The organism is Spirosoma daeguense (genome assembly GCF_054776875.1).
Genome location: NZ_BAAHBF010000011.1, coordinates 54,789 through 112,459 on the forward strand (window position 1 = coordinate 54,789; position 57,671 = coordinate 112,459).

Sequence of the window (57,671 nt, forward strand, 5' to 3'; positions counted from 1 at the left end):
ATCAATTATCTGCTACGTAGTGCCGGTACAGGCCATAGTATCGAAACGGTTTTTGATACGCTTCAACGAGAGTTGAGCAGGAGTTCAGACGTAACAGTGAATAGAATACAAATGCCCTATATCAGCAAAGGGCTACGATCAATCTGGCAAAACCTTCGATTCGCGGCCAGATTGCCACGTAACGGCTTATTTCACGTTACCGGCGATGTTCACTACGTAGCATTAGCCCTTCCTAAAGCGCATACTGTGCTGACCATACACGATTGCATTGCCCTTAAAAACAACCGAAAGAATCCACTACGTTACGCTATTTTCTGGCTCCTCTGGTATTACCTGCCCATTCGACGGTCGGCTGTTGTGACCACTATTTCCGAAAAAACCAGACAGGAACTTATCCAACTGATTGGTAACGTAGCACAGAAAATCGTAGTGATTCCCAATGCAATTCAGAAGACGTTTACGTATCAGCCCAGATCGTTTTGTGCGGCTCAACCAGTGTTGTTACAGATCGGAACCGCACCGCATAAAAACCTGCTACGTCTGATTGATGCGCTGGAAAACAAGCTTTGCAAACTGGTTCTGGTAGGGCAATTGTCCGAAGTCATTACTAATCAGCTTCAATTGCGTCAAATAACCTACGAGCATTACCAGAATCTGAGTCATCCACAGATAATACGTCTATATGCCGCTTGTGATATTGTCTGTTTTGTATCGCTGTATGAAGGTTTCGGTATGCCAATTCTCGAAGCGCAGGCTATTGGTAGGCCTGTGCTGGTGAGTCGCATAAGCCCATTAACCGAGGTGGGTGGTGAAGCTGCTTGCTATGTAAATCCAACAGACGTAGTATCGATTCGGGCAGGAATCGAAAGACTATGTGGAGACGAAGCTTATCGAGCAAAGCTGATTCGGCTCGGTCGCGAGAACGTAGTAAGGTTTACCTCAGAAAAAATTGTGGCCGATTATCGGACGCTTTACGACAGATTATCCTAGTGGATTATGCACAAACCGAAACTGTTGATTTTTGCAGAATATTTTTTGCCCGGTTATAAATGGGGTGGGCCAATTCAATCCGTTGCCAACCTTATTCAAATTCTTCGCGCCCACTACACTATTTTTCTGATAACCCGCGACCGTGATTTTCTGGATAAAGCTCCTTATGTCAACATACAGAGAAATGAATGGCTAACTCGCGATGGCTATCAAATTATGTATTGCTCACCGGATAAACTCACCTTGCTATCTATATATAAACTGGTTCGCGAATCGTCGTTCGATTTCACGTATACCAACAGCCTTTTCGGAAAACTCACGCATGGCTTGTTGTTGTTAAATTGGCTAACGGGCCGACGTATTATCATTGCCCCGCGTGGCGAATTGCAGCCGGGAGCCTTACGGCTAAAATCCTACAAAAAATATCCGTTTGTGTGGCTCGTAAAACTTCTATCGCGCGGCCAAATTGTCTGGCATGCCACCAACGTAGCAGAGCAGGAAGCCATCAAACGTATATTCCCGGCGTCACCAGTCGGAATAGCGCCGGTTGTACTCGCTCCTGATACGCCCAAACAACTTCAACCGCGTGCTACGTATCGGAAGCAGACTGGCCGGGCAAGGCTCGTTTTTATTTCACGAATTACGTCTGTAAAAGGGCTAACATTCTTGCTCGATGTGCTCAGTGATGTATCAACTAAGCATCGTATTGAGCTGGATATTTTCGGCCCAATTGATGATGACGTCTACTGGCGAAACTGCCAGAAGAAAATTCGAGAGATCGGGTCAAGCTGCACCGTTACGTATCGGGGGCTGTTGCCTCACGATGAGGTAAATACTACGTTGAAAAACTACGATTTTTTCGTTCTGCCTTCATTAAGTGAGAGTTTTGGTCACGCTATTTTCGAGGCATTTTCAGTCGGAATTCCCGTTATCATCAGTGATCAAACGCCTTGGCGAAATCTTGTTTTTCGGAAAGCTGGCTGGGATATTCCTCATCAGAAACAGCAATGGCTCGATGTATTGCGCGAAATAATTGCAATGGATAACGAGCGCTATAATGCGCTGTCGGAAGGCGCACGCTCGCTCGCCGAAACGTACATAAATGACGAACACTTTCTTGAAAAATACCAACTCCTCTTTTCCTGATAAATAGCCTAATGACCTTTTTCAGAATAGCATTTAGACATAGAGAATGCTGGTTGATTCATTCCTGAAGTTGCTTCGTTTTGCGCGTATCTATGGCTGGGCCCGAACCCTCAACAAGACGATGGCGCGAACTCGTTTTTCGCTAAAATATAGCTACATCCCCAAACGCCGAAAAGCAACGGTTGGTCTGATTGGCTGTGGTCAATTTGCGTTTAGTACGATTTGCTACTTCCTACGAAAACGGCGGGGTAATATCTTTCTAAGCGCGTTTGATATCGACACTGACAAAGCTGTTTCGCTTGGGAAGTATTACGGATTTCGACACGTAGCAGATTCCGCCAACGATTTGTTCGACCAGCCCGAACTAGAGATTGTATACGTAGCGTCTAATCACGCATCGCATACCGATTATGCAGTGGCGGGGCTTATGCATAGTAAAACAGTATATGTCGAAAAGCCTGTTTCAGTCAGTCGCGACCAATTGATACGTTTAGCGAAAGTTATCCGTCAATCAAGCGGAAAACTAGTTGCTGGCTACAATCGCCCTTACGCTAAAGCAACTCATCTGCTACGTCAATACGTGGTTTCGGACAACGTAGCAGGTTCTTTCAGCATAAACTACGTTATTAACGGCCATGCGCTTCCGTCAGACCACTGGTACCGAAATCCTGACGAAGGCACACGCATTTGTGGTAATCTGAGTCATTGGATCGATCTGACTATACATCTGCTTAGCTGGCGAAAGCTCCCTGATTGGTTCGACATTCAACTAGCCTGGGCCAATTCTGATGAACCGGATGATAATCTGAACGTAACACTTACCACTGATCTGCACGATCTGATTTCGATGCAGTTGACCGCCCGTTCAGAGCCATTTGAGGGAATTCGAGAGTCGATAAATGTGCAGTATAATAACCTGATTACGCATATCGATGATTTTCAAAAAATGACCCTGTGGCGGGGTGTTCAGAAAAAAACGTGGCGATTCTCACCCAAAGATGTCGGGCACGAAAGGGCGGTGCTTCAGCCTTTCTGTCAGGGCAATCGAAACTGGGCCGAAGTGGAGCTATCGACTCTACTAACCCTCTATATCCGCGATATGGCTCTTCAACGAAAAGCGACTGCGCGGTTCTGGGTTCAGGATGAGCTTGCTCGTTTCGAGTCCGATATCCAATCCCAATCAACACCTATTCCAGCTATTGACCCATGAAAATTCTGAACGTAGTAGGCGCCCGGCCTAATTTCATGAAAGTTGCTCCGTTGCATCGGGCTTTTCAGAACTTCGCCGACGTAACATCAAAAATTGTGCATACGGGTCAGCACTACGATGCGCAAATGAGTGATGTATTTTTCCGACAATTGAATCTGCCGCAACCCGATTATTCGCTCAACGTAGGCAACGGAACAGTAACCGAACAGACTGCCACTATTCTTCTCCGATTCGAAAAAATACTACGTCAGGAAAAACCAGATTGGGTGCTGGTGGTCGGTGACGTAACGAGTACGCTGGCCTGTGCGCTAGGAGCTGTGCAAATGGGTGTTCGGGTGGCGCATGTAGAGGCAGGGTTGCGTTCGGGAGATCGGCAGATGCCAGAAGAAATAAATCGTTGCCAAACGGATCAACTGTCTGATTTACTTTTTATAACGGAGTATTCGGCCTGTCAGAATCTGCTGCACGAAGGTGTCAGAAAAGAGCGAATTCATTTTGTTGGCAACGTAATGATTGACTCCTTACTGCATTATAGAGCCAGCGCAGCGTCAATAAATAACGTAGCAGCACTTGGCTTGAAAAGCGTATCCTATGCGTTTATAACCATGCATCGGCCCGTAAATGTCGATACGTTCGAAAATCTGGAGCGAATTGTTGACATCGTAACGGTGCTAGCTGAAAAACTTCCTGTTGTGTGGCCACTGCATCCGCGCACTCGCGCTAATCTGCTAAAATTCAATTTGTTTTCCCGACTAGCTAACATTGCTCAGCTTCATTTACTAGAGCCACAAGGTTATCTGGAAACCATCAATTTCATGGAGTATGCAACCGTTGTACTTACCGACTCGGGCGGTATTCAGGAAGAGACAACCTATTTACAGGTGCCCTGCCTTACGCTCCGAAATGCAACCGAACGGCCTGTTACTATAGAAATGGGTACGAATCAATTAATACCGGAACTAGATGCTCAGACAGTGTACAAAAACGTGCTGGATATTTTGGAAGGTAGAGCTAAACCGGCTGTTATTCCGCCACTTTGGGATGGCAGAGCCGCCGAACGTATCGCCGAAATAATTAAAGCAAACTGAAAACATAGCCTGAAAATCTAGAATGAAGCAACTTGTACAGCAGCTAAAAACAGGTAAAACGTTACTCGAAGAAGTTCCTGTACCACTCGTTGGCTCTGGTCAGGTATTGATCCAAACCCGCCGTTCGCTGGTGTCAATTGGCACAGAGCGGATGCTGGTTGAGTTCGGAAAAGCCAGTCTATTGGCCAAAGCCCGTCAGCAACCCGAACGGGTAAAACAGGTATTTGAAAAAATTCAGTCAGATGGTCTACTTCCCACATTAGAAGCTGTTTTTCGAAAACTCGATCAGCCTTTGCCGCTCGGTTACTGTAACGTGGGTACGGTGCTGGCAGTAGGAAAAGGCGTAGCTGACTTACGAATTGGCGACCGAGTGGCTTCGAACGGGCATCATGCCGAAGTTGTTTGTGTACCGCGTAATCTGGTGGTATCTGTTCCGGATGCTGTAAGCGACGATGAAGCGGCTTTTACGGTAATTGGTGCTATTGGCCTACAAAGTATTCGCCTACTCAATCCAACCCTTGGCGAAACAATTGTGGTTATCGGGCTGGGATTAATTGGCTTATTAACTGCCGATTTGCTACGTCTGAACGGGTGCCAGGTTATTGGTGTCGATATTGACCCGGTTAAATGCCAGTTAGCGGAACAACGGGGAATTATAGCTTTGAACCCTGCATCTGAGATCGACGTAGTGAAACATAGCTTGCTGTTAACCAACGGAATCGGCTGCGATGGCGTCATTATTACGGCGTCTGCCCGGACGGATGAACTGGTTTCGCAGGCTGCCCGAATGAGTCGTAAGCGGGGACGTATCATTCTGGTTGGCGTGGTGGGTTTGACCTTAAATCGAGCTGAGTTTTACGAGAAAGAGCTATCGTTTCAGGTATCCTGTTCCTATGGCCCCGGTCGCTATGATGATACGTATGAACAGCAGGGACACGATTATCCGTTACCCTTCGTTCGCTGGACCGAAAATCGTAATTTTCAGACTATTATTCAGTTGCTGGCGAATCGGCAACTCGACGTAGCATCGCTTATTACGTCGCGCGTTCCTCTTCCCGATTATGCTGTTATTTACGATCAGCTGGCTACGTCGAATCAGATTGCTGCGCTGCTCTATTATTCCGACCAGCCTATAACTTCTTCGAATGGTATCGTTCAGTCTCGAACGTTTCGTCCGGCGGCCGCTACAGTGGGCATTATCGGGGCTGGGAATTTTACACAGGCTACGTTGCTTCCGGCGCTCAAATCAACACCGGCCCATCTGAAACTGATTGCCAGTGCAAAAGGGCTAAACGCTACGTTACTGGCCCGGAAATTTGGGATTGAGCAGAGTACATCCGACTATTGCCAGATTCTTGATAATGAAGATATTAATACCTGTTTTATCACAACTCGCCATAATTCGCACGCTCAACTGGCCATTGAAGCGTTGCAGGCCGGAAAGCACGTTTTCGTTGAAAAACCACTGGCAATTTATCCTGAAGAGCTCGCGCAATTGATCGACACATACCAAAATTCCGACAGAATACTGGTTGTCGGTTTTAATCGTCGGTTTTCGCCTTATCTGGAGAAAGCGAAAAAGTTAGTAGGAGGGCGTCTTTCAGGAAATTTGCCGATGAACGTAGTAGTCACTGTAAACGCGGGCGCGATTCCGGCCAATAACTGGGTGCACGACCGGGCAATTGGTGGCGGACGTATTCTGGGCGAAGCCTGCCATTTTATTGATCTGGTGACGTTTCTTACCGGAAGCCGGGTTGTTCGTGTCTGTATGGATGGAATGGGACAGCAGCCCACCGAAACCACAGATTCGGCGTCGATGCTGCTACGTTACGAAAATGGCGCGACAGGTGTTATTAATTACTTCAGCAATGGCAGCAAAGCCTATTCGAAAGAGCGGGTAGAGGTTTACTCGCAGGAGCGGACGCTGATACTGGATAATTTTCGTCAGTTGACGGGTTACGGATTTCGGAAATTTTCGCGGATGGCAGGTAGGCAGGATAAAGGCCACACTACGTTGGTGCGCCAGTTCATTGAGCAAATTCAGGAAGGAGGGGAGCCACTTATTTCATTCGCCGATATTGTGAATACAACCCAGACTGCGTTAGCGGCTTTGCAAAGTTTGCGCGAAAACAGTTGGGTGAACGTAGCAGATATTGGTACTACGTCGGTACAAATACAAGCTGAGGCATGATATGTATCGGCTTGTTCTGGCGAACGATAAAACACCTGAAGATTCGGCAACTACTTTATCAAGTCATACACCGCCTGCGGAAACCCGCCCGATTGATATTGCCAAACGTTAATCCGAAAGTGTACTTCGTATTAGCTGCTGAAGCGGATAAACCTGTTGTGTGGCAAGACCGAATCTTTACATTTCTAAATCGCTCGGTTTGCTTTCCCGGAAAAATTGACTGGAATTACGCGAAGCAAGGCAAACTCTGGACGTATCAGCTCAACTATTTCGATTGTCTGAATCAGCCGAACGTATCGCCCGAATCTGGCTTGTTGCTGATCCATGATTTTATCGTCCAAACTCCGCAATTACGCGATGGGCTGGAAGCGTATCCAACGTCGCTACGTATCATGAATTGGGTTCAGTTTTTGAGCCGTTATCAGATTCACGACAGCGTAGTAAACGCCCATTTGTTTGCTCAGGCTGGTTTACTTCGGCAACGTTTGGAGTATCATTTGATGGGGAATCACTTGCTCGAAAATGGTTTTGCGCTTCTGGCAGCAGCGTTGTTTTACCAGAAAAATGACTGGTATCGATCTGCAACTAATGTAATACGTACCGAGCTGAGTGGGCAGATTCTGGCGGATGGTTGCCACGACGAACGTAGCCTGATGTACCATCAGATTCTGCTTGATCGGTTGCTGATAATATGGCCAATGATGATGCATGATAAGTGGCATAATGATCCTGAATTCACGAATTTTCTGGCCGAAAAAACTACTCGGATGCTGAGCTGGCTTGAACGTAGTACATTTCGGAATGGTGATATTCCAATGGTTAATGATGCTACGTTTGGAATAGCTCCAACGGCGGCTCAGCTTCGTCAGAAATTTCAATTGACCAATAGCCGAACTGATGAATCAATAAAAACGATCAATGATCAAAACGATACGTATCGACATCTGGAAAGTGGTTATCGAATGTTTCGCCAGTCTGCTTATGAACTTTTTGTTGATGTTGGTGCTGTTGGTCCCGACCATCAGCCCGGTCATGCTCATGCTGATACGTTTTCATTCATTCTGCACGTCAATAACAAACCCGTATTTGTTGATGCCGGTACGTCGACGTATCAGATTGGGGCGCAACGGGATTGGGAACGTAGCACAGCCGCCCACAATACGGTCGAAATCAACGGAATTAACTCGTCGGAAGTTTGGGGAGGGTTTCGGGTTGGTCGTCGGGCGCGTGTGAAAATTCTTCTTGAAACAACCGCTAAACTCATTGCGCAACATGATGGCTATCAACCCTATGGCATTATGCACGAACGAAGTTGGACAGTTGAGTCAAATCTGCTACGTATTACAGATCAATTGCTTGATATTGATGGGCAACGGATTGATAACCAGCTAGGAGTTGCTCGTTTTTATGCACATCCTTCGACATCTTTTACAATTTTAGGAGGTGTAGTAAAAGTCGATCTTATACATATTTCATTTGAAAGTGTAACTAATGTGAGTTTTTGCGTCACAGAATATCACATGGCGCAGGGCTTTAATCTACTTCAAGCTGCTCAATGTCTTGAAGTTATCTTTACAGGGCTACTGGAAACCGTCATTATGTTTCCTGAATGAGAATTCTTTACCTAACATTTTATTTTGAACCCGATATTGGTCCCGGCCCATTCCGAAATACGGCATTGGTGAATGAGTTAGCCCGCCAATTGTCGCCCCATGATTCTATTCATGTCATTACAACTCTTCCGAATCGATACCATTCATACCGACCAACTGCTTTTGAACGGGAGGTGTCTGGAGGAAGCGGATGTCCTGTTACGATAGAGCGCATTCGAATTCCAGCTCATAAAAGCGGATTTTTAGATCAGATACGTTCCTTTTACAGCTACTTTCAGTCGGCTCGTCAACATACCGCTACGTTGCCTTACGATATCGTTGTGGCTTCATCATCGCGTTTATTTACAGCATTTTTGGGTGCTAAGCTGGCTCGTCGGCAGCATATACCTTTGTTTTTAGATATTCGGGACTTATTTCGGGAAGGAATTCTTGGCGTTCTTAAAACACCGTTCTTTCGTCTGCCTTTAGATCCGATACTACAACTCGTTGAGCGATACACATTTAATTCGGCAAGCCACATCAATCTTGTGTCTGAAGGGTTTCAGGCCTATTTCAAATCGTTCACCAAGCCGACCTATAGCTATTATACCAATGCTATCGATGATATTTTTCTGACTATGCCTGCTAGCTCTCCGCAAATCGATCAGGTGAAAAGAGCTAAGACACTACTCTATGCAGGTAATATTGGCGACGGACAGGATTTACACAATATTATTCCGCAAGCAGCCCGGCAATTGGGAAACGACTATAAATTTCTGGTGATTGGTGATGGCGGAGGACGGAAAAAGCTGGAGGAAGTTATTTGTAAGGAGGAGGTGAAAAATGTTGAGCTACGCTTTCCGACCAACCGGCAAGACCTTCTTGTTGAATATCAGAAAGCCGATTATCTGTTTGCGCACCTTAGCAGCCTGGAAACGTGTAAGCATGTATTACCGTCCAAATTGTTTGAATACGGAGCCACCGACAAGCCGATTGTAGCTGGTGTAACGGGTTATGCGGCCGCATTTATAGATCAGTATTTACCCAATACCCTGCTATTTGAACCTGGCGACGTAGCATCGTTAGTGAATCTGCTACGTACTACGCCTTATCGAACAGAAGTTCGAACGGATTTTGTACAGCAGTTTCAACGTCAGACTATTTGTGAAGCGATGGCCCAGCTTATTCGGGATACAGCAAAAAAATAGGGCTAACTTCAAAGAAGTTAGCCCTATTTTGAGAGAAAAAAGAGGAATTATTTCACGCTTTTCCCAATAGCAATCAGATCTTCAGGTGATTGATAACCCAACACTTTTTTCAATACGCGGCCATTGCCATCAATGAAAAGCAGAGTAGGATACGCTTCGAGTGGATAAACCTGCGCCAGAGCAGGGCCTTCACCTTTTTCCATGTCCATCTTTACATTGATAAACTTACCGTTGTAGAATTCGCCAACAGCCTTTTTCGTGAATACGTTTTTTTGCAACATTTTGCAGGGACCGCACCAGCTTGCATAAGCATCCAGAAAAATTACTTTCTTCTCTGCTTTAGCTTTCTTCAGAATGTCTTTCCAGGCAGCATCCGTAAACTGAATACCTTCTTCAGCACTGGTAATAGTAGGTTTTTTATCACCTGCTACGTGGTTTTTGCCGGGGAGTGCCACTGCAAGCGTCGATACGGTTAAAAATCCAACCAGTAGCATGGCCATTAGCCCAAATACTTTTTTCATAATCGAACCGGTATTTCGGTGGTCTTTAGGTTTTTGAGGTAATAACGTGTCGGTAGCTTGTTTTCGTTTCCTTCGCGTCTACTTGTTTCGCGATTGATTAGCTAACCGAAGTCACAAATTACAAATCGTGTGCCATTCTGCATAATCTTTCCGAACTTTGCGTCCACTTTAGTCGACAATTATGCCTGTTAAGCAAGCCGAATTTCTGGTCAGTAATTCTGACCCAGCCAAATGTCCTGCCCCTGATCGGCCAGAATATGCCTTTATTGGCCGTTCTAACGTAGGAAAATCGTCACTGATCAATATGTTGACAGGACGTTCGTCGTTGGCGAAAATATCGGGCAAACCTGGCAAAACACAGCTCGTCAATCACTTTTTGATTGATAATTCGTGGTATCTGGTCGATTTACCCGGTTATGGATACGCGCAGGTTAGCAAAACTGAACGGGAAAAATTTGCAGTCCTGATTGATGGTTATCTGACCAGCCGCCCAAATCTACTGTGCATTTTTGTGCTGGTCGATTCGCGCATTGAACCGCAAAAAATTGACCTCGATTTTATGACAAATCTGGGTGAACGTGGTTTACCCTTTGTTGTTGTTTTTACCAAAACCGAAAAGGTGGGGCCAATGAAGCTTCAGCAGACGCTTGATACGTATCGGGCCAAACTACTCGAAACCTGGGAAGAAACACCGTCATTTTTTGTTACATCAGCAATGACGGCTGCCGGTCGGGAAGAGATTCTTGCGTTCATCAGGCCCTTGAACGAAGAGTATGTTAAAGAACAAAAAATGGGCAAAGTAAAGCTCCGGAAATAAGTTGTCGGCGGCTCTTGGCCAGTTAAGTGCTGGCTTTTTAACGAAATTTAAAGGCAATACACCCACTCAAAACACGTTACCTATTTACAAAGTCACTTATGGAAGCATTAAAACAGATTGCCAACGTTGCCGGTTACAGCGGCCTTTATCGAATTTTGAAACCTGGTCGGGCAGGCGTTATCGTTGAATCACTAGACGATAAAAAAGCCAAAACCATGATGGGCCCAACCGCACGGGTTTCTGTTTTGAGCGATATTTCGATATACGTATCCGACGATGATGAGCAATCGGTACCGCTAAGCGACGTACTGCTGGCGATTAAAGAAAAATATGAAGATAAACTGCCTGTTGATCCGAAAAGCGATAACAGTGAGTTAGCTGATTTTATGGCTGAGGCAGTTCCAAATTATGATGTTGAACGCGTTCGTGCCAGCGACATCAAGAAACTGGTAAGCTGGTATACAATTCTTCGTCAATACGCGCCGGAAATTTTCGACGTAACGACCGAAGAACCTAAAGAAGAAGCTGCTGCAGAGCCAGATACGACCGAAGTGGTTGAGGCACCAGCCGCTGAATCGCCTAAGAAACAAAAAGCACAGAAAGCATAAATCGTTTATTATAGTTTAGCTAGAATAAATAAAGTTTTTACATTTTCAGTGAGAACAGAAAGCCGCGATGACCTTTGGTTTCGCGGCTTTTTAGTGACGTAGCAATTGAGTTTCTTATCGTTGGGTATAATCCGACAGGGGAAGCCCATCGCCGTCATCACGAATGGCATTTAAAATCTTTTCTACTTCCTCGACACGTTCTGTATCGCCATTTTTCTCGAAAGCGAGCATCAGATTACGTAACACGCGCCGAACAATGTCAGTATTTGTGCAGGGCTGATAGAACGTATCCAACCGCTTGACATTCAACTGGTCGATATATTGATCGATGTCTTTAGTTGTGAAAATTAACCCCCGATTGAACACGTTGATGTAAAATTGAGCACTGCTGTCATTTTTGTACGTAAGCACAAAAAGATTAGGCAGATTGACACCGTAAATGGGCAAGTTCAATCGGCGGGCAATGAGCATATACAGTACGCAAAGCGTAATGGGATTGCCCCGTCGCGATTCGAGCACCTGATTAATCATGGAATTGGCCGGTGAGTGAAAATGCTTGGTATTCGGTGCAAATTTCAGCTTCGAAAAGAAAGCCGTATTCATGGCTTTCACCTGCTCATCGGGATGCAGATCGGTTTTGAAATCGACCCATGTATCATAAAATAACTGCTCAACATCTTGCCGGAGTTTTGCCAGAGAGAGATCTGGATATTGATACGTAGCAACAATCCAAAGCCCTTCCAGCAAATCCATAGCTCCCCCGTTTTTCCAGTCCCGAATTCGCTCCAGAACGGCCTCGTATTGAAGGTCATGAATAATTTCTTCGATACGTTTTTGCAGAGAAGGATTGAAACTGCCTTCCCATTCAGACTCTAATAATGGAATCATTTGACCGCCTAACTGGCGAATTCGCTGCTCAACGTGTTCTGCTACTTCCCTATCCTCGTCGTCTAAGAGCGAAATAAGGGCCTTCAATTCATTGTCATTCATGTACTTGTACTACTTGATGAGATGACCCTACAATAAAAACTGGTTGAAGAAACCTCCTGAATATACTACTTTTGTGGGGTTCTACGAGTTGCTATACTAATGTAGCAACAAAATTTTTATAAAAAACGGTTTGACTTCTTCAGGCAATTCCCCAAAAATCGTGGTGACAGGTGGGGCTGGATTCATCGGTTCGCACACGGTTGTTTCGTTGGTTAACGCTGGTTTTGAGCCAGTAATCATCGACGATTTTTCCAATTCTGAACGGTCGGTTCTTCAGGGATTGAAAGCCATTCTAGGCCGTGATATTACGTGTTATGATATAGACTGCAACGATGCTGAAGCAATGGCAGAGGTTTTCGAGCGGGAACAACCCAGTGGTGTAATTCACTTTGCAGCATTTAAAGCCGTTGGTGAGTCGGTCGCTAAACCGTTGAAATACTATCGTAACAACCTCGATTCGCTGCTACTTTTGCTGGAGCTGATGCCGAAATACAACGTACAAAACCTCGTATTTTCGTCGTCTTGTACGGTTTATGGGCAGCCCGAAAAGTTGCCGGTTACGGAGCAAACCCCACGACTTCCGGCACAATCGCCTTATGGTAACACCAAAGCGATTGGTGAAGATATTATCCGCGATGCCGTTCGGGCCGAAGTTCCCGTAAAAGCACTGGCGCTACGTTATTTTAATCCTATCGGAGCCCATCCGTCAGCCCAGATCGGCGAATTGCCTTTAGGAGTTCCTGCGAATCTGGTTCCGTTTATCACACAAACGGCGGCAGGTATTAGGTCAGGTTTGACGGTATATGGCGATGATTATGATACGCCTGATGGTACGTGTATTCGTGATTACATCGACGTAATGGATCTGGCCGACGCGCACGTAGAAGCGGTTCGGAAACTGATCGGATCAGGTGATACGTCCAGTTATGATGTCATTAATATCGGTACTGGACGGGGTGAAACGGTACTGAATGTCATCAAAACATTTGAACAGGCTACGGGCGTCAATGTAAATTACAAGATTGGCCCACGTCGCCCCGGAGATGTAGAACAGGTCTATGCCGACGTAACGAAATCGAAACAGGAATTAGGCTGGACGGCACGCCGTACGCTGGCCGAATCGTTACGTGATGCGTGGCAGTGGCAGCAGAAAATTAGTTCTAAAGTTGTAGAGTCATAAAGTTTACAGGGTGTGCAGGTTTGTGCCTGTCTACTTCAACTTTACAGCTTTACAACAGTACAACTTTATAACGTAAATTATGAAACTTCTCATTACCGGTGGAGCCGGCTTTATCGGATCGCATGTGGTCCGCCTGTTCGTTACCAAATATCCTGAATATCAAATTTATAACCTCGATGCTTTAACGTATGCTGGTAATCTGGCAAACCTCAACGACATTGAGCACGCACCGAACTATACGTTTGTAAAAGGCGATATTACGGATGCGAAATTTCTGGAAGACATGTTCGCCGAAATCGCTTTCGATGGTGTTATTCACCTGGCTGCCGAATCGCACGTCGACCGATCAATTACCGACCCGATGTCGTTCGTGATGACCAACGTAGTGGGTACAGTAAATCTGCTCAATGCGGCTAAAAATAGCTGGGCTGGAACCGGGGGCGCGTCTGCCTATGAAGGCAAACGGTTCTATCACGTATCGACCGACGAAGTTTACGGATCGCTTCATAATCCAGAGGAGTTTTTCACCGAAGACACCCACTACGATCCACAATCGCCTTATTCAGCTTCTAAAGCGGCATCGGATCACTTTGTACGTGCTTACGGCAATACGTATAAATTACCCGTAGTGTTGTCGAACTGCTCGAATAACTACGGCCCGAATCATTTCCCTGAGAAACTGATTCCGTTAATGATTCATAACATCCAGACGAACAAACCATTGCCGGTTTATGGTAAAGGTGAAAACGTGCGGGACTGGCTGTTTGTGGTCGATCATGCTCGTGCTATCGATACGGTATACCATAAAGGAAAGCAGGGTGAAACATACAACATCGGCGGCTTTAACGAGTGGAAAAATATTGACCTCGTGAATATGCTTTGCCAGATTATGGACCGTAAACTAGGTCGCCCAGAAGGAACTTCGGCTGGACTTATTACGTACGTTACCGACCGGGCTGGGCATGATCTGCGTTACGCTATCGACGCGAATAAAATCATGAATGAACTGGGTTGGCAACCATCACTCCAGTTTGAGCAGGGCCTCGAAAAAACGGTTGACTGGTTCCTCGAAAACCAGCAGTGGCTCGACAACGTTACGTCGGGTGCTTATCAGGGTTATTATCAGGAAATGTACGCAAATAGATAACAGGAGTGAGGAGTGAGGAGTGAGGAGTGAGAATCCATCCGGCTGCAATTTATCTTGCGACAGCCATTCTCACTCCTCACTCCTCGCTCCTCACTCCTTTCAACAATATGAAAGGAATTATTCTGGCCGGAGGCTCCGGTACTCGTCTTCACCCGCTTACATTGGCGGTTTCAAAGCAATTGATGCCGGTTTACGACAAGCCAATGATTTATTATCCGCTGTCGATTCTGATGCTGGCTGGTATTCGTGAGATTCTGATTATTTCGACGCCCCACGATTTACCTCATTTCGAAAAATTACTCGGCGATGGTGAGCGGCTAGGTTGCAAATTCAGCTATGCCTTACAACCTAGCCCTGACGGTCTGGCGCAGGCGTTTATTATTGGGGAAGAATTTATCGGAGACGATAAAGTTGCTCTCGTTTTAGGCGATAATATTTTCTACGGCTCCGGCTTGTCGAAATTGCTTCAGGCTAATAATGACCCTGACGGAGGTGTTGTCTATGCTTACCAAGTTCACGATCCAGAACGCTACGGTGTAGTTGAGTTCGATAAAGATTTCAACGTATTGTCGATCGAAGAAAAACCTGAAACGCCTAAGTCTAATTATGCCGTACCGGGTCTGTATTTCTACGATAATGACGTAGTAGAGATTGCGAAGAATATCAAACCGTCGCCCCGTGGTGAGCTGGAAATTACGGACGTAAACCGCGTTTATCTGGAGCAGGGTAGACTCAAGGTCGGTGTGTTAGATCGTGGTACGGCTTGGCTCGATACGGGTACGTTTGAATCGCTGATGCAGGCTGGTCAGTTCGTTCACGTAATTGAAGAGCGTCAGGGTTTAAAAATCGGCTGTCCGGAAGAAATTGCCTACCGCATGAATTTTATTAATGCCGAACAACTTGAAATCATTGCCAAACCATTGGTAAAAAGCGGTTACGGAGCTTATTTGTTGAATCTGCTTAAATAACTTTAACATACGTAGTACCAAAAAGCCCCAACTAACACTAGTTGGGGCTTTTTGGTACTACGTAAAAAAACGATGCCAGTTTTCCAGCATCGCTTCTCAAGTCAAGTTTTAGAACGAATGCTACGTTCTATGATACTAATCTTCGATTAACCCTTCGTCGTCGGCATCGGTGCCTTCGAGAACCGGATCAAGTAAAGCATTTTCGTCTTCAGCGATTTTTGCCCGAATTTTGCCTTCGATCTCACCCATTAACTCTGGATTATCGAGCAGTAATTCTTTTACAGCATCGCGGCCTTGTGCCAGCCGGCTCGTGCCGTATGAGAACCAGGAACCGGATTTTTTAACGATTTCCATCTCTACAGCCAAATCAAGCACTTCGCCAACTTTCGAAATACCCTGACCATACATGATGTCGAACTCAACCACTTTGAACGGAGCGGCTAGTTTATTTTTCACCACTTTCACTTTGGTCCGGTTTCCGATTACGTTATCGGCGCCTTCTTTAATTTGACCAATACGACGGATGTCGAGACGTACCGAAGCATAGAATTTCAGTGCGTTACCACCGGTTGTGGTTTCTGGGTTACCGAACATCACACCAATTTTTTCGCGCAACTGGTTGATGAAAATACAGCAGCAACCGGTTTTATTGATGGTACCAGTCAGCTTACGTAGGGCCTGCGACATCAGACGTGCTTGCAGACCCATTTTGCTTTCACCCATTTCGCCTTCGATCTCCGCTTTAGGAACAAGAGCGGCTACGGAGTCAATAACGCAAATGTCGATAGCGCCAGAGCTAATCAGATGCTCTGCAATTTCGAGCGCTTGCTCGCCGTTATCCGGTTGAGAAATGAGCAGATTTTTCGTGTCGATACCTAGTTTTTCCGCATAAACGCGGTCGAATGCGTGTTCAGCATCGATGAAAGCCGCCAGACCACCGGCTTTCTGCGCTTCGGCAATGCAGTGCATCGTCAATGTGGTTTTACCTGACGATTCCGGGCCATAAATTTCAACGACACGCCCCCGTGGCATACCGCCAATTCCAAGGGCTAAATCCAATCCCAACGAGCCAGTCGAAATAACCGGAACATCAACAACTTTACTTTCGCTCAGGCGCATAACGGTGCCTTTCCCGAAAGCTTTGTCGAGTTTCTCGATGGTGGTTTGGAGAGCTTTTAATTTACTTTCATTAGCAGATGCTGTGGCTTGCGCCGTATCTGTTTTTGCCATGTTAGGACGGTTGTTTAAACAGATAAAATTACCTAAAAAGGCCCGGATTACCAAACGATTTTTGAAAATAGTCTGGGCTTTTTCGGGCTTATTTTGAGTTGAAAAAATAAGCCCGAAAAAGCCCAGATATTCATCTGTTTATCAGGTAGTTGTGCAACAATTTTGTGCTACGTAATTAAAGCGCTGAATCGGCTGCGGTTGGCTGTTGCTGAGGAGCCGGTTGAGGGCTTTGAGCTGGAACTTGACCAGGCTGTGGTTGAGCCGGCTGATAACCCGGATAAGCCGACGTATCGCCATCAGATCGGGTAGGTGGACCAATGATTTCTACGGCTGAAATATAATATTTGGTTTCGCCGTTCCAGGGAAATTTAAGAATCTTTTCTTCGTAGTGAAGAGTTACGCGCTGCCCGGTTTTCACGGCGTTTGTAATCTGATTGGCCACTGCCTCGTCTTTTACCGAGAAATCGAAATATTGTGGTGTAAGTGAGCCTGTTTCTCCCGAAAAACCACCGACATTCAGAACGCCTTCGTAGGTTTTGAAGACAAAACCCCGGCGGCTAAATTTAGAGATGGTGCCAGCGCGTTCGCCATCGCTGTAACTCCAGCCGGTTAAGGCATATAATACACCAAAAACGACCAATAAAAACAACAGTAAATACAGTATTCCTCGCATAGATATAACTGGTTTAGTTGCGGCTTAAACGCCTGCAAATAGACAAAAATTTCGGATACGTTTTATTTTCAGGACTATATAGACCTAAAATTATTCGCTACGTCACTGCCTGATAACCCGTCTTTTCTGGTTCCTGTTCTAAAGTTTTGCCCTCAATTTCGTTACTTTGTGCCCGATTGCCTCTCTCGTCTAAGCGCTTGGTAGTCAAACATAACACGCCGGTACGCCGGAAACGATAAAATATTTTCGTTGTTAACCTCTCTTATTCTCTAAAATGAGTACCATTCAAAGCATTCATGCCCGGCAGATTCTGGATTCACGCGGTAACCCGACTGTAGAAGTAGACGTTCGTACCGAAACCGGTTTTCTGGGTCGGGCCGCCGTACCTTCAGGCGCATCGACAGGTACCCACGAAGCGGTTGAGCTCCGCGACGACGACAAAACGGTGTATATGGGCAAAGGTGTCCTGAAAGCCGTATCAAACGTTAACGAACTGATTTTCCCGGAACTGGTCGGCATTTCGGTCTTTGACCAAAGCATGATTGATAAAATTATGCTCGAGCTGGACGGTACGTCGAACAAAGGCCGTCTGGGCGCAAACGCTATTCTGGGCGTATCGCTGGCAGCAGCTAAAGCAGCCGCTCAGGAAGCTGGCCTGCCGTTGTATCGGTACATTGGCGGTGTAAATGCCAATACGTTGCCTGTACCAATGATGAATATCCTGAACGGTGGTTCACACGCCGATAATTCAATCGATTTTCAGGAGTTTATGGTTATGCCTGCCAATGCGTCAAGCTTTTCGGAAGCGCTACGTATGGGTACCGAAATTTTCCATACGCTGAAAGGTGTACTGAAAAAAATGGGCCTTGCTACGAACGTAGGTGACGAAGGTGGATTTGCGCCTAACATCAAATCGAATGAAGAAGCTATTCAAACGATCATTCAGGCTATCGAGAAAGCTGGCTACCGCCCAGGCGAAGACGTTTGGATCGCTATGGATGCTGCTTCTTCTGAGTTCTATGATGCTGAAACGGGCGTTTATCACTTCAAAAAATCAACAGGCGACAAACTGACGTCGAGCGAAATGGCAGGCTTCTGGAAAGAATGGGTTGACAAATACCCAATCCTATCAATTGAAGATGGTATGGCCGAAGACGATTGGAGCGGCTGGAAAGCACAAACCGACCTGTTGAAAGATAACAAAACCCAACTTGTTGGTGACGATCTGTTCGTAACCAACGTAACACGTCTTCAGGAAGGTATCGATAAAGGCATTGCCAACGCGATTCTGGTGAAAGTGAACCAGATTGGTTCGCTGACCGAAACGATTGATGCTGTTAATCTGGCGCACCGCAATTCGTATAAGAGCGTAATGTCGCACCGTTCGGGTGAAACCGAAGATGCTACGATTGCCGATCTTGCTGTTGCATTGAATACAGGCCAAATCAAAACGGGTTCTGCTTCACGTTCTGACCGGATGGCGAAATACAACCAGTTGCTACGTATCGAAGAAGAACTAGGCGAAACCGCTTATTTCCCAGGCGTTAAATTTTAATGCATAGGGCTTGGGGCAAGGGGCGGAGGATGAAATATTCCTACCCCTTGCTCCAAGCCCTTTGCCCCAGGCTCTTATGCAACAGAAACTGCTCCGCTACGTCCAGAATTTTTACGTGGCTACAGGCTTAAGTCTGTTAGTCTGGATGACGTTTTTCGACGCCAACGACCTGCCGGGGCAAATTCGGAACTGGTGGAAACTCCGTAAGCTCGAAAGCGATATTCGATTTTATAAAGAGCAGATTCAACTAGTGCAGAAAGAACGACGGGAAGTGTTTGGCAATGACCGTCTTCGCGAAAAATTTGCCCGCGAAAAATACCTGATGAAGCGGCCAGAAGAAGACGTGTTCGTCATTGTCGATGAAAATAATGAACCGCTGGAAAAATAATGAAGAATGAAGAATGGATAATGAGTAATAAGCTTTCAGGCTTCTCTCACATTATCCATTCTTCATTCTTCATTTTACATTATGATAAGCGTTCTCTTCGTTTGTTTAGGCAATATTTGTCGGTCGCCGGTGGCGGAAGGAATATTTCGACAATTAGTCTCAGAAGCAGGGCTTGACAAGCACATCAGTTGCGATTCGGCCGGAACATCATCCTATCACATTGGTCAGTTGCCCGATCATCGCACCCGCGAGAATGCAATTGAACACAATCTCCCGCTGACACATCGCGCCCGACGCTTTACGGGCGATGATTTTGCCCAGTTTGATTATTTCGTGGCCATGGATGAGCGAAATCTGGAAACCATCGAAAAGCTAAATCACCGGAGCACGGGATTACATACAAACGACACGATTTTTCTGCTACGTGAGTTCGATCCCGACGTTAACGACCAGCCCGACGTACCAGATCCTTATTATGAAGGTCCCGACGTATTTGAGGAGGTCTATCAGATTTCACTACGTTGTTGCCGGCAATTGCTTTCCTATTTAGTTGAACAACATAATCTTAAAGAGTGATTATTCGCTGTTGGCGATTGTTATGTAATTGACAGTCACTCTTTTGTTTTACTCTCTGCAACATGAATAAAAAAGTAATCCTTATAATTCTCGATGGCTGGGGAATTCCTCTTAAGCCAGAAGTATCTGCGATTCAGGCGGCTCATACGCCTTTCATGGATTCGCTTTATCCAAAATATCCGCATAGTACGCTCGAAGCTTCGGGTTTAGCCGTTGGTCTGCCTAAAGGCCAGATGGGAAACTCTGAAGTAGGGCACATGAATCTGGGCGCAGGTCGTGTGGTATATCAGGATTTAGTAAAAGTAAATAAAGCTGTTGAGGAGCACACGCTCGATCAGGAGCCCGTTCTGGTTGATGCACTTAACTACGCTAAAGCCAACAACAAGAAAGTTCATTTTATTGGTCTGGTTTCTGACGGTGGCGTTCACGCTCATATTGACCATCTGAAAGGATTGTTGTCAATTGCACATGCGCACGGGTTAACAGACGTATTTGTACATGCTTTCACCGATGGACGTGATACCGATCCTAAAGGCGGTATTGGCTATATCAGCGAAGTGCAGGCGCATATGGCGGCTACAACAGGCCAGATTGCAAGCGTAGTAGGCCGGTATTTCGCTATGGACCGCGATAATCGTTGGGAGCGAGTTAAAGTAGCCTATGATGCGATGGTGCATGGGGTTGGCCGAAAAGTAGTAGCCACTGATGTAACGAGCGCACTACAGGCTTCTTATGATGCCGACGTAACCGACGAGTTTGTTCAGCCGATTATTGTTGAACAGCCTGATGGTTCGCCTGTGGCTGTGATTGAGGAAGGCGACGTAGTATTATGTTTCAACTTCCGTACTGATCGTGGTCGGGAAATCACACAGGCGCTGACTCAGAAAGATTTCCCGGAGCAGGGTATGAAAAAACTCTCGCTCGATTATATCACGCTGACCAACTACGACAATGACTTTGTTGGTGTCAAAGTGATTTTTGATAAAGACAATCTGGCCAATACGTTGGGCGAGGTTGTTGCCAGCGTTGGCAGAAAGCAGATTCGAATTGCCGAAACTGAAAAGTATCCGCACGTTACGTTCTTCTTCTCAGGTGGTCGTGAAGAACCATTTGCTGGTGAAAAACGACTTCTTTGTCCATCGCCGAAAGAAATGGTGATTCTGGATGATCGGGGCGTTGAAATTACCGTGCCGGTAAAAACATACGATCAGAAACCCGAGATGTCGGCTTACGACATACGTAACACAATCATCCCGGAACTGGAAAAAGAAGAGGTAGATTTTGTTTGCCTGAACTTTGCCAATACGGATATGGTGGGTCATACTGGTGTCTTTGAGGCCGTTGTAAAAGCGGCCGAAACCGCCGATGCCTGCGCAAAAGACGTGACAGAAGCAGCTTTGAAACATGGCTACACGACCATTATCATTGCCGATCACGGTAACGCTGAGTACATGCTTAATGACGATGGTACACCTAACACGGCCCATACAATCAATCTGGTTCCCTGTATTCTGATCGACAATGAGTATCATCCAGCGTTAAATGACGGCAAACTGGCTGATATTGCTCCCACGATTCTACAGCTTATGGGTATTCCACAGCCTCCAGAAATGAACGGAGGGAGCCTGATTAAAGAATAACAACAGAGCCAACATAAAAATGACGTAGTAGACTACTACGTCATTTTTATGTTGGCTCTGTTGTATTAGTTTATGGGCAATTTTCGTAAGTATAAGATTCAATTACATGTGCCGGAGCTTGACCTATTTGGCCAGTAGCTGTGTACTGCGTGTAAGCACGATCTGTCTTTATTGAATACCCCTGCCTGTTTTTAACATACTCAAATTCCATTACTCCTTGTTTGAATGTTGGGCTAGTCCCAGCATAATAATTCCAATTTATAAATAATGCACTGACAGGAAGTACCGGTGAGGTTTCTGGTAAAAGTGGCGTTCCTAAAACGTATACATCATAAATAAAACTTTTTCGTGTAAATGCTGGCCAACCTTTAGGAGTAGGTAGTGCATCAAAATAAGCCTTGCCATTGGTGTATTCAAAAATATAATATTCAGTAGCTGATGGGTTGTTTATTGAGAATCGCTCAACTTTTATTGGTCGCTCTTGGGCATCATATTGAAAATTAATGTAATGCTGACGGTTTCGTTCATGATGTCGATAAATGAGCCCATTTTTAATTTCAAAAGGTCTATTTTCCTCTTTAGAATTTCCGTCAATCCACACATAGTCCGTCAATTTATTTGCTGAAAAAGAGTATATCTCAGTGTTGGCAAATGTGTAAATTTTAGTTACTTTAGCTAATTCGTTTAGTTGGTTATACTCGTATTTTGTAGTCCAACTACGATTTGACTCACTACTCAATTTCCCGTTCCTGTATTCATATTTTGTTATTAAGGTATCATAAGACATATCATTGAAGTTACGTATTTGAATGGTTGAAATCAGATATCCATTTGCATCATATATGAAATTAACTAGCTGAGGTGAACCGCCAGGACCATCAGTACTACTATAGTTCAGTAACTCCCCTGTTTTGGTATATGTCCAATTACTGATCTTTTTTCCAACGGCATAAGCCGTAGAGCGGCTTGTTAATCGGCAACCGTCAGAATTAAGAATGTCAGGTATATTGTCAGGAGGCTTGCATCCATGTATGAATAAGAGAACAATAATAACCTGAGCTAATAAAAGGCTCATATTCGTATATCGCATATTATTTATATGTATTGAAAATAGGTAAATAAATATACTAAAAAAGCCGTTGAGGATTATCCTGAACGGCTTTTTTATAACTATAAGTTTATGAGTTACATATCGAACAGAATCCGGGAAGGATCTTCCAGAATTTGTTTAACACGTACCAGGAAGCTAACCGATTCTTTTCCGTCAATGATCCGGTGGTCATACGAAAGCGCCAGATACATCATCGGACGAGCTACAATCTCACCATTTATGACAACTGGACGTTCGATGATATTGTGCATACCCAGAATTGCTGATTGCGGTGCGTTAATGATCGGTGTCGACAGCATTGAACCGAAGATACCACCATTCGTAATCGTGAACGTACCACCCGTCATTTGATCAATGGTCAGCTTGTTATCACGGGCCAGACCTGCCAGACGAACGATTTCTTTCTCAATTCCAGCAAAACTCAGCTGTTCGGCGTTCCGAATGATCGGAACGACTAAGCCACGGTCTGTTGAAACGGCGATAGAAATATCACAGAAATCATTGTAAATGATCTGATCACCATCAATCTGCGCATTAACTGCTGGGAAATCTTTCAACGCAATACAAATCGCTTTCGTGAAGAATGACATAAAGCCGAGACCTACGCCTTGTTTCTCCTTGAATTTGTCTTTGTATTTATTACGCAGATCCATGATTGGCTTCATATCTACCTCGTTGAAGGTAGTGAGCATAGCTGTCTCATTTTTAACCGCTACCAACCGACGAGCAATTGTCCGACGTAGTGACGTCATTTTTTCCCGACGCTGATTTCGGCTACCGGCTGCTGCGGGAGCAGGTGCTGGCGTTGCCGCTTTCTCGGCAGGTTTCGGGGTAGCAGGTTGGGCCGGAGCGGCTGGTGCCGACGTAGCAGGCTGCGATGGTGACGCTTTCTGGGCGTCTTCTTTAGTGATACGTCCACCTACACCTGTTCCCTGTACTTGTTGGGCATTTACACCCTTTTCGTCCAGAATTTTAGCCGCTGCGGGCGACGCATGATGTGCTGCATACCCATTTTGACCGTTCGAAGCAGCCGATTCTGCCACAGGTTGCTGAGCTGGTGGCGTTGCTGGAGCCGACGTAGCAGGAGCACCTGCACCGACTTCAATTTTTGCGATCAACGCACCAATTGCCAGTGTTTCACCGGCTTCGGCCATGATACGTAGCGTTCCGGCCGCTTCAGCAGGAAGTTCGAACGTAGCTTTATCCGATTCGAGTTCGCAGAGTACTTCGTCGAGAGCAACCTGATCGCCATCTTTTTTACTCCATGAAGCAATGGTCACTTCCGTAACCGACTCACCTACGGCTGGCACTTTCATTTCAATTACCTGACCACCGCCTGTAGCTGGTTTGGCCGGCTCGGCAGCTGCCGGAGCATCAGCAGCAGGCTGTTCAGCCTGTTTTGGCGATTCAGCTTTGGCTGGTTCCGAAGTTGGAGCAGGAGTGGGTGCTGCATCGCCCGTTTCAATTGTACAGATGCTGGCACCAATCGGCAATACGTCGCCTTCCTGCGCCAGAATATGCAGAACACCATCGGCTTCGGCCGTCAATTCAAACGTAGCCTTATCGGAGTCGAGTCCGCAGAGCACGTCATCCATTTTTACTTGGTCACCTTCTTTCTTGTACCAGGTGCCTACAGTTACTTCAGTGATAGATTCTCCCACTGGGGGGATTTTCATGTCAACGGCCATAGATGTTAGTGATTAGTCGATAGTGAGATCGTCGACAGTAAAAAAGCTACTTTCTGTCGACAATCTCACTAAAAACTGTTTTTATTCAAACGCTCTCCGAACAATATCGGCTTGTTCCTGGGTATGTATTTTGGGGTAACCGGTTGCAGGCGACGCTGCGGCTTTACGGGAAATAATTGGCCAGTTTAAGCCAATACGTAGCAAATAAGTCCAATAGCCCATATTTTCTGGCTCTTCCTGTACCCAGAAAATCTCGGCTTTCTTATAGTTTGCCAATATCGCTTCGAGTTGTTTTTTAGGCAGCGGTGCCAATTGCTCAAGGCGCACAATGGCTACATCGTCGCGTTGGTCGGCTTGCTGTTTTTCGAGCAAATCATAATAAACTTTACCGGTGCAAAGCAGTACGCGTTTTACCTTTTTAGCCTGCGCATAACTATCGTCAATGATTTCCTGAAAAGAACCTTTGGTGAGGTCTTCTAACGGAGAAACGCATTTTGGATGGCGTAATAACGATTTGGGCGACATAATAACCAGAGGCACCCGGAATGGCCACGCCAACTGCCGACGCATAATATGGAACAGGTTGGCGGGGGTTGATACGTTCGCTACGACCATATTGTACTCGGCATACAATTGCAGATAACGTTCAGGACGAGCGTTAGAGTGCTCTGGCCCCTGACCTTCGTAACCGTGTGGCAGCAGCAACGTAACACCATTCTGAATACCCCATTTCGATTCGGCGGCCGCAATAAACTGGTCGATGATGAGCTGAGCACCGTTCGAGAAATCTCCAAATTGGGCTTCCCAGATAACCAGTGCGTGTGGGTTCGCCATGGCATAGCCATACTCAAAACCCAACACACCGTATTCCGACAGCAGCGAGTTATAAACCTGAAACTTCTGCTGACCGTCTTTAATAAAATCGAGCGAAGAATACGTCTGATTCGTCTCGGCATCGTGCAGAACAGCATGACGGTGCGAGAACGTACCACGCTGCACATCCTGACCACTCAACCGAACGGGCCGACCTTCTGCCAGAAGCGAACCGTAGGCCAGCAATTCGGCCGTGCCCCAGTTCACCATTTTGGTGTCGGTCAGCATTGTTTTCCGGTCCTTCAACAGCTTATCGATCTGCTTCAATGGCTTGAAGCCTTCCGGTAATTTTACCAGCGCCTGACCAACAGTTTGTAATGCATCTTCCGAAATGCCTGTTTCCGGCGATTTATCGAAATCAACGGGTTCGCTAAACCGTAACTCGGCCCAGTCAAGATCCAGACGTAGTGGCTTATAAGGAATCTCTTCTTTTTGCTTCACCCGGTCCAGACGATCCTGCAACTGCTGCTTGAATTCAGAATCCATCCGTTGTGCCAACTCGGCATCAACATCACCACGTTTGATGAGCAGTTCTTTATACAACTCGCGCGGATTGGCGTGCTTATCGATGATGTTATACATCGTTGGCTGCGTAAACTTCGGCTCGTCGGACTCGTTGTGGCCGTACCGACGGTAGCAAACCATATCAATAAATACGTCACGGTTGAATTTCTCCCGGAATTCTACAGCCAGCTTGGCGCAGAAAATAACCGCTTCCGGATCGTCGCCGTTGACGTGGAAAATCGGAGCGTCAACGATTTTTGCTACGTCGGAGCAGTAAATCGACGAACGTGCATCGTCGAAATCGGTGGTGAAACCGATCTGGTTATTGATCACGAAATGAACTGTGCCGCCAGTTTGATAACCGGGCAGCTTTGCCATCTGCGTTACTTCATACACAATCCCCTGACCAGCCACAGCGGCATCACCGTGAATCAGAATCGGCAGAATTTTCTTGAAGTCGCCATTGTATTCTTCATCGGCCTGCGCCCGCACGAATCCTTCTACAACGGGGTTAACCGCTTCGAGGTGCGATGGGTTAGGAGCCAGTTTTACGCTAATTTGCTTGCCCGATTTAGTTTCGGTCAGGCTCGAATAACCGAGGTGGTATTTTACGTCGCCATCGCCATGAACCTGATTTGGTACGTTTCCTTCGAAACCATCGAAAATAGATTCATACGATTTGCCCAGAATATTGGCCAGTACGTTCAGACGGCCCCGGTGAGCCATACCAATCATCACTTCTTCGACGCCCATATCAGCCGAATGACTAATAATCGTATCAAGCGCGGGAATGGTTACTTCACCACCTTCGAGCGAAAAACGTTTCTGTCCGAGGTATTTTGTAGCCAGGAAGTTTTCGAAAACGGTTGCTTCGTTCAGCTTTTCGAGAATACGTTTTTTCTCGTCGAGCGTTGGTTCAAAAACAAGCGCTTCCTTCTCGATTTTATTCCGCAGCCAGTTCTTTACGTCCAGCTCACGGATGTACATGTATTCAAAACCTATTTCGCCCGCGTAAATCTTACGGAGCGATTCCATAATCACGCGCAACGTAGCGGGTCCGATGCCGAGCAATTTACCCGATTCGAAAACGGTATCTAAATCCGCATCCGAAAGCGCGTAGTCAGGCAGGTCAACGCGTGGCTGCCGATCTTTCCGATCTTTGAGCGGATTTGTTTTGGCCAGCAGGTGACCGCGTGAGCGATACGCTTTGATTAAGCTGGCTACCGAAACTTCCTTCTCGGCGTGGCTGGCATCTACAGGTTTACTAGCAACAGCTTTTCCGTTGCCATTTGCGGGTGTTCCGTTGGCGGTTTCGCCGTAGGTTAATGAAAATTCAAATCCTTTGAAAAATTGCTGCCAACTTGGGTCAACCGATTGAGGGTCTTGCTTATAAGACTGATACAGTTGATCTACGTAGGCCGCGTCGGAATTTGCTATATATGAGTACTGATCCATGACGGGGGCGCGTCGTTGTTTTGACCTGCAAAGGTAGCGTATAGCCCAAACAGTTTACTCCAAAACCTACTGTTTTTATTTACTTTTCTTACAGATTCGACGGCCTTACTCAGACAACAACGTAGCGGGCATTTTAGTTGGCAAAATCCCAACACAGTCAAATTCGATTTCAGACCGATAAGTTATAGGGTAAAAAGGCATTATCTCGTGGGGTCGGTGCTTATATTTGACCGTAAATCGTGCCATTACCCCGCTTATGACTGTTCCAACTGACGCTACTTCTTCTCCTTCTTCATTCGTACAGCGAGGGCAACGGGCCTTAGGCGTTCGGCCCGAAGAAGGCCAGACGGTATGGTTATTTTTTCTGCATAATTTTCTGCTGGGCATTGGTACCATTCTGATCTACGTAGCGGCCAATGCCATTCTGCTCGAAAATCATCCTGAAACCAGTTTGCCATTGGCCTACGTAGCATCGGCCGTTTCGATGATTCTGGTGGGCCGGGTTTACGCTTATTTCGAACACCATCTGGTATTGCGAAAACTAGCTACACGGGTGTTGGTAGCGGCTGTAGTCATGACCATTGTGGTAGCGGTGCTGGTGCTGTTCGGGCACTCGGTGGCCGCTGCCGTAGCGATTATGACGGGTTATCGGATCATCTATCTGCTAACCAACCTCGAATTCTGGGGCGTTTCGGCTGTGGTATTCGATACGCGACAAAGTAAGCGTCTGTTTGGCGTTATTAGCTCCGGCGATATGCCAGCCAAAGCTGCGGGGGCTATTCTGGCGGCTCTGGTGCACGCCCACGCCGATGTGCTACGTCTGCTAATCGTGGCTTTTGGCGCGTTTCTGGCGGCACTCTACGTATTGCATCTCACCATTCAGTCGCACGATGTACACGCGCCCCATCAGGTGAGTCGGGCGGTGGGTAGAGAACCATCGCAGTTGATCGGACAACGATTTGGCGGGAGCGAACTCGTTTTTTACATGTGCCTAAGTATGGCGGCTCTAGCTGCCGTAGCCACTGAAATTGAGTACAATTTCTTTATCAACGTAAAGCACCGATTTCATAGTCAGGTCGATGTGATTCACTACGTTAGCTACGTATTGGCACTAACGTATGGGTTGTCGATGCTGGCAAAATTGCTCCTGTCGCGGCAAGCACTTGATCGGTTTGGCGTGCAACGGTCGCTGGTGGTTTTGCCGTGGATGGCGCTTATCGGGCTGGGAATCTTAACGCTGTTGAATCAGTGGGTCACTAACGAAACCGTACTGCTGATTTACTTCTGCGGACTTTACCTTGTTTTCGAAGTGATACGTCGGGCGCTGTTCGATCCGGTATTTCTGGTTCTGTTTCAACCGTTGCTGCCTCCTCAGCGACTCAAAGGCCATACGCTGGCGAAAGGGCTTTATGAACCGATTGGGTTAGGCGTTGCGGGTTTCCTGATTTTTGCCCTGCACGCTACGCTCGAATCCTGGGTTCCTTTGGTATGGGCTGGCCTGATGGTTGGCGCAATCTGGCTGTTACGTCTGACCTACCGAAAATATCTGGCCGAGCTAAACGACGCCATCGGTCGCCGGTTTCTGGAGCGTGACCAACTGGCCATGCCAACCGTAGCGCAGAAAAGTCTGGTTAATCTGCTGAAAAGCCCGAAACCGGAAGATGTAGTTACGGCTATTGACTGGTTAAGCGTACACAATCCAAAAGAACTGGCTGAGAAAACGCCCGAACTGCTCAACCATGCCCATACCAGCATACGCGAACGAACATTACTGGCGGCTGCACGACTTGAACATCTGGTCCCGGTTCGGCAATTGAAACAGATTGCGTTGACCGATACCGAACCGACGCTACGTCAGCAGGCGGCTTATTTGTTTGGTCGACAGATTACGGCCGACCCTTCCGAACTGGCTCCGTTTATCCATCACACCGATTTATCAATTCGGCAGGGCGTAATCAAAGGGATTCTGGAACTGAATCCGCACAACACTACGGCTCAACAGGCGTTGACGAAATTAGCCAACGATACGAATCCGGAACATCAGGAAATAGCCCTGAATCTGATCGGTACGTTACGGTTGAACGACCTTGCTACGTTGGTGAATCAACGGTTGAAAAGCACCAGCCCCGACGTAGTGAAATCAGCAATAAAAGCGGCTGGCCATCTGTCGAACGCTGAGCTGACAACTTATCTGCTCGATAAACTAACGGATAAGACATTGGGGCATCGCGCACTCGATGCGCTTAAAGAACGAGGGGCTTCGTTGATTCCGTTGCTACGTAAGCAGGCACAGCAATCGCCCGACAATCGGCAACTGCTCGAACGAATAGCTTCTATTTGCGGGGCCATCTTCACGCCCGAAAGTCGATATTTTTTGAACCAGCTTGCGCAAAATAAAGACCTGCGCCTACGTGGAGCGGCTTTGCGGGCGTTACGTCGTTTCCCGGATATTGCAGAAGATGATGACATTTTTCGAGCACTCATGCATGAAGAATTGGCGCTGGCACAACGACTGCTGCACGGTAGTCTGACCAATCCAGAGTTGACCGAAACGCTTGATTACGAACTATCAATATTGATTCAACGACTATTTGATATTCTTACCCAGTTGTATCCGTCCGATACCATTGCCGGTGCACGAATGGGAATCGACCATCCCGCGCGCGAACGTCGGGCCAATGCACTCGAAATGCTCGATAATCTGATTCCAAGAGCTACGTACCAAACTCTACAAGTGCTCGTCGACGAACTATCCAGAGGGGAAAAAGTACGTATTGTCGATGCGGAATTGAACTCGTTTGTAGAAAAGGAGCCAATCCAACGCTTTATTCTACGAACGGGTGAGGCCGTATTTACCGCCTGGACAATCAACACCGTATTACGTAATTTACCTGACGAAGAAGCACAAACAGCCCGGCAATCGCTGGAGTCACGCTTTTCTACTTTATCTCCGTTACTTATGAGCCATTCAGCCCATCTGACCGATCAGATTTCTGCTTACGACCGCGTATTGCTGCTGGCACGTACCAGCCTGTTTGCGCAAACGCCTGAGAACGTACTGGCCAGCATCACGCCCATTATGCGCGAAGAAGCGCACGTAGCAGGTGAGGAGATTTTTCAAAAAGGTGATTTAGGTACAGGAATGTATGTCATTTACTCAGGTGAAGTTGCGATTCTGGATGGCGAAACCGAACTGGCCCGATTTAGCCGAGGTGATTTCTTTGGCGAACTGGCGCTGCTAGATACTGAAGCCCGGTCGGCTACAGCCGAAGCCGTTACCGATGTACGACTGCTACGTATCGATCAGGACGATTTTTACGATTTGATGGAAGAACGTAGCGAAGTACTACGTAGCATTGTCCGAAGTCTATCGGGACGTATCCGTCGGCAGAACGAGATTATCACCCAAGCACAAACGAAATAAAGGCTATGAACTGGTCAGACGGACAATCTTACGTATCGATCGGGATCGCTGTTTTCTTGGTTAACCAGGTTCGGGCAATTCTGGATACCAAAACACGGCTTCCTGTTTGGGATTTCTATTTTCAAAAGGTCTGGCTGGTGGGATTTGGCTTGATGGCGCTCGGCGAAATTTTTCCTGAGCCGTGGCGAATCTGGTTCTGGCTGATTATTTTCGGAGCCGTGGCTTATACCACTCGCCAGCTTCGTGAGCTACGGATGTCGCGAACAATATTACTGGCTATTGCACCATACACAGCCCTTATTTTTGTTCGGGATGTAATAAAATTCGTTACGCCGTCTTTCTACAAATCGATCAATAGTTATCTTGAATCAGCCAGCGTATTTGCGGTTATCTGGTTAGTAACGTTCTTATTTATAGCCCGAAATCAGAAAAAAACGCTGGAGAAAGACCAGTTGGAACGGGAGCAGGAAGCCCAGCAACGACGTATTATTGAAGCCAAAAAAGATGAGCTTGAATATCAGGTTTCGCTACGTACCGCCGAAATTACCCATCAGAAAGAAGAACTGGAAAAAGCTCTCGTTGATCTGAAAGCTACCCAAACCCAACTTATTCACAGTGAAAAAATGGCTTCGCTGGGCGAGCTTACGGCGGGTATTGCCCACGAAATACAGAATCCGCTCAACTTCGTCAATAATTTCTCCGAAGTAAGTATCGAAATCATCGAAGAGCTGGCCGAAGAACAAGCCAAACCCAACCGTGATACAGAGCTTGAGGCTGAACTGTTGGCTGACCTGAAGCAAAACTTGCAAAAAATTACGCATCACGGCGGACGGGCTTCGTCTATCGTGAAAGGTATGCTTCAGCACTCACGGGCAGGCAGTGGACAGCGCGAACCCGCCGATTTGAACGCATTAGCCGATGAGTACCTACGATTAGCGTATCATGGATTACGAGCGAAAGACAAAACTTTTAATGCTACGCTCAACACCGATTTCGACAAGTCGCTGGGAAAAGTAAGTGTCTTATCGCAAGACCTCGGCCGTGTGTTATTGAATCTGTTTACGAACGCGTTTTATGCGGTGCAGCAACGGAAAAAAAATCAGAACGAGCCGGGCTATCAACCAACCGTAACCGTTACAACTCGCTGCACCAACAAACGGGCGGTTATTACAGTGCATGACAACGGCACGGGTATGCCGGAAGCAGTGCAACAGAAGATCTTTCAGCCTTTTTTCACCACCAAGCCTACGGGCGAAGGCACCGGATTAGGCTTGTCGCTGAGTTACGATATTGTTACCAAAGGTCATAACGGCACCATCAACGTAGTGAGCAAGGAAGGCGAAGGCACTACGTTCACCATTACGTTACCAGCTTAAAAATTAACTGTTGATCCGGTACGTAGCAGCTAATGGCCATTCTCTTCGAATTGGTCACTGTTTTTGCTCAACTATGAAGTATTTTCTACTTGTTTTTTTCGGCTTGTTCGCGCTCTTGCAGCGGAGCTACGCGCAACAAAGTCTACCGCCGGTCTATGAAATCAAGACAGATACGGCAATGCTGACGCCTGATACTACGTACTTCCAAATACTGGAAGATCGGGCGGAAAAATTGACGTTCAATCAGGTTCGACAAAGTACCAAATTCGTTCATGATTCATTTTACAATCCAAATCGACAGTCTCGTGTGTACTGGATGCGAATGCGCGTGCGAAATTCGATGCCCCACAATCTGGCGATCTATCTCTGTGAATTTAATGGAAGCTATCTGGACTTATACTGGCAAAGAGCAACTAACCAGTGGCAACATGAGCGTACAGGTAGATTAATTCCAGAAAGCGAGTTAACAAAACAAAATCGGTCCGAACGTAATCGTATTCTTATAAACCTGCATCCTGGTCAGGAAAAGACATTGTATCTACGTTCGGCCAGAGCTTTCTGGGAGGCCCCACTTTGGTATCTGTCGCCAAAATTGCAGACTCAGCAGGACCGAGCTAATCGATATTATACATTTACGAAGGTAGAAGGAGACTGGGAAAAGGTATTTTATGATGGTATTAAACTCGGAGTCCTGTTGTTGGCGGTATGTTATAACCTACTCATTTTCTTTTCGATACGGGATCGAGTCTATCTTTATTTTAGCATTTGTCTTTTTTTCTTTACGCTGGATCGGAGTGCAGACCGGCTTCAGGCAATTTTCTTTGTCGAACAGCCTTACCTTTTTGGTCTGGTACGTAATTTCTTTTTCTTTATCTACTTCATCTTTTTTATCCAGTCGATTCGAAAATTTATTCAACCAGCAATCCAGTTTGCGCCACTCAATCGAGTCCTTTCGCTAGCGTTATTATTAACTGTGTTGGGAAATATGGCCCTGTTCGCTGCGTTCACCTTTCCAACATCGCCATTTAATGAACTAACACTACTGGTTGAAATACTGATTCGGGTTACCTATGTGTTGCTGGCTATTCTAATTATCAGAACAATGAATAAAGGGAGTGTAGATGCTCGATTTGCATTAGTTGCTACGCTTCCTCTTCTGATTTTCTGGCTATATACGCTCTCTAGTGCTTTAGCTGTTTACTTCTTTAACTCGGCCATATTTGGCTTGCCCGATTATACATTCTATTATATTGAAGGCGTCTGCTTGGCCTGGCTAGTTATTGTTTTTTCTAGTGCTCTACTCAATCGTTACAATCTGACTCGAAAACAGGTAATAAAGCAGGCTATTGAGAAAGAACAACTGGAAAAAGAACGCGAAATTGAAAAGAATCGCCTGATTGCCAGCCAGAATGAACAGCTGGAAAAACAAGTCGAAGAACGCACTCGCGAGTTAAAAACCACGCTCGAAAATCTGAAAGTAACCCAAAACCAACTGGTTCAGAAAGAGAAGATGGCGTCGCTGGGCGAGTTGACGGCGGGGATTGCGCACGAAATTCAAAATCCACTGAACTTCGTCAATAACTTCTCCGAAGTAAGTGAAGAACTTGTGGAAGAACTGAAAGAAGAACGGGCAAAAGGGGAGAAGCGGGATGAAGAGCTGGAGAGCGAATTGCTACAGGACTTAAGCCAGAATCTCCAGAAAATTTCGCAACACGGAAAACGAGCCAGCAACATTGTGAAGGGAATGCTCGAACATTCCCGTGTTTCTACCGGCAAACGTCAACCCACCGACCTGAACGCGCTGGCGGATGAATACCTACGGTTATCCTATCATGGCTTACGCGCCAAAGACAAAACATTTAATGTGGAGTTGGTGACAACGTTCGATACGGACCTTAGTCCGATAAATCTGGTGCCGCAGGATATTGGCCGTGTGTTATTGAATCTGTTTATCAATGCGTTTTATGCGGTGCAGCAACGGCAGAAAAATCAGAACGAGTTAGGCTACCAGCCAATCGTTACGGTTACTACGTACTATGCGGACAAGCGGGCGGTCATTACAGTGCATGACAACGGCACGGGTATGCCGGAAGCAGTGCAACAGAAGATCTTTCAGCCTTTTTTCACCACCAAGCCTACGGGCGAAGGCACCGGATTAGGCTTATCGCTGAGTTACGATATTGTTACCAAAGGTCATAACGGCACCATCAACGTAGTGAGCAAGGAAGGCGAAGGCACTACGTTCACCATTATGTTACCAGCTTAATTGTAGAGCTAATAACAGATCATTCTGTGTCAAGTAATCTGACCACTACGTTTCGAAATCGGTTATGGATAACAGGTCGATTCTGGTAATTATTCGCCTACCCGTTTTGCCATTCTGCGGAATTTTGGCCAGATAACGCTTTTCGATGAGGTAAAAAGCCAGCACAGGTTGCTTGTTGGGCCGAAATCGGTGCCTAATTTTGGGATTGCGTATTACTATCGACCAGTACGTGTATGAACTGACCGGGCAAAGGTGATGATTGGCTGACTTCGGACTACTAATGGATGACAGCAGGAAGAATACATGGAGACGTAGCCTCCACATCACACTGAAAACTACGCAAATTTTCTATCTTTAGGATTAGCCCAGCATACGGATGAAAATACTAGTTGTTGACGACGAAACAGACGTAAAAGACCTTTTTGAGCAGCGGTTTCGTCGCGAGATTCGCAGTGGTGAAGTTGATCTGAAATTCGCTAATTCTGGTGAAGAAGCGCTGACCTATCTGAACAATCATACGTCGGAAGTCATTCTTATTTTATCCGACATCAATATGCCGGGAATGAGCGGCTTTGAATTGCTACGTCATATTCGGGAAGATTTTCAGGAACCGCCACCACCTGTGGTGATGATGATTACAGCCTATGGCGACCCCGATTCGCAAGAGCAGGCAGTTCAATTAGGCGCTAATGATTTTTTGACCAAACCGCTCGATTTTGCGGTTCTCAAACAAAAACTTCGTGAGGTGGCATGACGGCGAAAATCTTAGTTGTTGACGACGAAACCGATCTGGAATTACTCATCAAACAGAAATTCCGGCGTCAGATTCGCGAGAAAGAATATGAATTTGCGTTCGCCCACGATGGCCACGAAGCACTTGATATGCTGGCGCAGCAGCCGGATATTGACATGGTGCTGACTGATATTAATATGCCAGGTATGGATGGGTTGACGCTGCTGGTGAAACTGCACGAGAACAATCCGATGCTTAAAGCGGTGATTGTGTCGGCTTATGGCGATATGGATAACATCCGAACAGCCATGAATCGGGGAGCTTTCGACTTCGTAACGAAGCCTGTCAACTTCGAAGATCTGGAGCTGACGATGCAGAAAACAATGGAGTACGTCAAGCAACTTCGGCAAACGTTGCAGGCCATTAAAGAGAATAATATTCTGCGGATGTATGTCGATGAGTCGGTGCTGACGTTTATGAATCGCCCCGAATTTGAAAAAGCACTGTCGGCCAACGAAGTTGTCGTGGCAACAGTCCTGTTTATCGATATATGCGGATTTACAGCTATTTCCGAACGCGAATCACCGGATACCGTTGTTCGGCTGGTCAACCGTTATTTCGACGTAATGGTTAAGGAAATAATTGCGCAGGAAGGGCTCGTTGATAAATTCATGGGCGATGCCGTAATGGCCGTTTTCCGGGGCGAGTACCACCTCGACCGGGCTATTGAAGCCGGATTGGCAGTACGGGCGCAGATTTCGAAACTGGAAGATAATCTGCTCAACAATTCAACGTATCACCCGGAAGTATCGATTGGTATTAACAGTGGCGAAATGGTTTCGGGCAATATTGGTTCAACCACGCTACGTCGGCTGGATTATACAGTTATTGGCGATGCCGTTAATACCGCTCAACGTTTGCAGGCCGTTGCGCAGCCTGGGCAGATTGTGATTTCGGAGTCTGCCTATCAGCAAATTGGTGAATCTTTTCCTTGTGAACGTATCGGCGAAGTAAGTCTGAAAAATAAGTCTGATGCGGTAGTGATTTATAACGTATTGGGGTAATAATGAACCCCAATACCTTGCTTTCTACTGCTTATTTGAATAGTCCCGTTTTCAACGCTTTGGCAACTGCTTCAGACTTCGAATTGACGTGTAATTTCTCGTAAATATTGACAATGTGGGTGCGAACAGTTCCCATGCTGATATGGCAATGATAGGCGATAAGTTTGTAGCTGTCGCCTTCTACCAGTCGTTGTAGTACTTCTTTCTCCTTCTCGGTTAGTAAGAAATCATTTGATTTTGGTTGGCGAAATGCTTCCAGTACTTTCAGCGCAATAGATGGCGTCATGGCGGCACCACCTGACATTACTTCGTGTATAGCATCAATAATTTTATCGGCGGGTGTTTTCTTCAACAAATAACCTACGGCACCGGCAGAGATAGCGGCAAATATTCGCTCTACGTCCTCAAACACCGTTAGCATTAGAATTTTCGGTTTCGTTGTTTGCCCTCGTATTAGTTTAACCGCTTCGATGCCGGTACGTCCGGGCATATCGATGTCCATTAGAATCACATCGGGCTGACTGTTTTTAACGACGTCAACGGCCTGTAGCGCATTCGGATATTGCCCGGTCACAATTAAATCGTCGGTAGCGTCGAATACCAGCGCGAGCGTTTCTCGTAGGGAATCGTTATCATCGAAAATGGCAATCCGTATCATAGCATAACAAAAGGTGTGGATAGATAGGCTCCAGATACCTTTGCTGCTTACTAAAGTGCAGAGAGGCACGTGAGTTACCTTATTTATCAGGGAGATTTAGCTAAAGCGATCCAGGCGGGGCTAGGAATAGTTTGGACGTTGGTGCTGCGAAACGCAGTATTCCTGTGGATGTGTATTGTAGAGTCTGCGTATAGCCTGTATAATTAGGCGGAATACGTACCGTATTTTGAAGTACGGCTGTTATGCCAGGGCCGGGCAAACAGTAGCAACTCCATACGGCTGGACTGTTCCAATCACCGTCAGCAACTGAATACAGGCGGTTTTGTGGCACTTCGGTTTCTACGGCACCCATATCGATCTGGCCTCCCTGAATACGTGGAGCGCCATCTACATCGGCGGGCCCAGTATCGGCTGTTGTGCTGTAAGGGTTGCCAATATTGAGAACGTAGCTTGTTGGGCCAGGCGTAAGATTATCAGGCCCGAGCGAAGGATTTACATCAATATTTCGGAAGCCATCCGTACACCAGCTTTGGGTAGAACATCCCTGAATATCAGAGAAATCGGCCCGAGGTTTATAATAACCAAACGACTCTACGCCGGGAGACGTAGCGGTTGCATTGTTTCCCCAGAGAATAGTATTAAGCATATAAAGGGAAGGCAAATCATCAGTCGTGCTCGACGTATTATTCTGATAAATAGCACCACCATTACGGGCGCTATTTCCGGTCAAGGTAGAGTTCACCATGCCAATGCCAACGTTGGCCGTAGTAGAAGTAGTGAGACTAAAAATAGCTCCGCCCTGATCGGCAGCGTTGTTATAGAACCAACTGTTACGAATGCTCAAAGACAGTTGTCCGCCTGCGGTTCGGTTGTACACAGCTCCGCCCCGTCCACTACCCGAAGGGGTAGCCACATTGCTGGTAAACTTACACCGCTCCAGCGTAGGTTGCATCGTTACGTTTGGCGAACTCAGATTATCGATTGCTCCACCACTTATTGTTGCCGAGTTACTTTGGAACGTACAACCGGTCAATACCGGGCTGATCGTCAGCGTATAACCGCTGGCGGGTTCGTTGCTCATTGCACCACCACTCTGTTGTGCTACGTTGGCCGTGAAAACACAATTATTGATTGTTGGCGACGCATTGCCGTTGTTATAGATGGCTCCTCCGTTACGTGTGGCGCGGTTGTTCAGGAAATAACAGAACGTTAATTGAGGGTTGCTGATACGTGTCGGAAAGGCTTCGTTCAGACCGGAGCCACCGCCGAAATTAGCCAGCCCGGCACCGTTTGAAGCCTGATTGTTAATTAGATGCACCCAGTATAAGATTGGAGTCACTAGTGTTTGAACCGTATTGACCATCAGAATTCCGCCACCATATAAATCGCGGTTTCCATTGCCCGTTACGACCGTATTTGCATTTCCCCCGGTTATGATGAGACCTTCCAATATAACCGACAGGGCGTTTGGCATGGTTACTACGTGATACGAGTTATCACTGAAATTACCGGCAACGCCCAGATCTCCCGATAACGTAGTGGTCGATGGAGCCGTTACGCGGGCATTAGGGTTAGCGCCCGTACCCACATAACCTCCCCGAATACGTAAGCCATTCGGTACGAGAAATGTACGACGTCGGGGATTGGCATTGCTGAGATTGCCGTCCTGATCGCGGGTCGGATAATAGATACCCTGTGCTATTCGAACTTCATCGTTGAAGACCGAATTATTAATCATCGCCTGCAAATCGGCAGATGCATTTGCCCACGAAGAACCATCGCCGGTGCCGCTGGCTGTTTGCCTGACGTAGCGTGTAGCCTGTGCAAATCCTGCCGAACTAATAACCAGATTGAGGAGAAAGAGGACGAAAAATGTAAAGCCTTTTATCATGACAAAAACCTGTAAGTAGTATCAAATTTAGTCAGTTGGGGGCCTATGTTTTTTGGGTTTTCAACGCATTGATACGTTTTAACAGACTTTTAATGAGCCCACATAGTTCTACAAAAATAGAGCGGATACGAGCGGAAGAAAATCGGATAAATGTATGATATAAGACGTAGTAGCCGCACTTAAAAGGAACGTAGCAATACGCTGATGTAGAAAGATTTAGTTTGTCATTACCAGTTGTAAACGGGTTCCCTGCCCCGGCGCCGATAATACGTCTAGTGTGCCACCAATGGCCTGAGCGCGTTGCTGCATACTGGTTTGGCCGGTTCGCTGGCTGGAATGAGACGTATCGAAACCGCGCCCGTTGTCTTCAATCAGTATTTGCAAACGGTTATCTTTTCGTTCAAACCGCACCGTCGCCTTCGTCGCTTCTGAATATTTTATGAGGTTGTTAATAGCTTCTTTACCAATTAAATACAGGCTTCGACGTACTTCCATGGAAACCGGAAAATCCGTCAGTTTATCGTCGATCTGAAATGAAAACTGAATTTCTTTGGATTCCATAAGCGGCTGCGCATACTCCTGCAACCGCAACCCGATACGTAACAACGAATCGTTGCCCGGATTGATCGTCCAGATGATCTCATCGATCGACTCAAGAATCTGACGGGCATCACTGTAAATCTTCTGCACCATCTTCTGGGCCGATTCGGGTCGGTTCTGGCTGAGCAACGTATTGGTGTGGCCGCTGAGCATAGAGATGGAGGAAAGAGTGCTACCCACCTCATCGTGCAGATCATGAGCGATCTGTTTACGTAGCGTCTGGGCTTCCTGAAGTCGCCGGAGTTTAGCCCGATTCAACAGCCAGGCACTGACGGCTGCGCCCAATAGTAATAAAAGAGCGGCTCCCGCCAGCCAGATGTTGTTGCGTAGCTGGATCTGTTCGTTTTCCTGTTGGTTGATTTTGGCCTGTTGCTGGAGGAGTTGAATGCGGGCTTCCTTTTTTTGGGTTTCGTACTGAGCGATGAGCCGCTGGACTTCGGCATTGGTGCGCACGGCGGTGGTGGAGTCGATACGTTGGTTGCGCTGGAGTTGAAAGACATAGGCTTGCTGGAAGTTTTTCATGCCCCCATACAAATCGGCCAGCCCCTGCGTATAAATGGCAATCTTGTTTTTATCCTCCAGCTCGTTGGCCAGCGTGAGCGCCTTTTTCATATATCGCTCGGCCAGTTTGTAGTCTTTTAATTCTTCATACACTTGCCCCAGATTGAAATAATCGGTTGTCATTGCCGACTTGTTCTCTTGTTTGCTGGAAAGCGCTAAAGCTTGTTCTATAGCATGTTTGGCGTCTTCGAGTTGTTTCAGTTTTCGCAGGGCGAGACCCGTATTCACTAAAATATCAGACTGGAGTAGTTCTGAACCTGATTCTCTGGCATGCCCGAGAGCGGCTTTATAATAGGTCAGCGCCTTATTTTGCTTCTCCAGATCATCGTAACATTTGCCGATATTTTGCTCAATAATAGCCAGACCATACGGGTAGTTCAACGGTTTCGTGAGCGACAGGGCCTGCTGAAAATATCGAATAGCTTCTTTCGGCCGCTTCGTTTCTTTCAATGCAAGCCCGATACCGATATAGGTATTTTCATTTCGCGGCACAACGTTATATTGCTCCTGCATACGTAGCGAACGAAGAGAAATAGTCAACGCTTTTTCGTGCTGATTCAGGTTGCGATACGCCGTTCCCAGGTTCGTCATGGCGTTCGCTATCATGCGGGGCGATAGCTTATGCGTTTCGGCAATAGCCAGTGCTTTCTGAAGATAGTCCAGCGTTTGCTGCGGGTGATTGGAGAGGTAATAATTGGAACCCAAGAACGTATTGGCCTGATAAATACCGCGACCGAAATTCAACTTGATACCCAGTTTCTCGGCTACACGTAGCAACGAATCGGCCCGGTCATAATTTGCTTTCTGGCGGGTTGTTAAACTGCCCAGCTTAAGAAGCGCATCTACGTAATTTGTATCCGTCGGTGTATGACTATGAACGTAGCTTTCCAGAGAATCCAGTGATTTCGGGATTTGCGCAACCACTACCGAACCTGTGGCGACGGTCAGAAAAATAAACAGAGCGATACGTATGCAGCCCTCCATCGTACGATGATTTTAAGGAAATAGTTAGTCTGGCAAGCTTAGATTAATGAAGTGGTCAGCAATAGACGGGTGCCCTGCTGCGGTGCCGAACGTACTTCTAAAGAGCCGCCCATAGCTTCGGCCCGCTCTTTCATGCTGGTTTGACCGTTCCGAGTGCTGACTTCCGTTTTCTCAAAACCGCGTCCATTGTCTTCAATCAATACCTGAAGTCGATTATCCCTTCGCTCGAAACGTACTGTGGCTTCGCTGGCCTGAGAATATTTTACCAGATTATTAATGGCTTCTTTTCCAATTAAATACAAACTTCGACGCACTTCCATCGAGATAGGTGCCGTTTCCAGCGATGGGTCGATCTGGAAAGAAAATCGAATTTCTTTGGATTCCATAAGCGGCTGCGCATACTCCTGCAACCGCAACCCGATACGTAACAACGAATCGTTGCCCGGATTGATCGTCCAGATGATCTCATCGATCGACTCAAGAATCTGACGGGCATCACTGTAAATCTTCTGCACCATCTTCTGGGCCGATTCGGGTCGGTTCTGGCTGAGCAACGTATTGGTGTGGCCGCTGAGCATAGAGATGGAGGAAAGAGTGCTACCCACCTCATCGTGCAGATCATGAGCGATCTGTTTACGTAGCGTCTGGGCTTCCTGAAGTCGCCGGAGTTTAGCCCGATTCAACAGCCAGGCACTGACGGCTGCGCCCAATAATAATAAAAGAGCGGCTCCCGCCAGCCAGATGTTGTTACGTAGTTGGATCTGTTCGTTTTCCTGTTGGTTGATTTTGGCCTGTTGCTGGAGGAGTTGAATGCGGGCTTCCTTTTTTTGGGTTTCGTACTGAGCGATGAGCCGCTGGACTTCGGCATTGGTGCGCACGGCGGTGGTGGAGTCGATACGTTGATTGCGTTGGAGTTGAAAGACATAGGCTTGCTGGAAGTTTTTCATGCCCCCATACAAATCGGCCAGCCCCTGCGTGTAATCGTTTATTTTCGCTTTATCGCCCCGTTCTTTGGCCAGTTCAAGCGCTTTTTTCAGGTTCTTTTCGGCGGATTTATAGTCTTTCAGTTCTTCGTAAATCTGCCCCAGATTGAAGTACGCGTTTGCCATCGTGGCTTTGTTCTGTTGATTTACGCCAATTGCCATCGATTGTTTTACAAACGGAATACCCTCCGCAGCGCGACCCGATAATTTCAACGCCAGCCCTATATTGACCAGAATGTCGGCTTGTAATAAATCGAAATTTACGTCTTTAGCATGTTTTAAGGCCAATTGGTAATGTTTCAGCGACTGGTCGTACCGCTTCAGTTCATCGTAGCAAATGCCCATGTTGTTTTCAATAATAGCCGCACCACTCGTATTATTTTCAGCGTGCATCAGCGTTAGTGCCTGCTTGTAATACGTAAGGGCTTCGCGGTATTTATGAAGCTCGCGGAATGCGTTTCCAATACCGCCATACGTAGTAGCAATCCGTGGCTGAATATTGTGCTGTTCCTGAAGTCGAAGCGAGCGAAGTTGCAACGTAACGACTTTATCAAATTCCTGTAATTTACTGAGTGCCGCTGCTACGTTCGAGATAGCTCCGCAGACAAATCGGGGGGATAATTTATTCGTTTCGGCTACGTTCAGGGCTTTCTGGAAATATTCCAGCGCCAGTTTTGGTCGGTCGGTCAGGTAGTAGATAGAAGCCCGGTTGGTATGCGCTTTGGCGAGCCCTAATCCATAGTGTAATTTCTCCGCTACGTGTTCAGAAACCTGAAGTATGGAATCTGCCTGCGCATAATCGGGGTTAGCGCCTGAGTGAAGCTCACGCCCCCACACGTTAAGCGCACGGACATAGTTCGTATCCTGTACGGTGTGCGTTTTCAAATATACCTTTACCGAGTCAAGCGAATTAGGCACTTGAGCGAACGTTTGATAAGACGCCAGTAACGCTAAGGTTAGTAATGGCGTAATCAGGGCGTATTTGTTCATCATAGAGGAAGAATAGGTAGACTACAGTAAATATCTACGAATTATCAATTAACTGGTCATTAATATTAGATAACGGGCAAACGGGGGTGTGTGGGTAGGATAAACTGGATACTAACCTGAAATACAGTATAATAACATGGCTGATTGGTAATCTGATATTATTCTTTAGTTGTCTCGGGCAGCATCTTGCTGTCTGAACGGCCGGACGGTCTTGCTAGCTACTATGGCAGCTCAGACAGCAGGATGCTGTCTGAGACAACCAACTAAAGGCTATTTACGTACTGTGTCTGTACGAGGATTTTCCTAAAATGAACAAGCCGATTTTAAGGCTAAAATCGGCTTGTTGAAACTTGTCAGAACTGGTAGAATGCTACGCAACGTAGCGTATTATTCTTCGGCCAGCGTTCGGGAGATATTCATCCGATAAACACCAAGCGCAGGCAGCGCAGCCGCTAGCAAACCAACCAATAAGGCAATGCCCAATAATGCCCACTCTTCGGGAAGGATGCCAAATGCCGCCAGATTATAATGATATTCGTCGGAAACACTGTTTGAGAAGAGCCATAGCCCAACACGGCTCAGGAGAATGCCCAGCACAAAACCGATTATAGCCAGTACCAGCCCTTCCAGCAAAAGCATACCAAATAATTGTAAACGTGTAGCGCCCATCGAAAGCATCAGCGCCATTTCGTAACGTCGTTCTTTTAGTGAGTTGTAGAGCGAAACAAATACGCTGATTCCCGAAATAAGCATAATCACGATAGCCAGACCACGTAGCGTTTCAACGCCAACACCCAGCAAAGAAAACAAGCGGTTTACTTCTATATTAGGTAGAGCAGCCTGAAGTTTTGAGTTGCTATTGATACCACGAGCGAGCATCATACCCAGCGGATTCCGGAATTTAATAAGCATACTCGTAATCTCACGGGGTTCCCCTTCCTCATGTTCTTCGCCCTCGTGCGCTTCCCCTTCTTCATGGTGTTCTTCGTGACCGTGAACCGCCCATACACTTGAAACGGGAGTCAGAATAAGCTGGTCGGTAACCGTATTGGTCGGATTCAGAATACCGACCACTTTGTATTTGGTATCACCGTGCTCTTCGCCTTCACCATCTAATCCGTGCGAACTGGCAAATGAATCGCCCAGTTTCAGCCCTGCAATCGCTGCCGCACGCGGGCCAACAACAACCTCCAGTGGTGCCTTGAAAAGTTGGCCCTGACCGACCGTTGCGCCAAAATGGTCGAGGTAAAGTTTGTTCGTTCCCACAATTCGAAACGACCGGTAACTATCCCCCATCGCCAGTGGAATGGCCGTTTTAATCATCGGATTCCGGGTCAATCGTTCGGCTTCTTCGAGTGGAATGTTTCCTGTAGGCGAATCGATCTGGTAAATGCTCGACAGAATTAGTTGTAGCGGACTGCCTTTTGCGCCAAGCACCATGTCAATTCCTTTGATATTCCGGCGGAACTGATCGTCGAGCTGTTTGTTGAGCAGCAGCAATAGCGAAATGATCGTGATGCCAAACGTCATCAACAGGCCGCTCAAAAAACTGCTTAGCGGCTTGTCTTTCAAATTACTCCAACTAATTCGAAACAGATTCATTGTGAAGAGAGGGGTGATGAGGGAGATGTAGGAGATAGGGTGTATGAAGTATGATATATGGTGTATGAGAGGTAATCTGTAGAGACTACATCATATTTCATATATCATACATCACATATTCACAGGTCCAGTTTAAAATGGTGGCTGACAATATTAAATCGTTTGTTGAGGTAAAGGCGATGGGCGTCGTAGCGGGCTGGATTCTGACCCGAATCGAGTGATACGCACTGGCAACCGGCTTTTTTTGCTTCGTCAATCACGAAATCGAGAAGGGCGCTGGCATAGCCTTTTCCACGAGCTTCAGCTAAGGTCGACAAATCATCGATATACAACGTTTTGCCGCTGTATAACAGATTCATGTAGCGATAGCCAACTACAGCAGGAGAATCTGACGTACCGTCCTCATCAACAAACGCCAGTACAAAATTATCGCTGGCTTGTTGTTGACGAATTCGCTCAAAAGCGAGTTCGGGCGTCAGGTGCGAACGTAACGCCAGCATAGCCGGTATGGCGCGCTGAATATCGGCGTCGGATTGGGCAATTTTGATCGTCATAATTGTTGTCTGATTTCCTGTAATATAGTACCCCCACCTAATTCCAGAATGCTGGTAGCCAGTTTATAACCCAGATGAGCTGCTTCGGCTGGTGTCCCCGTAACCGTTTCGCGAATCAACTGCCGACCGTCCAGACTCACAAGCCCTCCAGACAGGCTGATGGTTTCAGAATCGGCCCAATGTGCTAGTGCAAACGAAGGAATACTACAACCGCCTTCCAGCCGAGCCAGAAAAGCCCGTTCGGCACGTAAGCAAGCGGCTGTAGGCTCGTGGTTAATAAGTTGTGTAATGGTATGACGTAGCGGTTCATCTAGCGACGTAGCAACCTCAATTGCTACGCTGCCCTGACCAACGGCAGGAATAAACTGATCGATAGGAAGTAGCTCCACAATTAAATCGTCATATTCCATCCGATGCACACCCGCGTAAGCCAGCAGAAGCGCATCACATTGGCCTTCATCGAGCTTCCGAATACGTGTCTGAAGGTTCCCGCGCATATCGACCGTGGTCAGATGCGGGCAATAATGACGTAGCATGGCCACCCGGCGCGTCGATGACGTACCAATGCGGAAAACGTCTCCACTGGTTAATGAAAGTGATTTGTTCCGGCTAACCAGTACGTCGTTGGCCTGTTCGCGCTCAGTAAACGCAATAATGTCGAGGTCAGACGGGAGCGTAGAGGGCAAATCTTTGGCGCTATGAACCGCAATGTCGATACGTCCTTCCCGAAGCTGATCTTCAAGTTCCTGCGTGAAAACGCCTTTGCTGCCAATCTTCGCCAGTGATCGGTCGAGTACTACGTCGCCTTTGGTTTCAATAAATACTAATTCCGACGTTACGTTACCCTGCTGCAATAACTGCTGTATGTATTCAGCCTGCCAAACGGCTAACCGACTGCTTCGTGTTCCAATTCGAATATGCATGATACAGCAAAGATACAGCAGGAAAATCAGCTTTAACTACGTAGTGCTGTTGAGAATAGGTGTAGAAAGACGGCCACATTCAGGCCCAAAAAAGCAACAATCCACTTTTGGCATACGTGTTTGTTAAAAATCGCTAAAAATGGCGTAAAAGTGTGTCAAATAGGCATTAAAGGCCGTTTTTGTATGACAGGCTGGCGGAAAAAAGCCGGTTAAACCTTTAGGCACGACCTTTGTCTATATACCAACGAACAGTAAACAACTCTCCACTAAAAAAACACTCCACTATGAAAGCGATAGAAAATGTGTTTCAGGGAACAGGCGGGCAGATTGACCTGCTAAACACGCTCTACGGTGGTTCAAGTCAAACAACTATGAACGTAGAACGTGAAGGGGAACGCCTGATTATTACCCTGGTGGCCCCCGGCGTAAAGGCAAATTCCTTCAACGTACTGGTCGAAGGTAACAAGCTAATAGTATACACGCTGCTGGTCAGCACATTGAGCCTCGAAGAGGACGGTCATAGTCAACGGCTAGCTGTACCGATGTTCTTAAGGGTTCTCGATATCCCATCATTTGTGGATGCCGATCAGATTGAAGCAGAGCATGAACACGGAAAAGTTCGCGTTGTGTTGCCTTTCAAAGATGAAGAACAGCTACACCGGCGAATCGATATTAAAAATCTCTTTGAGTAAAAGAGTACATTATTTCCTTCCGGGGTGTTGATTGCCCTGTTACCTATAGATGATTGCGAAGCCGCTTTTACGAAAGCGGCTTTTTGTTTTACTGCCCAATTTGACACCCTTACAGCCAACTTTTACAGCTTCACATTCTTTCGTCAGCATAAACGAACCTTATATTGGAAACTTTCAGTAGCTAACCACAGTGACCTACTTTTAGATATAGTTAACATAAAACAGATTATACAACACGGATAATGAAGACTTGGGGCCTATTTATTGTCTCACAAATAGCAATCAACTTACTCTGTGGCTATTTCTTAAAGCCTAGTCAACTTGGGCTCTTTAAAAGATTGGCCGTTATAGTCTTTCCTATAGCTTCCGTGTTTTTGATATTTACCCCTATTTTGCTAATGTTTGCAGAAGCCTACTTCGATACTGTTGGGGTTCACTCGTTCGGTTTCATAGGAATGCGTATTCGGCTAATTGAAATACTCTGTGTTTTTGTGCTCCAGATGCTATTCAATTATCTTATTCTTGACAGGCTGAAAAGCGCTTAGGTTATCATAAACGCACTTATACAACAGCTATTCACTCTTGGCGACAGGTTGATTATAACTGGGATTGCTAGGTACGTACTCAATTTCAATAGAGTCTCCTATATGATAGCTGGCGTCACGAGTATCCCCTTCATAATACTTACTGTTAACTTCAAACCTGTATGAATATGAGAACTCATGAGAAACGGGACTATTCCCGAAGAAATTCTTCGTATTGATTACAACTGCTCTAGTGCGAAGCTTTTTTCCGGTTAAAGCAGAATGTCGAACTTCATTCTTATAAATGGTGTAAACACAATCAGCAGGCATCCATAATAAGAAAGCCGTCCCAATGACTATTGTCAATTTTTTAACAATCGAATTATTACTAAATCGATTGTTAATGTCTTCATACTTGTTGTATTTTTTCGACACAGGCAGAAACACATTTGAACTAGGCAATATTAGTTTATTCTCTTTACATAAGATTAGTTATACAAATCCTCTAGAAATAGTGCAAATCGGGCCTATATGGACCGTTTGCATTTTTACAAACTGAAGCCGTCTGTTTCTAAAATAATAAACATGAACGTTCATGTTTACTTTAGATGATGAATATTCGTTTTTCTTGGCGACAGATTGCCCTGATTGCTTCGCTGCTGGTAGCTGTCTTGGTAAATCTGCCACTGGTTGCGCTGACAACACGGTCGCGCTGGGGGTTGGTGCCGGGTATACCGGATGTCGGCTGGTCGCTAAGCCGGATGGCGTTTCACTTTGGATTCACGTTTTTTGTTATCGAACTGAATCGCTACGTACTGCTTCACAAACGGTATCGTCCGCAACTCAATTTATTGGGCTGGTATGGCGTCAATTTTCTGCTGTTTGTGCTAATTACGGGTCTGTTTGCAGCTATTGCCTTATTGTGGTTCCCTGAACGGGCCTTGCTGGTGATTATTACCTCCTATTTTCGGGGCTTTTTCGTCTGGGTCACGGCCTTGCTGGTCGCCAATTTTCTAGCCGTCTTACAGGAAAATCGACTCATGCAGGCCGAAAATGACCAACTGAAACAACAGCGTTTACAGGCACAGCTCGACGCGCTACGGGCCCAGCTCAATCCGCATTTTTTGTTCAATTCCCTCAATGCACTGAGTTCGCTGATTCGCGAAGGTGGCACAAAAAGCCAGCACTATCTGGCCAAACTGTCGCAGGTGCTCCGGTATTCGTTACAGGTTCAGCAACAAACACTGGTTCCATTTGCCGAAGAAATCAAGTTTACACAAGCCTATTCTTACTTGCTGCTGATTCGCTACGCCGATAATCTGCGCATCGAAAATAAATTGCCCGAACAGGCTCCATGGAAACTTCCGCCCATGTCGTTGCAGGTGCTGATTGAGAACGCGGTAAAACACAACATTGTCTCGACCAGTCGTCCACTCAATATCCAGCTTCTGGTTGATGAGCAGGCCAGTTGCATTGTTGTTGTTAATACGTATCATCCTAAAAACGAAGCGGTTGAGGGGACGGGTAGTGGTTTGGCGAACCTGGATAATCGCTTTCGGTTATTGACCGGAAAATCAATAAAAATCGGTCGTACCGATATGGAATTTCGTGTGCACCTACCTATCATTCCTTTTTCCTGATGCGTATTCTGATTATTGAAGATGAGCGTACCGCAGCCAATCACCTAACCGCACTACTTCGGGAGATAGAACCATCATTGACGGTATTGGGCGTTGTGGATAGTGTGGAAGATGGGAAAGCACGCTGGCCACAACTACCAACGCCCGACCTTATTTTTTCGGATATACAACTGGCCGACGGGCTGTCGTTTTCGCTGCTGGAGAACGTAGCGGTTCTCTGTCCAATCATTTTTACAACGGCTTACGACGAATACGCTATCCGGGCTTTCAAACTGAACAGCATCGATTATCTGCTAAAACCGATTGAAACCGAAGCCCTTGAAGCAAGTCTGCAAAAATACCGCTCACTGGCACGACCGGCTTCCGACGAACTCGTGCGGCAAATGCAAGCTTTGCTGAATGCCCGTGAATTTCTTCCGCGAACGTATCGACAAAGTTTCCTGATCCAGTTTCGGGATAAACTGCTGCCGATAAACGTAGCAGACGTAGCGTATTTTTCGATTGAAGGGGGTGTGGTGTCGGCAACGCTCCATAGCTACGTAGCAGAACGCCGAACCACCGACCGACGTAGCATCAGTTACCCAATCGAATTGAAGCTGGAGGAACTGGAAACCCAACTCGATCCGCAGCAGTTCTTTCGGGCAAATCGGCAGGTTATCGTTTCCCGAAGCAGCATTCTCGAAGCTGAATTTTACTTCAATGGGCGCCTGCAACTAAAACTTCAGCCAACTGCTTCGGGCCTGGTATTGATTAGCAAAGATCGCGTTACGTTGTTCAAAAAGTGGATGGAATCATTTTAAACGCAAACTTCACTGCCTTTGCTGGCGGTTTTACCGGCCAATCTCTCGTCTTCGCATCGGTTTTCCAGTCATCACACTTCTCGGTTTGTAGGTTTGCATCATCGCTTTGGTAAATAAACGGATACCAGCGATTCCTCCGATGATTGATCTACAATTTGTGTGTAATCACAGGCTGCTGACCGTTGCATGGCTACTTTCGGCAATACTGCTCCGGCCACTCGCTGCCGTTGCAACGGATATACGCGATACGGTACAGCACAATGGCCTGCTACGTACCAGCCTGATTCATTTGCCGCCCCAGTATGATGCCCAAAAACAACGATTGCCTCTGGTCATTGCCTTGCATGGGGGCGGAGGAAGCGGACAACAGTTTGCGAATCAATCGAAATGGAACGAGAAAGCGGATCGGGAAGGGTTCATTGTCGTTTATCCAGATGGTGTTCAGAATCCGGGAATACTACGTTTACGAACCTGGAGTGCGGGTGCCTGTTGCGGTCAGGCTGCTTCAACGCAACGTATCGACGATGTTGGATTTATTCGTCAACTGATTGATAAGCTGAGTGCTACGTATCAGGTCGATGAAAAACGGGTGTATGCAACAGGGCATTCCAATGGGGCCATGTTATGTTATCGGCTGGCTTGTGAATTATCGGAGAAACTAACTGCTATTGCCGCCAATGCCGGAACCATGCAGCTTCAAACCGCCTGCAAGCCATCCCGATTGATGCCAATTCTACATATTCACTCCGAAAAAGATCAGCATGTACCATACGCGGGAGGGGTTGGAGCTAGAAGCCTCAACGGACAATGGAATGCATCGGTAGATAGCACCTTAACCGTTTTTGCCCAATTGGCGCAATGTAAGCCGCTGAAGCCAGTGGCCAAATCAGCCGACAAATACACGGTTTATCAATGGAATTCCTGTCAGGATAACGTAGCGATACAGTATTATCTGACGTCCGATGGTGGGCATTCCTGGCCGGGTGGCAACAAAGGTGCTCGTCGGATTGGTGACCCGCCGTCTGAAGCCTTTATAAACAACGACATCATCTGGGATTTTTTCAAAAGCCATTCCCGTCCCTAAGTCAATTCAAATGTATAAACCAAAAAACGTAGTAATGCTATGAAAATCAACGTAGTGAATGTTGTCATGGTCGTTTTTTTGAGTCTGTTGTCGATGGGTTCCTTTGCGCAACAACGCGAAGTTGGAACACCCGAAGAACGAGCCAATCGGCAAACGGCCCGAATGAAAGAAGCACTGAACTTATCGCCCGATCAGGAAAAGAACGTAGCAGCTATTAATCTGAAATACGCCCAGAAAAACCAGCCGCTGCTGGAAAATGGTGGCCGCAACCTAAAAACCCTACGTCAGGTCCGGTCGATTATGAGCGATAAAGATAAGGAAATGAAGGCGGCCCTACGTAGCGACCAATACAAACAGTACGAAGCGATTAAAGAAGAAATGCGCAACAACATGCGCAAAAGCCGTAGAAAGTTATAGTGAGAAATTTGATGTTAAACTTTGTCATTTCGACCAAAGAGAGAAATGACAAAGTTTAATAGATTTTGTTTTTATAAAACTCAACGAATCAACTAAGACTGTTTTCAGATATACCCAATAACTATCTGAAAATGGTATAAGACTCGTCTTTAATCTTCTCGCCCTTCTTTCCGATTGGCATCGGCCATTCGAACGATTTTTGGGGTGAATTTCGCCAGTACTGACACCAGATCACTTTGAGCACCAATAACGGTTTCGATGTTTTTGTAAACCATCGGTGCTTCGTCAAGGTCACCGCCAATAAGCTGGATATCAGCTTCTTGAAGAGCCTTGTTCAACTGCGACCGCGTGATGTTATTGAATGCCTGTGTCCGCGACATCACTCGTCCGGCTCCGTGCGAAGCCGAGTTCAACGAATCCGCAAAACCCCGACCACGTACCACGAATCCCGGATGCGTCATCGAACCGGGAATAATACCCAGTACGTCGGCTCCGGCGGGCGTAGCCCCTTTGCGGTGAACGATTACGTCGCGCCCGTCGGCCAGTTTTTCTTTCCACGCAAAATTGTGGTGATTCTCAATCATCACCAGCGGCTTTTCACGTAGCAATTTGGCGATCTTGTTGTGAATTTCGTGGTGATTGGCCGACGCGTATTCACCCGCCAGATTCATGGCGATCCAGTATTCCTGTCCTTCTTCGGTGTTGAGGTCGAGCCATGCCAGATGCGCTGCCTGTTTGGGCAGTCGGGTTTTCTGCATGGCAAGCTTCGAATAGTAATTTGCTACGTTAGCCCCAAATCCGCGCGAACCAGAGTGAGAAAGTAACGCCAGATATTCGCCCGGCGGCAGGTTTAATTGCGCATCAGGCTCATAGACTTCAACAATACCCCATTCCACAAAATGGTTACCCGTTCCTGAGCTTCCAAGTTGCCGGTAGGCTTTATCTTTCAGGTCGCGGATGATCTTGGTGGCCTGCCATTCGGGTAAATCCATGACGCTCTCATCAAATTTTTCACGCGTTTCGCCACCCATACCAAACTTGGTCTGTTCCACCAGCGTTTTTTTCAGCAGATGAGGCTCCCGTTTCATAAAGGCAGGTGGTAAATCAAAGACCGACAGGCACATGCGGCAGGCAATATCGACACCTACGGCAAAGGGAATTACGGTGTTCGGTTCTGTAGCCAGTACGCCACCGATCGGTAAGCCGTAGCCCTGATGTGCATCTGGCATAAGGGCTCCCGCTACCGAAATGGGTAAGCTTGCCGCCGTTTCCATTTGTTTCAACGCGCCTTCTTCAATATGCTCACGTCCGAAAATCGCGTACGGCAATGTTTCTGAACGTAGCGCAAACTCCTGTTGCGACTGCTTCTCGTTGGTAGTCAATACATAAGGAGCGGGTGGTGGCGGCAGGAACGTAACACCCGTTTCGCTCAAAGGTACCGCAATCCCCTGTTTGTTCAGGTCATAAATCGCCTTCGCCAGATTCGTGACTTTGGTTTTTGAGTAAGCGAATTTCTTCGGGTTCTGAAGCACCTGCGCCAGCAAACCCATCGCTTTTTCTTTCGGGTAGTCGGCTCGGTTGATTAACCCGTTCGCAACTCGTAAAAAAGCGTCGTGTAAATGCGCAGGAATTGCCCCAAGCTGTAAAATATCGTCGATTAAAATTTGTGTTTCCATAGTAATAGTGCGGCCGGACTGGTGGTCCAGTCCAGCCGCGTTTTGATTAGTTACGGCCCCGAACGAACAGTTGTTTTAACTGATCGACCATAGAACCATCGTTTGAGACGGAAATTGTGCTGATTTTGTCCGCGATTTTTTCGACGTATTCCATCTCTTTCAATTTCCAGAGCATCTCGTTGTCTTCCATTAGTTTGGCGGTGTTCAACAGGCTTCGTGTCGATGCCGTTTCTTCCCGACGCATGATGCTGTTGGCCTGTGCCTTCTTTTCAGCCATCAAAACCTGATTCATAATATCACGCATATCGCCCGGCAGAATGATGTCGCGCACACCACCGTTACGTAGCGTAACGCCCAACTCAGCAGCTTTGGCCGACGTAGCATTTACTACGTAGGGAGCTAGTTCGCCTTTTTTGTCGAGAAGCTCGTCAAGCGTTAGACCTCCAATGTATTCACGTAGTGCCAACTGAATCGCTACGTAAAGCTGTTTGTCGTACTCTTTGTTCTCGACCAGCGCTTTCACTACGTCCTCCACCTGATACTGCACAAAGAAGCTCAGTCGCAGAGACGCTTTGTCTCTCGTCAGGATTTCCTGACCCGACACTTCCATCTGCTGCTGGCGCGTATCGACCTTTACTACGTGAACTGGCGTGTTGTTTTTCCACCAGTGATACGTACCAGCCGAGAGCACCCGCTCAAATTTCCAGTCGATAAATAAAACGCCCTGCTCGTGCGCTTCGACCGCGTAAGTACGTACATAAGCCGACAACGGGTTGGGCATCAGCGCGGCCAAATCGACCGAAGCCGGAATGTCGAGCTGAGTGGTATCTACCTTAATGTATTCGTATTGTTTTACGCCTTTCCAGTAAGCCCAGCGCCGTTTTGTCAGAATTGTCTGAAAAATACCCTGTTCGTACTGAAGCGCAATTTCGCCTTCTTTTACGTCGATAACATCCAGCAAATCAGCCACCTCCGGATACGATAGTAATACCGAAAGATCGCAAGGGAGTGTCTGTAGTTGATCTCCCTGATTGTAGACATAAATGCTTTCATTGCTCCATATCCAGTGGTTGCCCTCCGAAAGGATTTTTTTGAAAGTGCCATGTTTGAACAAAAGCCCGATTTGACGAGCCAGGATGCGTACAGTTCTCATTGCGTTAACTGGTTTGTGGTATATGGTATTTTTTTTGATGAAATCAGCTCGGAACTATCCATTTAACCAAGGCGGAAGTCGGTTGGCGAAGGCTTCGGTACGTTGGTTCGGAGAAAGGATTCGGGCCTGAACCTACTCACATCTCGTTGAGCGAGAGCATGAATAAGAATTTAACCCAAATGCTTAATCAGAAGCAACGCACGCCCGACAAACGCGGTATCGACTTGCTGGCTCAGGCTAAATCGTTACGTTCTGGGCGAACCTGTTCCGTAACCAGATAGCTCCTGACTGATTTTTACATCGTCTGGTGGCCTTTTTAGAAGTGGCCTCTTCCCAACCAATGGATCAACTTTTGAGGTTGATAGCAGGATTCGAACCTGCATTTGTCTGTTGCTCTACCCAACTGAGCTATTCTTTCGAAGAAGGAATCGAACCTCCGACTCACAGATTATGGTAGACAAAAACGCGCGACATCAACAGCATATCGATTTCAGCCAGTGGCTGCGATACTATGGGGCTATACAGAAACCCGCATCTGGTTTGATCATCGTCGCTTCCATCGCTACAAAGGTTACAGGCAACTGCGCAGTGTTTTTGCGTAGTTGGAAAAATTTTCAGAATTTTTCGGGAAACTAGTTTTTTGAATGCCCCGAAGCGTCCAGAGCCTGTCGGGGCTTACTTCTTTCTTTATGCCTGCCAATAGAAACGCGCTGATACGTTATAAAACGCTGGATGCCTGTTTGCGGAATCGACAACGCAAATGGACGCTTGAGGATTTAATTGAAAAAGTGTCGGATGCACTTTATGAATATGAAGGCATCGATAAAGGAATTAGCCGACGTACTGTTCAGGCCGATTTGCAACTAATGCGAAGCGATAAGCTGGGGTATTTTGCGCCGATTATTGTGGTCGATAAAAAATATTACACCTACGAAGACCCAACGTACAGCATCACTAATATTCCGTTATCGGATGGTGACCTATCACGCATGAACGAAGCGGTGGACGTATTGAAGCAGTTTAAAGGATTCTCCCATTTTACGGCCTTGAACGAAGTTGTTCAGAAGCTGGAGGACTACGTTTATTCAACGGCTCAGAAATCGGTGCCCGTTATTGATTTCGAGAAAAATGAAAACCTGAAAGGGCTACACCTGCTCGATGATCTATATCAGGCAGTTATTCAGAAACAGCCGCTTCTGATTCAATACCAGTCGTTTTCGGCACGGCAACCGCAAACGTTACCTTTCCATGTCTGGTGGTTGAAAGAGTATAAAAATCGCTGGTTTGCGGTGGGCGTATGTCATGGAAAAGAGCAAATCCTCAATCTGGCGCTCGACCGAATGCTACGTATCGAACCGGCAACTAAACTTGATTACACGCCCAGCCGTATTGATCCGGACGTATATTATCGGGACGTAATAGGTGCAACGGTTAGTCCGACCTTACGAGCTGTTCCTGTGAAAATATTCGTTACGAGCCATCATGCTCCGTATGTAGAAACCAAGCCGCTTCACCCATCGCAGCAGGTGCTGGAACGAACACCCGAAGGTATTGTAATTCAGCTTCGTGTACAGCACAACTTTGAACTGGAACGCGAAATTCTAAGCTTCGGCGACTGTATGACCGTGCTCGATCCGCCACGTATACGTAACACTATTCGCCAGCGTTTGCAAATCGGCCTACGTGCTTATGACGATACGTTGCAAACTGATACGTAGTAAAAACCCCAAGGCAGCTGCCGTGGGGTTAAAGAAATTCGTCTTACTTACGTTCGGGGCGGTCGAAAAACTGGCGCATAAACAGGAGTTGATACGTAACGGCGTTGTTCCAGTAAGGCCAGTTATGTCCGCCGGGGCGGGTGATGTAATCGTGGGCAATGTTACGTTCCAATAGTTTCTCGTGCAGGTTGTTGTTAACCCTGAAAAAGAAATCTTCGGTGCCGCAATCGATGATCAAAGCCAGCGCACCGGGTGTCAGAAGGTGGAGTAAGTTGATGACCGTACTTTGCTCCCAACGCTCTGGATTCTGTGCGTAAGTGCCGAGACGCTTGGCCATGTCCCAGTTGTTTGGAAAAGGACGGATATCAACACCACCACTCATACTGCCCGCTGCGCCAAATACATCCTGATGGCGGAAAGCCAGATATAACGCTCCATGTCCGCCCATGCTTAAGCCCGTAATAGCGCGCCCCTGACGATTTTTTATGGTTTTATACCGGCTATCGACCCACGGCACCAGTTCGTTGGCTACGTAAGTTTCGTATTTAAACGAAGGGTCGACGGGGCTATCGAAATACCAGCTCCCAAAGTTACCATCCGGGCAAACAATGATGAGTTGGTGCGTATCGGCTAACCGACTGACATTGGTTGATTTTTTGGCCCAGTCACCGTAGTTACCGCTGTAGCCGTGAAGTAAATAGACGACTGGAAATTCAGCCCCGGTTGTATACGAATCGGGCGTCATGATTACAGCCTTGATCGTTTTTTTCATAGATGAACTATACGTATCAACCGTATCAACTTTAGCTGCATAAGTCCAATCTGATGCGAATAAAAGGAGAGTATAAAACAAAAAGTGGAATAGACGCATGTTAGTTATTAATTTTTTTGAAAATATATACGTGCAAAGTTTTGGAAGTAAACGATAGGTTACGTTAAATTCGCCAAAAGGCTTGACAACGTAAAAATACAATTTTTAGGTTTGTCTAAATTGCCCGAAAATTACAAATCTTACTTTTAAGTATATAACGGAAATAGTAATATGTTTACGCAAAAAAGTTAAATTCTCTTGCCTTTTTGCCGTTGAAAGTAAATAAGATTTGTTAGGAATGCACCGTTTAATATATTTTTAGTGCCTTATTTAGCCTTTTTCTAACTTGAAGGAGTATTCATAAGAGCTATTTTATTTATTTTGTAAACTTGAACTAACCTTAAAAACGTACTAATCCATGAAGGTCAGATTAACCGATGAAGAAGTGATTCGGGAATATCTCCCTACAAAGCCAGATCAGTGTTTCGAAGCTCTTTATACGCGCTATGTGAATAAAGTATATCGACGCTGCCTGTCAATGACAAAAGATTCGTTGCAAGCGGAGGATTTTACACAGGATATTTTCCTGAAGGTATTCAACAAGCTCGATGCCTTCCAGCAACGCTCAAGTTTTTCTACCTGGCTTTACTCCATAGCCTATAATTACTGCTCCGACCAACTGAGAATGGCGAAGCGAATCCAGTTTGGTTCGATCGAGAGCGATTATGAATATGATGAGTCTGAGCGTGAATCAGCACAGCTTCACGAAGACTCGCTTCAACTTGTAAATATTGCCATCGGCAAATTGTCGGACAATGAACGTACGCTGCTGGAGCTTAAATATGAAGAGGGGTTAAGTATCGATGAAATTGCAGAACAGTACAACCTCAAACCCAGTGCGGTGAAAATGCGACTGAAGCGTACGCGGGAAAAAGTACAGCAGTTGTGTGGGCAATATCAGGCCTGATTGTAAAATCTGACATAAGTGCATCATCTTTTTGAGAATTCAGATGCCCTTTCAAGGGCATTCTGTATTGTTACGGTCTGCTTTCCAAAAAACGGGTAAATGAGTTGGGGCTTTTCCTTTTGATTTCTAGCAAATCTATTGGCCCTCCATCTCATGATACATCAGGTTAATCGTCGGGATTTTCTGAAGCAGAGCAGCACTGCCGCACTTGGCATGGCTTTGTTTCCGGGT

Annotated in this window: 47 protein-coding genes (2 of these 47 cut by a window edge); 30 read left to right on the forward strand and 17 right to left on the reverse strand. The window is 46.6% G+C overall.

Features of this window, described 5'->3' with window-relative positions; all coding sequences use genetic code 11:
• The 7 genes in view from ACYVD4_RS29455 to ACYVD4_RS29485 are tightly spaced (at most 46 nt apart) and all read left to right on the forward strand, a layout consistent with a single transcriptional unit that may run on beyond the window.
• Window positions 1-990: the 3' portion of a glycosyltransferase family 4 protein gene (locus ACYVD4_RS29455; RefSeq protein ID WP_460951747.1), read on the forward strand. Its footprint begins 6 nt before the window's first position; the window shows 990 of its 996 coding nt (coding positions 7-996); the start codon falls outside the window, past its left edge; the stop codon is at window positions 988-990.
• Window positions 991-996: 6 nt separating this feature from the next.
• Window positions 997-2,136 carry a glycosyltransferase gene (locus tag ACYVD4_RS29460; protein WP_460951749.1) on the forward strand — a complete coding sequence of 380 codons (1,140 nt, stop codon included), beginning with the start codon at window positions 997-999 and terminating at the stop codon, window positions 2,134-2,136.
• 46 nt (window positions 2,137-2,182) lie between these two features.
• Window positions 2,183-3,346: a Gfo/Idh/MocA family protein gene (locus tag ACYVD4_RS29465; protein WP_460951750.1), complete on the forward strand. Its 1,164-nt coding sequence runs from the start codon at window positions 2,183-2,185 to the stop codon at window positions 3,344-3,346.
• A complete protein-coding gene (gene wecB, locus ACYVD4_RS29470; RefSeq protein ID WP_460951752.1) occupies window positions 3,343-4,434 on the forward strand; it encodes a non-hydrolyzing UDP-N-acetylglucosamine 2-epimerase in 1,092 nt (363 codons plus the stop codon). The genes ACYVD4_RS29465 and wecB overlap by 4 nt, the downstream gene beginning before the upstream one ends.
• A gap of 22 nt (window positions 4,435-4,456) precedes the next feature.
• A complete protein-coding gene (locus ACYVD4_RS29475) occupies window positions 4,457-6,625 on the forward strand; it encodes a bi-domain-containing oxidoreductase (protein WP_460951753.1) in 2,169 nt (722 codons plus the stop codon).
• Window positions 6,622-8,238, forward strand: coding sequence for a heparinase II/III domain-containing protein (locus tag ACYVD4_RS29480; protein WP_460951755.1), 1,617 nt, complete (start codon window positions 6,622-6,624; stop codon window positions 8,236-8,238). The genes ACYVD4_RS29475 and ACYVD4_RS29480 overlap by 4 nt, the downstream gene beginning before the upstream one ends.
• Entirely contained in the window at window positions 8,235-9,425 is a 1,191-nt protein-coding gene (locus ACYVD4_RS29485; protein ID WP_460951757.1) for a glycosyltransferase family 4 protein, read from the forward strand. The genes ACYVD4_RS29480 and ACYVD4_RS29485 overlap by 4 nt, the downstream gene beginning before the upstream one ends.
• A 47-nt stretch (window positions 9,426-9,472) precedes the next feature.
• On the opposite strand, the gene ACYVD4_RS29490 is transcribed toward ACYVD4_RS29485, so the two are convergent.
• Window positions 9,473-9,946, reverse strand: coding sequence for a thioredoxin family protein (locus ACYVD4_RS29490; RefSeq protein WP_460951759.1), 474 nt, complete (start codon window positions 9,944-9,946; stop codon window positions 9,473-9,475).
• A gap of 181 nt (window positions 9,947-10,127) precedes the next feature.
• Here ACYVD4_RS29490 and yihA point away from each other — a divergent pair, with 181 nt between their 5' ends.
• Both yihA and ACYVD4_RS29500 read left to right on the forward strand, forming a co-directional pair.
• On the forward strand, window positions 10,128-10,763 hold the full coding sequence (gene yihA, locus ACYVD4_RS29495) for a ribosome biogenesis GTP-binding protein YihA/YsxC (protein WP_460951760.1): 636 nt from the start codon (window positions 10,128-10,130) through the stop codon (window positions 10,761-10,763).
• 98 nt (window positions 10,764-10,861) lie between these two features.
• Complete coding sequence (locus ACYVD4_RS29500; RefSeq protein WP_460951762.1) at window positions 10,862-11,371, forward strand: DUF5606 family protein; 510 nt, start codon at window positions 10,862-10,864, stop codon at window positions 11,369-11,371.
• Window positions 11,372-11,485: 114 nt separating this feature from the next.
• Here ACYVD4_RS29500 and ACYVD4_RS29505 read toward each other — a convergent pair whose 3' ends face one another.
• Window positions 11,486-12,361: a transglutaminase-like domain-containing protein gene (locus tag ACYVD4_RS29505; RefSeq protein WP_460951764.1), complete on the reverse strand. Its 876-nt coding sequence runs from the start codon at window positions 12,359-12,361 to the stop codon at window positions 11,486-11,488.
• A gap of 130 nt (window positions 12,362-12,491) precedes the next feature.
• Between ACYVD4_RS29505 and galE the strand changes: the two genes are divergently transcribed.
• The 3 genes from galE to rfbA all read left to right on the forward strand — a co-directional run bounded on the left by galE (window position 12,492) and on the right by rfbA (window position 15,656).
• Window positions 12,492-13,541 (forward strand): UDP-glucose 4-epimerase GalE, encoded by a 1,050-nt coding sequence (gene galE, locus ACYVD4_RS29510; protein WP_460951765.1) that lies wholly within the window; start codon window positions 12,492-12,494, stop codon window positions 13,539-13,541.
• A 79-nt stretch (window positions 13,542-13,620) separates the two neighbouring features.
• Complete coding sequence (gene rfbB / locus ACYVD4_RS29515) at window positions 13,621-14,688, forward strand: dTDP-glucose 4,6-dehydratase (protein ID WP_460951767.1); 1,068 nt, start codon at window positions 13,621-13,623, stop codon at window positions 14,686-14,688.
• Window positions 14,689-14,795: 107 nt separating this feature from the next.
• Complete coding sequence (gene rfbA, locus ACYVD4_RS29520; RefSeq protein ID WP_460951768.1) at window positions 14,796-15,656, forward strand: glucose-1-phosphate thymidylyltransferase RfbA; 861 nt, start codon at window positions 14,796-14,798, stop codon at window positions 15,654-15,656.
• A gap of 135 nt (window positions 15,657-15,791) precedes the next feature.
• Here rfbA and recA read toward each other — a convergent pair whose 3' ends face one another.
• Together recA and ACYVD4_RS29530 are read right to left on the reverse strand one after the other, a co-directional pair.
• Window positions 15,792-16,886, reverse strand: a complete 1,095-nt coding sequence (gene recA / locus ACYVD4_RS29525; RefSeq protein ID WP_460951770.1) for a recombinase RecA — start codon at window positions 16,884-16,886, stop codon at window positions 15,792-15,794.
• 175 nt (window positions 16,887-17,061) lie between these two features.
• Window positions 17,062-17,559, reverse strand: a complete 498-nt coding sequence (locus ACYVD4_RS29530; protein ID WP_460951772.1) for a hypothetical protein — start codon at window positions 17,557-17,559, stop codon at window positions 17,062-17,064.
• A 274-nt stretch (window positions 17,560-17,833) separates the two neighbouring features.
• Here ACYVD4_RS29530 and eno point away from each other — a divergent pair, with 274 nt between their 5' ends.
• From eno to gpmI, 4 genes are all read left to right on the forward strand, one after another.
• A complete protein-coding gene (gene eno / locus ACYVD4_RS29535) occupies window positions 17,834-19,114 on the forward strand; it encodes a phosphopyruvate hydratase (protein WP_460951774.1) in 1,281 nt (426 codons plus the stop codon).
• A gap of 76 nt (window positions 19,115-19,190) precedes the next feature.
• Complete coding sequence (locus ACYVD4_RS29540; protein ID WP_460951775.1) at window positions 19,191-19,502, forward strand: septum formation initiator family protein; 312 nt, start codon at window positions 19,191-19,193, stop codon at window positions 19,500-19,502.
• Window positions 19,503-19,583: 81 nt separating this feature from the next.
• Window positions 19,584-20,078: a low molecular weight protein-tyrosine-phosphatase gene (locus tag ACYVD4_RS29545; RefSeq protein WP_460951776.1), complete on the forward strand. Its 495-nt coding sequence runs from the start codon at window positions 19,584-19,586 to the stop codon at window positions 20,076-20,078.
• Window positions 20,079-20,140: 62 nt separating this feature from the next.
• Window positions 20,141-21,718, forward strand: coding sequence for a 2,3-bisphosphoglycerate-independent phosphoglycerate mutase (gene gpmI / locus ACYVD4_RS29550; RefSeq protein WP_460951778.1), 1,578 nt, complete (start codon window positions 20,141-20,143; stop codon window positions 21,716-21,718).
• Between the two features lie 70 nt (window positions 21,719-21,788).
• Here gpmI and ACYVD4_RS29555 read toward each other — a convergent pair whose 3' ends face one another.
• From ACYVD4_RS29555 to ACYVD4_RS29565, 3 genes are all read right to left on the reverse strand, one after another.
• Window positions 21,789-22,793, reverse strand: coding sequence for a hypothetical protein (locus ACYVD4_RS29555; RefSeq protein WP_460951780.1), 1,005 nt, complete (start codon window positions 22,791-22,793; stop codon window positions 21,789-21,791).
• A gap of 110 nt (window positions 22,794-22,903) precedes the next feature.
• Window positions 22,904-24,517: a 2-oxoglutarate dehydrogenase complex dihydrolipoyllysine-residue succinyltransferase gene (gene odhB / locus ACYVD4_RS29560; RefSeq protein ID WP_460951782.1), complete on the reverse strand. Its 1,614-nt coding sequence runs from the start codon at window positions 24,515-24,517 to the stop codon at window positions 22,904-22,906.
• Window positions 24,518-24,598: 81 nt separating this feature from the next.
• A complete protein-coding gene (locus ACYVD4_RS29565; RefSeq protein WP_460951783.1) occupies window positions 24,599-27,349 on the reverse strand; it encodes a 2-oxoglutarate dehydrogenase E1 component in 2,751 nt (916 codons plus the stop codon).
• Between the two features lie 256 nt (window positions 27,350-27,605).
• Between ACYVD4_RS29565 and ACYVD4_RS29570 the strand changes: the two genes are divergently transcribed.
• From ACYVD4_RS29570 to ACYVD4_RS29590, 5 genes are all read left to right on the forward strand, one after another.
• Window positions 27,606-30,773 (forward strand): cyclic nucleotide-binding domain-containing protein, encoded by a 3,168-nt coding sequence (locus ACYVD4_RS29570; protein WP_460951784.1) that lies wholly within the window; start codon window positions 27,606-27,608, stop codon window positions 30,771-30,773.
• A 5-nt stretch (window positions 30,774-30,778) separates the two neighbouring features.
• Window positions 30,779-32,149 carry a sensor histidine kinase gene (locus tag ACYVD4_RS29575; RefSeq protein ID WP_460951785.1) on the forward strand — a complete coding sequence of 457 codons (1,371 nt, stop codon included), beginning with the start codon at window positions 30,779-30,781 and terminating at the stop codon, window positions 32,147-32,149.
• 73 nt (window positions 32,150-32,222) lie between these two features.
• Window positions 32,223-34,415, forward strand: a complete 2,193-nt coding sequence (locus tag ACYVD4_RS29580; RefSeq protein ID WP_460951787.1) for a sensor histidine kinase — start codon at window positions 32,223-32,225, stop codon at window positions 34,413-34,415.
• A gap of 376 nt (window positions 34,416-34,791) precedes the next feature.
• A complete protein-coding gene (locus ACYVD4_RS29585; RefSeq protein ID WP_460951789.1) occupies window positions 34,792-35,169 on the forward strand; it encodes a response regulator in 378 nt (125 codons plus the stop codon).
• Complete coding sequence (locus ACYVD4_RS29590) at window positions 35,166-36,212, forward strand: adenylate/guanylate cyclase domain-containing protein (protein WP_460951791.1); 1,047 nt, start codon at window positions 35,166-35,168, stop codon at window positions 36,210-36,212. Before ACYVD4_RS29585 ends, ACYVD4_RS29590 begins: the two co-directional genes overlap by 4 nt.
• Window positions 36,213-36,243: 31 nt before the next feature.
• On the opposite strand, the gene ACYVD4_RS29595 is transcribed toward ACYVD4_RS29590, so the two are convergent.
• The 7 genes from ACYVD4_RS29595 to hemC form a co-directional block, all read right to left on the reverse strand.
• Window positions 36,244-36,870 carry a response regulator transcription factor gene (locus ACYVD4_RS29595; protein ID WP_460951792.1) on the reverse strand — a complete coding sequence of 209 codons (627 nt, stop codon included), beginning with the start codon at window positions 36,868-36,870 and terminating at the stop codon, window positions 36,244-36,246.
• A gap of 100 nt (window positions 36,871-36,970) precedes the next feature.
• Window positions 36,971-38,761 carry a hypothetical protein gene (locus ACYVD4_RS29600; protein WP_460951793.1) on the reverse strand — a complete coding sequence of 597 codons (1,791 nt, stop codon included), beginning with the start codon at window positions 38,759-38,761 and terminating at the stop codon, window positions 36,971-36,973.
• A gap of 216 nt (window positions 38,762-38,977) precedes the next feature.
• Window positions 38,978-40,906, reverse strand: coding sequence for a tetratricopeptide repeat-containing sensor histidine kinase (locus ACYVD4_RS29605; protein ID WP_460951794.1), 1,929 nt, complete (start codon window positions 40,904-40,906; stop codon window positions 38,978-38,980).
• Between the two features lie 38 nt (window positions 40,907-40,944).
• Window positions 40,945-42,882 carry a tetratricopeptide repeat protein gene (locus ACYVD4_RS29610; protein WP_460951796.1) on the reverse strand — a complete coding sequence of 646 codons (1,938 nt, stop codon included), beginning with the start codon at window positions 42,880-42,882 and terminating at the stop codon, window positions 40,945-40,947.
• A gap of 384 nt (window positions 42,883-43,266) precedes the next feature.
• A complete protein-coding gene (locus tag ACYVD4_RS29615) occupies window positions 43,267-44,481 on the reverse strand; it encodes an ABC transporter permease (RefSeq protein ID WP_460951798.1) in 1,215 nt (404 codons plus the stop codon).
• A 119-nt stretch (window positions 44,482-44,600) separates the two neighbouring features.
• Window positions 44,601-45,035: a GNAT family N-acetyltransferase gene (locus ACYVD4_RS29620; RefSeq protein ID WP_460951799.1), complete on the reverse strand. Its 435-nt coding sequence runs from the start codon at window positions 45,033-45,035 to the stop codon at window positions 44,601-44,603.
• Window positions 45,032-45,958, reverse strand: coding sequence for a hydroxymethylbilane synthase (gene hemC / locus ACYVD4_RS29625; RefSeq protein ID WP_460951800.1), 927 nt, complete (start codon window positions 45,956-45,958; stop codon window positions 45,032-45,034). The genes ACYVD4_RS29620 and hemC overlap by 4 nt, the downstream gene beginning before the upstream one ends.
• 284 nt (window positions 45,959-46,242) lie before the next feature.
• Here hemC and ACYVD4_RS29630 point away from each other — a divergent pair, with 284 nt between their 5' ends.
• The 5 genes from ACYVD4_RS29630 (at window position 46,243) to ACYVD4_RS29650 (ending at window position 51,115) form a co-directional block, all read left to right on the forward strand.
• Window positions 46,243-46,650 carry an Hsp20/alpha crystallin family protein gene (locus ACYVD4_RS29630; RefSeq protein ID WP_460951801.1) on the forward strand — a complete coding sequence of 136 codons (408 nt, stop codon included), beginning with the start codon at window positions 46,243-46,245 and terminating at the stop codon, window positions 46,648-46,650.
• A 1,132-nt stretch (window positions 46,651-47,782) separates the two neighbouring features.
• Window positions 47,783-48,814 carry a sensor histidine kinase gene (locus tag ACYVD4_RS29635; RefSeq protein WP_460951803.1) on the forward strand — a complete coding sequence of 344 codons (1,032 nt, stop codon included), beginning with the start codon at window positions 47,783-47,785 and terminating at the stop codon, window positions 48,812-48,814.
• Window positions 48,814-49,614: a LytR/AlgR family response regulator transcription factor gene (locus ACYVD4_RS29640; RefSeq protein ID WP_460951805.1), complete on the forward strand. Its 801-nt coding sequence runs from the start codon at window positions 48,814-48,816 to the stop codon at window positions 49,612-49,614. The genes ACYVD4_RS29635 and ACYVD4_RS29640 overlap by 1 nt, the downstream gene beginning before the upstream one ends.
• A 139-nt stretch (window positions 49,615-49,753) precedes the next feature.
• A complete protein-coding gene (locus tag ACYVD4_RS29645) occupies window positions 49,754-50,698 on the forward strand; it encodes an extracellular catalytic domain type 1 short-chain-length polyhydroxyalkanoate depolymerase (RefSeq protein ID WP_460951806.1) in 945 nt (314 codons plus the stop codon).
• A 39-nt stretch (window positions 50,699-50,737) separates the two neighbouring features.
• Window positions 50,738-51,115: a hypothetical protein gene (locus ACYVD4_RS29650; RefSeq protein WP_460951807.1), complete on the forward strand. Its 378-nt coding sequence runs from the start codon at window positions 50,738-50,740 to the stop codon at window positions 51,113-51,115.
• Between the two features lie 149 nt (window positions 51,116-51,264).
• Here the strand turns inward: ACYVD4_RS29650 and ACYVD4_RS29655 are convergent, their stop codons facing one another.
• Both ACYVD4_RS29655 and ACYVD4_RS29660 read right to left on the reverse strand, forming a co-directional pair.
• A complete protein-coding gene (locus ACYVD4_RS29655; protein WP_460951808.1) occupies window positions 51,265-52,791 on the reverse strand; it encodes an RtcB family protein in 1,527 nt (508 codons plus the stop codon).
• A gap of 46 nt (window positions 52,792-52,837) precedes the next feature.
• Window positions 52,838-53,944, reverse strand: a complete 1,107-nt coding sequence (locus ACYVD4_RS29660) for a slipin family protein (RefSeq protein WP_460951809.1) — start codon at window positions 53,942-53,944, stop codon at window positions 52,838-52,840.
• Window positions 53,945-54,102: 158 nt separating this feature from the next.
• Between ACYVD4_RS29660 and ACYVD4_RS29665 the strand changes: the two genes are divergently transcribed.
• Window positions 54,103-54,225, forward strand: a complete 123-nt coding sequence (locus tag ACYVD4_RS29665; RefSeq protein ID WP_460951810.1) for a hypothetical protein — start codon at window positions 54,103-54,105, stop codon at window positions 54,223-54,225.
• Window positions 54,226-54,588: 363 nt separating this feature from the next.
• On the forward strand, window positions 54,589-55,662 hold the full coding sequence (locus ACYVD4_RS29670) for a helix-turn-helix transcriptional regulator (protein WP_460951812.1): 1,074 nt from the start codon (window positions 54,589-54,591) through the stop codon (window positions 55,660-55,662).
• Window positions 55,663-55,705: 43 nt separating this feature from the next.
• On the opposite strand, the gene ACYVD4_RS29675 is transcribed toward ACYVD4_RS29670, so the two are convergent.
• Window positions 55,706-56,533 carry an alpha/beta hydrolase gene (locus tag ACYVD4_RS29675; protein ID WP_460951813.1) on the reverse strand — a complete coding sequence of 276 codons (828 nt, stop codon included), beginning with the start codon at window positions 56,531-56,533 and terminating at the stop codon, window positions 55,706-55,708.
• A 358-nt stretch (window positions 56,534-56,891) separates the two neighbouring features.
• Between ACYVD4_RS29675 and ACYVD4_RS29680 the strand changes: the two genes are divergently transcribed.
• Together ACYVD4_RS29680 and ACYVD4_RS29685 are read left to right on the forward strand one after the other, a co-directional pair.
• Entirely contained in the window at window positions 56,892-57,440 is a 549-nt protein-coding gene (locus ACYVD4_RS29680; protein ID WP_460951814.1) for an RNA polymerase sigma factor, read from the forward strand.
• Window positions 57,441-57,593: 153 nt separating this feature from the next.
• A protein-coding gene (locus ACYVD4_RS29685) for a Gfo/Idh/MocA family protein (RefSeq protein ID WP_460951815.1) crosses the window boundary here: on the forward strand, window positions 57,594-57,671 show its 5' end (the start). It continues 1,206 nt past the right edge of the window; 78 of the gene's 1,284 nt are visible here — the first part of the coding sequence; it begins with the start codon at window positions 57,594-57,596; its stop codon lies off the right edge, out of view.

Coding starts and splice junctions, on each gene's coding strand:
- ACYVD4_RS29460 (WP_460951749.1), top strand. CDS start 997: ATGCACAAACCGAAACTGTTGATTTTTGCAGAATATTTTTTGCCCGGT.
- ACYVD4_RS29465 (WP_460951750.1), top strand. CDS start 2,183: ATGCTGGTTGATTCATTCCTGAAGTTGCTTCGTTTTGCGCGTATCTAT.
- wecB (WP_460951752.1), top strand. CDS start 3,343: ATGAAAATTCTGAACGTAGTAGGCGCCCGGCCTAATTTCATGAAAGTT.
- ACYVD4_RS29475 (WP_460951753.1), top strand. CDS start 4,457: ATGAAGCAACTTGTACAGCAGCTAAAAACAGGTAAAACGTTACTCGAA.
- ACYVD4_RS29480 (WP_460951755.1), top strand. CDS start 6,622: ATGATATGTATCGGCTTGTTCTGGCGAACGATAAAACACCTGAAGATT.
- ACYVD4_RS29485 (WP_460951757.1), top strand. CDS start 8,235: ATGAGAATTCTTTACCTAACATTTTATTTTGAACCCGATATTGGTCCC.
- ACYVD4_RS29490 (WP_460951759.1), bottom strand. CDS start 9,946: ATGAAAAAAGTATTTGGGCTAATGGCCATGCTACTGGTTGGATTTTTA.
- yihA (WP_460951760.1), top strand. CDS start 10,128: ATGCCTGTTAAGCAAGCCGAATTTCTGGTCAGTAATTCTGACCCAGCC.
- ACYVD4_RS29500 (WP_460951762.1), top strand. CDS start 10,862: ATGGAAGCATTAAAACAGATTGCCAACGTTGCCGGTTACAGCGGCCTT.
- ACYVD4_RS29505 (WP_460951764.1), bottom strand. CDS start 12,361: ATGAATGACAATGAATTGAAGGCCCTTATTTCGCTCTTAGACGACGAG.
- rfbB (WP_460951767.1), top strand. CDS start 13,621: ATGAAACTTCTCATTACCGGTGGAGCCGGCTTTATCGGATCGCATGTG.
- rfbA (WP_460951768.1), top strand. CDS start 14,796: ATGAAAGGAATTATTCTGGCCGGAGGCTCCGGTACTCGTCTTCACCCG.
- recA (WP_460951770.1), bottom strand. CDS start 16,886: ATGGCAAAAACAGATACGGCGCAAGCCACAGCATCTGCTAATGAAAGT.
- ACYVD4_RS29530 (WP_460951772.1), bottom strand. CDS start 17,559: ATGCGAGGAATACTGTATTTACTGTTGTTTTTATTGGTCGTTTTTGGT.
- eno (WP_460951774.1), top strand. CDS start 17,834: ATGAGTACCATTCAAAGCATTCATGCCCGGCAGATTCTGGATTCACGC.
- ACYVD4_RS29540 (WP_460951775.1), top strand. CDS start 19,191: ATGCAACAGAAACTGCTCCGCTACGTCCAGAATTTTTACGTGGCTACA.
- ACYVD4_RS29545 (WP_460951776.1), top strand. CDS start 19,584: ATGATAAGCGTTCTCTTCGTTTGTTTAGGCAATATTTGTCGGTCGCCG.
- gpmI (WP_460951778.1), top strand. CDS start 20,141: ATGAATAAAAAAGTAATCCTTATAATTCTCGATGGCTGGGGAATTCCT.
- ACYVD4_RS29555 (WP_460951780.1), bottom strand. CDS start 22,793: ATGAGCCTTTTATTAGCTCAGGTTATTATTGTTCTCTTATTCATACAT.
- odhB (WP_460951782.1), bottom strand. CDS start 24,517: ATGGCCGTTGACATGAAAATCCCCCCAGTGGGAGAATCTATCACTGAA.
- ACYVD4_RS29565 (WP_460951783.1), bottom strand. CDS start 27,349: ATGGATCAGTACTCATATATAGCAAATTCCGACGCGGCCTACGTAGAT.
- ACYVD4_RS29570 (WP_460951784.1), top strand. CDS start 27,606: ATGACTGTTCCAACTGACGCTACTTCTTCTCCTTCTTCATTCGTACAG.
- ACYVD4_RS29575 (WP_460951785.1), top strand. CDS start 30,779: ATGAACTGGTCAGACGGACAATCTTACGTATCGATCGGGATCGCTGTT.
- ACYVD4_RS29580 (WP_460951787.1), top strand. CDS start 32,223: ATGAAGTATTTTCTACTTGTTTTTTTCGGCTTGTTCGCGCTCTTGCAG.
- ACYVD4_RS29585 (WP_460951789.1), top strand. CDS start 34,792: ATGAAAATACTAGTTGTTGACGACGAAACAGACGTAAAAGACCTTTTT.
- ACYVD4_RS29590 (WP_460951791.1), top strand. CDS start 35,166: ATGACGGCGAAAATCTTAGTTGTTGACGACGAAACCGATCTGGAATTA.
- ACYVD4_RS29595 (WP_460951792.1), bottom strand. CDS start 36,870: ATGATACGGATTGCCATTTTCGATGATAACGATTCCCTACGAGAAACG.
- ACYVD4_RS29600 (WP_460951793.1), bottom strand. CDS start 38,761: ATGATAAAAGGCTTTACATTTTTCGTCCTCTTTCTCCTCAATCTGGTT.
- ACYVD4_RS29605 (WP_460951794.1), bottom strand. CDS start 40,906: ATGGAGGGCTGCATACGTATCGCTCTGTTTATTTTTCTGACCGTCGCC.
- ACYVD4_RS29610 (WP_460951796.1), bottom strand. CDS start 42,882: ATGATGAACAAATACGCCCTGATTACGCCATTACTAACCTTAGCGTTA.
- ACYVD4_RS29615 (WP_460951798.1), bottom strand. CDS start 44,481: ATGAATCTGTTTCGAATTAGTTGGAGTAATTTGAAAGACAAGCCGCTA.
- ACYVD4_RS29620 (WP_460951799.1), bottom strand. CDS start 45,035: ATGACGATCAAAATTGCCCAATCCGACGCCGATATTCAGCGCGCCATA.
- hemC (WP_460951800.1), bottom strand. CDS start 45,958: ATGCATATTCGAATTGGAACACGAAGCAGTCGGTTAGCCGTTTGGCAG.
- ACYVD4_RS29630 (WP_460951801.1), top strand. CDS start 46,243: ATGAAAGCGATAGAAAATGTGTTTCAGGGAACAGGCGGGCAGATTGAC.
- ACYVD4_RS29635 (WP_460951803.1), top strand. CDS start 47,783: ATGATGAATATTCGTTTTTCTTGGCGACAGATTGCCCTGATTGCTTCG.
- ACYVD4_RS29640 (WP_460951805.1), top strand. CDS start 48,814: ATGCGTATTCTGATTATTGAAGATGAGCGTACCGCAGCCAATCACCTA.
- ACYVD4_RS29645 (WP_460951806.1), top strand. CDS start 49,754: ATGATTGATCTACAATTTGTGTGTAATCACAGGCTGCTGACCGTTGCA.
- ACYVD4_RS29650 (WP_460951807.1), top strand. CDS start 50,738: ATGAAAATCAACGTAGTGAATGTTGTCATGGTCGTTTTTTTGAGTCTG.
- ACYVD4_RS29655 (WP_460951808.1), bottom strand. CDS start 52,791: ATGGAAACACAAATTTTAATCGACGATATTTTACAGCTTGGGGCAATT.
- ACYVD4_RS29660 (WP_460951809.1), bottom strand. CDS start 53,944: ATGAGAACTGTACGCATCCTGGCTCGTCAAATCGGGCTTTTGTTCAAA.
- ACYVD4_RS29665 (WP_460951810.1), top strand. CDS start 54,103: ATGAATAAGAATTTAACCCAAATGCTTAATCAGAAGCAACGCACGCCC.
- ACYVD4_RS29670 (WP_460951812.1), top strand. CDS start 54,589: ATGCCCCGAAGCGTCCAGAGCCTGTCGGGGCTTACTTCTTTCTTTATG.
- ACYVD4_RS29675 (WP_460951813.1), bottom strand. CDS start 56,533: ATGCGTCTATTCCACTTTTTGTTTTATACTCTCCTTTTATTCGCATCA.
- ACYVD4_RS29680 (WP_460951814.1), top strand. CDS start 56,892: ATGAAGGTCAGATTAACCGATGAAGAAGTGATTCGGGAATATCTCCCT.